A 57,671-nucleotide genomic window follows, 5' to 3' on the forward strand; every position below is an offset into this window, starting at 1 on the left:
GTGCAGGCTGCTTACCGGTATACAAATAAAGAAATACATCCTTTAATTCTTCATTCATTAGCGGATTGGAGGTGAGCAGGCCGATATCAGAATAGATCCCGGCTGTTCTTTCGTTAAAATTCCCGGTACCATAAAAGCCATAAGTTTTAGTTTTACCATCTTTTATGCGGGTGATCAAAGCGGTTTTGGCATGAACCTTTATATCAGGAAGGCTATAGGAAATTTCAATTCCCGCCTTTTCCATTTTCTCCGCCCATAGCAGGTTGTTAGCCTCGTCAAACCGGGCCTTTACTTCTACAAACGCCCTCACCTTTTTGCCGTTTTTAGAGGCACTGATCAACGCATTCACGATATGGGAATCGGATGCAACCCGGTAAAAAGTAGCCATGATCTCGGTTACGTAAGGATCAAGTACTGCCTGGTTAAAGAATATCAATACATGGTCGTATGACTGATAAGGAAAATGCAATAAAAAATCCTTTTCGTTCGATGCCTTAAAATAATGTTTGTAAGATGCGAGTGCGTGATGTTTTAACGGCTTCCATTTGGCCAGGCCCGGTAAAGAATTCGCCGGAATTGGAAAGGAGAAAAAATCGCTCATTTGCTGGTACCTCCCGGTAGGGGTTAACTCGTCGCTTTCTATTTCAAACAGATCTATGCATTGTGATACCAGCGCTTTTGGCATGGCTGCATCGTACTGAAACCGGGATGGTGCCCCGAAGGCACGCTGCGCTAACCTGATCTTCATTTGGTCGGCAATAGTTCCTGAGTATTCGTCAAGATTAAGCTCGGCATCCCTGTTCAGCTTAACAGAGAAGCAACCTTTCACCGTATAGTTTTCCAGGAACTTTTCTCCCCCGATGCGTATAATGTCATCCAGATAAATTACGTAGTGTTTATCTTCTATCTTCGGCAGCGATATAAACCGGGGAAGGTGCTGGGTTGGCAGGTTTAATAATATCAGGCTTTCGGGATTTTTTTTATTTGACACCTGCCATACAAAATACAGTTGCCTATCCTCAAGAAACGGAGTGGTTTCATTTGTGAGCCAAATTGGCTGCAAATAGGACGCCACCTGGGTGTTGAAGTACTCATATATAAATTCAAGATGTTCCTCGTATACTTCCTGATGATTCTGGTAAAGGATAATGTTATTTGCTGCTAACCCGGGAATCACAACAGTTGCCAAAATAGAACGCAAGTGACTGGTTTGATGGCTTGCTTCTTTACGGACGGCAGCCAGGATGTCGTGATAAGAACAGTTCTCTTCATCATTAAACTCGCCCAATTTGCTTAGTGTTTCTAAGTGAGAAACCCTTACTCTATAAAACTCATCCAAATTGGATGCGTGGATAGCGATGAATTTTATTTTTTCAGCAAGGGGCAATTGCGGGTCTATACTTTCTTCCAGCACGCGGTGGTTGAAGCTTAACCAGCTCAGGTCCCGATTAAAATATTTTGCTGTTTCAATAGCAGGCGCACTTGAATTTTCCATTGTAGTTAAATATTGTTTTTATCAGATGAAGGATAGACTAATTAGCTCATACACTTTCTATTCTTTATATCAATCAAATACTCATAAGTGTACTGTTCGAAAATAAACACATCTTATTATGGCAATATTAAATTTTGATGAATTCCAGCAGGAGTTAACTGTAAACCGGGTTTTACGTTTTCGAAAAATATTTTCAAATAAATTTGCGCAGTTGATTGACTGCGCTTACATTTGCAGTCAATCAACTGCATGTTTATATGAGACGAGACGTTTTCCAGGCCATAGCCGATCCAACCCGCAGGGCCATTTTAACTTTACTTGCACTGGGGGCCATGACGCCCAATGCCGTAGCAGAGCACTTCGAAAGCACCAGGCAGACGATATCAAAGCATATGCAAATCCTTACCGAATGCGAAGTTTTGATACAGAAGAAAACCGGTAGAGAAATATATTATCACTTTAATCCCGAAAAAATGAAGGAAATAGACATTTGGCTCGAACGCTTCCGCAAGATGTGGGAGGACCGCTTTGATCAGTTAGACAACCTGTTAAGCGACTTATAAACCAAACAAATAGATCCAATTTCTTTTACTTAAATAGTACAAACCGCTTATAAAAACAAAACAATTATGACAAACAATTTTGTGTTCGAAAAAGACCTTGCCGCTAAAAAGATTCACGTAGTACGCGAGTTTAACGCGCCGATTGAAAAAGTATGGAAAGCCTGGACAGACCCTGACCTGCTTGAAAAATGGTGGGGGCCGAAACCATGGGTAGCCAAAACCAAAACAATGGATTTTACTGTGGGTGGCGTTTGGCTGTATGCCATGGAGGGTCCCGAAGGCCAGAAGCACTGGAGCCATGCAAAGTTTACCGCTATTGAAAACGGCAGCCGTTTCGCGGCAGATACGGGATTCTCTGATGAGCATGGTACTGTACCGCCAGCCGCATCCGTAGGGCATTGGGACAACAAATTTGTAGCCATAGGCGATAAAACCAAGGTGGTGGTAGACGTTAGCTTTGATGATGAAGCAACCATAAAAATGATGGTAGAAATGGGCTTTGAAGGCGGCTTCACTATGGGCCTGAACCAGCTGGAGGAGTTGCTGGGATAGTTTGCAGCGTTTATTTTATTCAACAACGGGGAGCTGCTGAATAAATACCTGCCGGTTTAGGCTGCGATCAGATGCACATTCCGGCTTCTCCAAGCCTTTTAAAAGGGGGGTGAAGATTATCCCGCCATCCCAACTTGAAAGTCAAAAAGCCTTGAGGCAAATGTCTTGAGGTTTTTTCTTATCATCCTCCCCGTTTTGCTTGAAAAGTCGCCCTTGTGGTGCAGACTAAGTCTAAAAACGGATCATCGAAAAACAGATCTTTAATCAATTAATGAAAAATACTGATTGCCGCATAATGGTCCATCAGCCGTTCCCAGGGCGCAAAACCCACAATAAAATTTAACAGCACATGCTGAATGGCGAACAGCGCCAGGGCGATCACGTAGGGTTTCCTGATCTTGCCGCTGCGGTGGTCGTCCCAGATGAGGACTAAAAGTACCAGCTCAACAAGTGCATAACTTACGTTGAGGGTAATGTTAAAGGTATTTATGACCGGGATCAAAAACAACAAACGGCCTAACCCGGGAATAATAAATATAAATGCGGTAGCGGCCATATAACGTGCATGTTCCTGGATCTTACGCCGTGTTACGATAGCCATTACGTAAAAATAGAGGAACTGGATAACCGAAAAGGCATCGACAAAACTCAACTGGTAAACCGAGTTAGGCGGATAACTTGCCTTTGACGCGATCATGGTTTGCTCCATCATACATACACTTAATACCACAAAAGGTACCAGCACAAACGATACTTTACCCAAAATACGGTGCCATTTAAGTTTAGTTTTGGTAGTGAGGATAGGCTGCACAATCAGCATCAACATCCACAATAAAGCAGCAAGGCCGTGAAACTGGTGTTTATTATCGGTTGCACCGAATTTTAGGAGGAAGGAATTATAAAATCCTGCCAAAATAATCAGCAGGCCAAATCCAAAATACCAGGGCGCATTGCCATATAACGGTTTCTTTTTGCGCTTTGCCTTTACCGGCTCGTTGTGTTGTAATGTTGTATCCAAAATTCAGGCTTCGTTTTAAATAGAAATTATTTGAAAGATAATTATAAATTGATAAAAAACGACAAAACATGGCTAAAAATAAATAGTGCTATTTAGCTATATACTGTTGAATATGAAGATGTTTAAAATAAATGACTTGTAGCTGCTTTGCATATATCATCGCGATTACAAAATAATTTTCAAATCAAGTAAATCGTTTTAGCAAGATTTTATTTACCTTGCCTCCCGAAACCATTGTGAGCCTTTTATGAAACCGATTTTTTGCCTGTTGGTCACCTGTTTATTGCTATCTCAAAACAGATCTTACGCACAAACCATAGCGCTGACGTGGAAGCTTTATCCGCAGGAAGAAAACACCTATAGCTTAAAACAACTGTCGGCACCCGGATTAAATACCAACAATTGGGTTAGTGCCGTAGTGCCGGGGACTGTCTTTTACGCATACGTAAAAGCCGGGAAAGAAAAGAACCCGGATTACGCTGAAAATATTTATAAGGTTGATAAGGCAAAATATAACCGTCCGTTTTGGTATCGCACGGAGTTTTCTGCCAAAGGCTTTGCTCCCGGCAAAAGGATCTGGCTCAACTTCAATGGCATTCATAAGATTGGTGAGATTTACCTGAATGGCAACCACATCGGCACCATTAAAGGCATTGTTGAACGGGGATTATACGATGTTACGTTCTTACTGAATAAAAAAGCACCGAACGTTATTTTAGTGCTGGTTACCCCTCCGCGTAACGACCCGGAACATAATCACCCTTTGGCTAACTGGGAAGCCCCCACTTATATCAGCAGCGCCAGCTGGGATTGGATGCCCGCCGTTCCCGGTTTAAACAGCGGCATTACGGATACCGTTAGCGTCACCTCGACGGGACCGGTTGCGGTTGCAGATCCCTGGATCCACACCAGCATGCCTGATAAAAACACTGCCGATCTAACCGTTAACGTACACCTCAGCAACACATCGCCATCAGCAGTTAGCGGCACGGTTAAGTTTACCATCAATCCCGGCAATATTACCGTTAGCGGGCCGACGCTGAAGTTAGATGCAGGCAGCAGCCAAACCGTAAATTACGACTGGAAGCAGTTTGCACAGCTGCATATCAAAAACCCTAAGCTATGGTGGCCAAACGGTTATGGCGGCAAAGCCGACGGCACGCAAAATTTATATACCTGTACCGTTCGTTTTGATGTTAACGGGGTAACAACGTCTGACGTGGTTACCAAAACATTCGGCATCAGGAAAATCACTTCCGACACTACTTCCCTTAACGGCCCCCTGCGGGTTTATATTAATGATGTGCCGGTATTGCTGAAAGGCGGCAACTGGGGTATGAGCGATTATATGCTGAAGGCCCGCGGCAAGGACTATGAAACCCGCATCAGGTTCCATAAGGAAATGAACTTTAACGTGATCAGGAACTGGACCGGCGAGGTTACCGATGAAGCATTTTATACCTACTGCGATAAATACGGCATTATGGTTTGGGACGATTTCTGGCTGAACAATTTCGGGCAGATCGACAGCCTGGAGATCTTTAGGCGCAACGCGATAGAAAAAGTAAAAAAATTAAGGGACCACCCATCGATTATAATATGGTGCGGAGCTAACGAAGGCGTACCCGGAGGCAATCCAAACGGACCGTTGAACCTCGCTATTAAAAACGCGGTGAAGGATAACGATGGCGAGGACAGGTTATACCTCGCACGTTCAAACGCCGGGGAAACCAACCCGAATTTTTCTATCCATGGCGGCAGCCGGGTTTTGTCGGGCAGCGGGCTCTGGAGCAACGCCGATCCTAAAACATATTTTACCGATCCGCACAACGGTTACCTGTTCTCTAAAGATTCTTACGGGATGCGCAGCGAGCTGGGTACGGCAACCTTTGTGAACGTGGAAAGCTTCAAAAAATTTATGCCGGCAGATTATTGGGTAGCACCAACTCCGGAGGCCGTTAACAGCAAAACCAATATGTGGGCCCGCCACTATTTCAGTACCGACGGCGGCATGGGCGGCGGTTCCGATCCTGTAAAATACATCAACACCATTAATAACAGCTACGGGAAGGCAACTTCACTGGAAGACTTTTGTAAGAAGGCCCAAATGCAAAATGTAGAAACGATGAAAGCCATGTATGAATCATGGAACGATCATATGTGGAAAGATGCTTCCGGCATGCTGATCTGGATGAGCCAATCGGCTTATCCGTCTATGATCTGGCAAACGTATGATTACTATTATGACCTTACCGGTGCTTACTTTGGCGCTAAAACGGCCTGTGAACCTGTCCATATCCAATGGAACCCTGCCACCAATTCTGTCAAAATAATTAACAACAGGCCTTATGATATTTCAGGGCTAACTGCCGAAGCATCCGTTTACAATATGGACGGTAAAATTGTGCCGGCGTATTCGCTCAAAAATCAAGTGAGTGTTAGCGCCACATCGGCAACGGAGGTTTTTAAAGTATTTGAAAAAAACGACCTGCCGAAGTTGTCCCCTGTTCATTTCTTAAAGCTGAAGTTATTTGACACCAAGGGTAAGCTGCTGTCTGAAAACTTTTACTGGATAGGGAATACCTATTTGGATTATACCGGTTTAAATAAAATGCCTGCCGTCGGTGCAAGCCTGGCTGTAAGCGCGCCGGTAATATCTACCGCAAAAAATGGCGTTAATAAATTGCTTAAATACGTTATTGTAAATAAGTCGAAAACTACTGCTGCCTTTGGCATCAGGGCGCAGCTGCTAAATAATGCCGGGGAACAATTGTTGCCTGCAATATACAGCGATGGCTACTTTTCGTTGATGCAGGGGGAAACCAAAACACTTGAAGTTGAAATTGAGCCCAAGTTGTTGAGTAAAGGTTATAAATTACAGGTAAAGGCTTATAATGAATGATTGTAAGTGCTTACCTATAAATCTGTCCGATCCCGACGCCGGGATTTCTGCCAGATAAAAAAGCTATCTTAGAGTTATTATGTCAACACACTCACCTGAAACAATTGTTGCCGCACACAAACATAGTAGCCTTCATAAAGAAGAACTTCTAAGAAGTTCGGTGTGCGGTTGTTTCTATTGTCTTAAGACTTATCCTCCAACATCAATTGAGGAGTGGGTAGATGAAGACAACACAAAAGGCCCAACGGCGCTTTGCCCTATTTGCGGGATTGACTCGGTAATAGGGTCGGCATCCGGCTACCCTGTAACCGATATTCAATTCCTCCAAGCTATGCATAACTATTGGTTTTAAGGTTAAGACCCCGCAGAATCTCCTGAAAAGGACCTTGCACCGCGTGCCAGGTATACATACGGCTTAATTCATCACCAATACATCCTGCAAACCATCGCAGGACCCTCTTTGAGAGGTCCTGCGGGGACGGGAATCCTTGCTAGGTTTAGGAAAACCGTTCTGCTCTTTTAAGCCTTTAAGCCGGGCTTAACGCAACATTCACCCATAGTTTATTTGCTTTGGCATCCAGCTGAAAGGATTCCGGGTGTGCTGTTAAAGGAATGTCGCCTACCTGTTTATGACTTCCCGCGTCAATAATAGCAATACCGCCGCTGCCATAACCCACGTAGATTTTATCAGCTTCGGCATCATAGCGCACATCATCAGCATCATCGGCCAATTTGATGCTGCCTGTTTTCTTTAAACTGAGGGCATTATAAAAACCGCATTCGCCTGTGCCGCCATTGGCGATAAAGATTTCCTGGTGTTTTTCGATATAAGCTACACCCTGCGGCTCATCCAATCCTTTAATACTTCCGGTTACCCTTCCGCTTTTCAAATCGACTATTTCCAGCGTGTTATTACCCAAAGCAGCCACATACACAATTTGATCTTTGATATTTATATCAATATGATCGATACGTCCCTTTACGTGAGGTAAGGCAATTTCCTTTTGCAGCGTAAAGAATTGTTTGCCGCTTTCCTGCGCCTGGCAACCGGTAAAAGATATTAACCCAGTAAACAGCAGGGTTAATGTTTTATAAGTGGCTTTTAACATCATCGCATTTAGAAATTTAATAACCGAATTTAGGGTTAGTTTCTGTTATCATACTGTAGCGTTAATTTAAAATCTTTATCCTGATACCTGCATTCACCACTACACCATCTAACGGCGCGTATATATCCTTAAAATCCGGGTTGGTGATACTACCGGTATAAATGCGGCCCCATTTGGTTTGCCTTTGGTCAGTCAGGTTCTCCGCATTCACAAAAATATCGAGGCGCTTCCACATTTTTTGAACCAGCAAACCGAAAGTGATATAACCTTTGCCGGTCGTGCCGTCGCTTAACAGTTGCGGCCCGGTATAAAAGCTTTCAGCACCAAAGCGGAAGCTTCCTTCAATTTCATAAGTCGAATCAAAGCTGAATTGATGCTTCGGCGTCAGGGGCTGTGTCCCCGTTATCCCGCCAAAATATTGTTTGGTATCTGTGTAGGTATAACCCAGGTAAAACACCAGTTCATCCATCACCAACTTAATATTAGTTTCAGCCCCCTTTGAAAGTAAATGGCCGGGTGCATTCACGAAGGTATTATTTTGCAGGATCAGGGGTCGGTCAACTCTCGTCGAAAAGAACAATTGGTTGATATTGATCAACGCTTCATCGCCTAATGCGCTATGGTAGTTGAGATCGCCGTTTAAACCATAAGATTGCTCAGCCTGGGTATTACCGATATTTAAGGGCTGGATATGCTGGTAACCGTCCTGTTCACTTTCATCATTAAACAGCGTTGGCATCTTATAGCCTAATCCACCGCCAATGCGGCTGGTCAGGTGTTCAGTGAGTTTAAACAGGGCATTTAGCCGCGGTAAGATAAAAAGGCCGTTCGACGGTTTAGCCGGTGCAGGCGTATTATCATCTACCCGCAGGCCGCCTTCTAATGAAAACCAATTGGTAGCTTTATACGTATTTTGTACAAAAGCGCCAATGGTGGTCAAATTGTAGTTCAGGCTGTTTTGAGGCGGTTCAGCCGTAAAATTATCCGTGAGTAAATTAGCACCGGCAACCCACGATGCTTTTTCGCCGTTGTGCACATAATTTACTTCACTAAAAGAAGAAACCTGCCTGCCCTTGAAATCAAACCCGGGCTCGCTTAACTGCCGGTTGAAGAAACCGACGGTGTTTTTAAAGTTGATCCGACTTTTGTCATCTATTTTATGGGTAAAGGATAATTGCGTTGAAAAGCGGAAAGTTTTATTGCGCTCGAAATATTGATGAACATTATCAGCGTTACCGGCTATGACCTGCATATCGCCACCTAACCGGTTCTCATAAGTAGTATTTACCCCAAACCAGCCGGAATTATGGTCGTCCATATATAAAAACATCTTAGGGTTGACGGTAAAGCGATTGGTTTGCGGAATTGCCGATAACCCGGTATTTGACGGGTCATAAGCCCCGTTATAGTTATAGGAGCCGAATATGGTTGTCCCGATATGCTGCCATTTCTGGCTGTAGAAAACACTGGCATCCGTGCCTTTGGCGGTTGTGCCGTTTAACAGCATCGTTAACTCCGGCTCTTTTTCCGGCACCTTGCCGATCAGGTTTACCAATCCGGCGATTGCGCCGCCACCATAAAGCGTGGACGCAGAACCTTTGATAAATTCTACCTGTCTCAAATCCAGCGGACTGATCTGCAATAAACTTAAGTTACCAGAGTAGCCGGAATAAAGCGGCATCCCATCCTGTAATAATTGGGTATAGCGGCTGTCCAACCCCTGGATGCGAAAACTGGCGGTCCCGCTTACCGCCGAGGTTTGCTGTACATGGATGCCCGTGGTTTCGCCAAGCAACATTTTTATGTCGCCCGGCCGCATCGTGCTTTTTTCATCCAGTTCTTCTAAAGGCAGGGCTTCTATCCGGGTTGGGATATCGCGCAGGTTCTGATCAGTACGGGTGGTTTGAACGACGACCTCTGCCAGTTCACCCGTTGAAGGTTCTAAACTGATCTCCAGGATTTGCTCCGGGGCTTTCTGTGGAAAGGCGTAAACCATTTCGCGTTTGACGAAACCTACATAAGTGATCTCCATCTCAAATTTGCCATTAGGAATATTGGGTATTGTAATTAAACCGCTGGTATCGGCACTGGCTGATATTTTCAGGTCGGGTATATTTGCAGTCGCGCCTTTCAGCGCGGCTTTAGTTTGATAGTTAAATACTTTTGCTTTAAAGGTGTTTTGTGCCATTAGGCCACAATAAAGCAGCATAACAGGCAGCAGCATGAAAATCCTTTTCATGGATATAAGAATAATAGCCTGGGCTAAAGCCCCGGGCAGATGAATAATGGACTAAGAAGTTTTAATTGGGAAATTAAAATCAGGCGAGCGGTGGCCTGAATAGTTCATTACGATAATCGGAGGTATAAAAATTGGGTAGGAATGCAGGATGTTCCAGGTCAACCGCAGGCCTATCCAGCAGTCTGATCTGGCTATGCGAAAAAACAATATTCAACGGGCTGGCCTGGTGCTGGAACTGTACATCGCAACCTTTTGCCGGTGTCTTGTCATGCTCGTTATGGCCGAAAAGATCCTTGCCGTGCATGAGGTAATCGCCAATAAAATCAATAACGCCTACCTCTTCCGCAGAAGTGATGAGGGTATAATTATGATACATTTTCGGAATATCGCGCAATAAAGAAAAATCACCTAAAGGCAGGATCAGGCTGCCGGTTAAAAACAGGCTTGCCAAAAAACAACAGGTGATTCTTTTGAACATTGCTAACAAAGATAACCAAAGCGTGGTATGTACTGCATAGTAGCTACTTAAATTATTATAAATCCTAACTTTAGATACCTATGAAATGGATTACCCGTGAACATCCCAAAATTGACCGAATTGCCTGCCCATGGCTGATCAAACGATTTATTGATGCCGATGCTGAAATTATTTATGTGCCATTTGAAGATGTGATCAGCAAAGCGGAGGAATTAGGGGCGATCCCTTTTGACCTGCCGGATGTGGAATACACGCATTATGATGACCAGTGCAGTTTCGACTATTTCATCAAAAAACATCAATTGAAGGATGCGGCGCTCGACCGGGTAGCGGCCATTGTAAGGGGGGCCGATACTGACCGCCATGATTTTGCACCGCAAGCCGCCGGGCTGGAAGCAATTTTTTCCGGGCTTGCCTTTAATATCAAAAATGATCATGAACTGTTAGCGTTGGGAATGACCATCTATGATGGCCTATACAGCTGGGCCAAACACCTGCACCAATTGAAGCATACACAGGGCGGCCCGGTGGAACAAATGCTTTTAGAGGTATACCATAAATACATTAAGCAAAGCAAATTCAAAAAAGCTCCCGAATGGGCGAAGGACCTCAAAGAAATGATACAGGACCAGCTTGATACCAATATGGCCTTGAGTTTGCAACAGGTATCGAGCGAGCTGGAGATTAACCCCGCTTATTTATCAAGGGAGTTTTCCAAATATTTTGATAACCTGTCCTTCGGCGACTATATCCGAAAATTGCGTATCGATAAAGCCAAAAACCTGATGGATACGACTGATTATTCTTTAACGGAGATCGCTTACCTCACCGGGTTTTCCGATCAGAGCCATTTTACACGGATCTTTAAGAAACAGACCGGAGAAAATCCTTCAGTTTACAAAAGAAATGGCGGTAAAAGTAAAAAGGATACCAAATAGTTAAATCTGTACAATTTTATCGCTTTTTCAATGGGTAGTATTGCATAGTTTAAACAAACTATCCATATGAAAACAAACACCTTCACCCGCAGGCAAGCCCTGCAGGCTACCGCTGTGTTAGACACTGCTCTATTTTTACCTGTAGATAAATTACAGGCCAAACACTTAAACGATTTTGACAAAACACCGGCGATCACCGCAGAGGAAATGGCTGCTATTGACGCCGCCCTGGGCAAAAAGGGCAGCTATAAAGATGCAGAATCCGTTTATACGACACCGCTGCCCCGGAATGACCTGAAGATGAAAATTAAAGGTGAGCCCGTTCCGATCCCCTTCGGTTTCGGCGGTTGGGTATCCTTTAAGAAAACTGCAGACGGCAAATCAGCGATGGTGATGAGCGACACGGTATTGCAAATGGAAGAAGTTAATCCCCTGATTTCTGCCGCACATGCCAATGGACTAGAAATATCAGCAATTCATAACCACTTCTTTTACGAAGAACCGCGTATTTTTTATATGCACATTCACGGCACGGGGACGGTAGAAGAACTGGCAAAAAAATATGCAAACACGATCCGTGACAGCAAGCTATTCCCGGCAAACCAACCAGCGCCGGCCGCACCGCCAACTGTAACCGGAAAAGATAACTTTGACCTGCCTGCGCTGGATGCCATCGTGAAGGCGACCGGTACGGTAAACGGCCCGACCTATAAATACACGATTGGCCGCAGCGACCTGAAGGTTATAATGATGGGTGTGGAAATGACCACGAATATTGGATTAAATACCTGGGCTTCATTCGCGGGTAAACAGGATGACGCCCATATCGCGGGCGATGTCGCGATGTTGCAAAGCGAAGTCAACACGGTGATAAAAACGTTAAGGGCGCATAACCTGGAAATTGTGGCAGTTCACAACCACATGCTGGGCGACGATCCGCACATGATCTTCCTGCATTACTATGGACGGGGTAAAGCGACAGATCTGGCACAGGGTTTCCGTGCGGCTTTGGATGTTTTAGGAAAAGCACCAATGGGCGGTATGAAAATGTAATGGCTAAACCATCAGTAAAACCGGCTTATTCCTTAGTTGACCTGGCTAAGTATTTCCTGAAGTTAGGCACCTGGGGCTTTGGCGGCCCGGTGGCATTGGTGGGTTATATGCATCGTGATTTGGTGGAACACAAGAACTGGCTAACCGAAGAAGAATATAAAGAGGGCCTGGCGCTGGCACAATTGGCGCCGGGGCCTTTGGCTGCGCAATTGGGGATCTATATCGGCTTTGTTCACTACAGGTTTATCGGGGCAACGCTGGCGGGCCTGGCCTTTGTGCTGCCGTCTTTTATCATGGTTGTACTGTTGGGTATGGCGTACCAGCTTTACGGCGGCCTGGCCTGGATGCAGGCGGTATTTTATGGGGTGGGCGCAGCAGTAATAGGCATCATCGGTATGAGTGCTTACAAGCTGACCATTAAGACCATTAGCAAATTTGAATTTGCCGCCATGAAAAGCAAATGGTTGCTGTGGGTATTTTATACCATCGGCATTATTATCACAATTATTACCCAAAAAGAAGAAATCCTTTTGTTTTTGGCTTGCGGAATTCTGTATATGCTGATCAAAGCACCACCACATTGGATTAGAAGGCCCACCATTGCACCCGCCGGAATTTTGCTTTCGGTTGGTTTCTGGAAATACGATGGTAAACTCTTGTCTGAGATTGGTTGGTTCTTTTTAAAGGCAGGCGCATTTGTCTTTGGGAGCGGGCTTGCCATCGTTCCATTCCTGCATGGAGGCGTGGTTAAGGAGTTTGGCTGGTTAAACGAAAAACAGTTTGTGGATGCCGTGGCTGTCGCCATGATCACGCCTGGCCCGGTGGTTATTACGGTTGGTTTTATCGGTTACCTTGTTGCGGGTTTCCCTGGTGCCTGCATTGCAGCATTAGCCACCTTTTTGCCTTGTTATGTGTTTACAGTTGCCCTGGCACCATCCTTTAAAAAGATTGCCAAAAATGCAAGCATCAAAGCGTTCGTTGACGGTATTACCGCCTCGGTGATCGGCGCGCTGGTCGGCTCCGTGGTTATTATTGGTTTGCGGTCAATTACCGATATCCCCACGGTAATAATCGCGGTTGTCGCCGTGCTGGCACTCATCTACATTAAAAAGTTACAGGAACCTTACATCATTGGAATTGCCGCAGTTATTGGGTTGCTGATTAAAATGTAATACAAAACCAACAGAAAAACATTCCATTTTTCTATATCATAAATGATTTGATTATCCTCTTGCTCTTTTCTTAATACTGCAAAAGTGCTTCGAAAATTGTTCTGTCAGGATGACAATCCTGCCTTGGTTATTTTTATCGTTATGTCTTATTTCTACCCGAGGGATTCTTATTTATTTAGGCAACCCATAAAATCCGTCAACCTGTTAAATGGTAAATTCACCAATCGTTCCGATGGAACGAAACTGCGCTTATTGTAATTTCTACCTGTCTTGTACAGAAATAAGTTTCGGGTCAAGAATCGTTCTTTTTCGGACGATAAGTGTACCGTTTCCGCACACATTAATATTAAACTTGCCGTATAGATGACTGCATTTCAGCTATTTACTTTCTTTGCATTGAATTTGTCAAAACTTATAAAAAAATAACGCATGAAAATTCTATACAAACTTTTTGTTACATTAATTCTTTTTACAACTTGCTATTTATCATCCGTTACTGCACAATCTAGTACGAAACTTCCGCTTCCTAAAGTAGATCAAAGGGTGGAGCTGTTAAGTATCGTTTTCAGGCTGGCTGGTAGCGAGGAGTATAGCGCACCGAATAATAAAAACTATGTTCTTGATATTCATCGTCATTTTGATAAATTCGTCAATCACCCGCTCATTAAATATATTAAAGTATTAAGAGATAGCAACAGTGTAGGCTATAATGCGGTGATGTCAATGGCGATACACTTGAAAATGCCGCCTGAACTTGACCCGATTGTTCCTTTTTCAACCTGGCTGCCGGATGGAAAATGGACAATACCTGCTGCCGAAAAATTTAACGCTTTGTTAAAGCAGTTTTATAAAGATGCCGACTGTCGTTCGTTCTTCCAGTCACAGCAAAATAACTATGCAATTGCAGAAAAACAGTTTCTTCCGTTATTTAAACAAGTGGATGTGAATTGGTACTTTAAATTCTACGGTAAAGCGCCAAACGAAACTTTTAATATCATTATCGGGTTAGGTAACGGCGGCACCAATTTTGGTCCGCATATCAACTTGCCTGATCATCCAAAAAAAGTATACGCCATTGTAGGTTCTTCCTCCTTCGACAGCCTGGGAACTCCTGTTTATGAAAGTAAATATGGTCTGCCACTCCTGATCCATGAGTTCAATCACTCCTTTGTTAATCATCTTACAGATCTGAATGAAAAGGCCCTGGACAGTGCAGGGAAAATTATTTTTGAAAAAGAAGGGGATAGAATGCGCAGGCAAAAATATCCTGAATGGAAGGTTATGATGAGCGAAGCACTGGTAAGGGCGGCAGTAATACAATACTTAAAGGAGCACGATCCGGATACGCTTGTTGCTGATGGAGAATTGAAGAATCAACTTGCCAATGGTTTTGTGTGGATGAGAAGCCTGGTGGCTCTACTTGGTCAATATGAAAAACAAAGGAGCACTTATCCTACACTGGAAAGTTTTATGCCACGCATAGTCAGCTATTATAATCAGGTTGCTCCCAATATCAGAACTTACGACGATGACTATAATAATCTTTGCGCCCGCGTGATATCGACAGAACCGTTTAATAATGATACTACTGTTAGCTCAAAAATCACAGAGATAAGGTTTCATTTTGATAAGAAGCTGGATGGCATCAGGACCTTTTTTGGTCCCGGTAAAAAGGGAATTGACCATTATTCAAAGCCAAAAGGGTTTACCTTTACCGATGATAATAAAACTATAGTAATGAAGATTGGATTGTTAAGGCCCAATACTGATTATCAGGTCAATATTTCGGGGTATTTAATGAAAACATCCGATGGTTATGCCGTGCAAAACTACCTTTTAAATTTTAAGACAGGTGATTAGAATTGAATCCGCGGAAACAACTTGTTATTTGATAAACTATATATGTTATTGCAAACATTCATATGTATAACAACACCCGGATTTACTTGATTAAGGGCCGGCAGGTGGCAGCTGCAATAGGATTGCCCACTGTGTTATATCCGGAGCAAGGGTTTACCAACAAAAATCATTGCAGTATATTGCTATTTCCCCCCAAATTTTTGCAGCCTTAAGGTAAATGACGCCAGGCAATACCTGCCAAGCCGATTGGTGTTACTTTGAGTAATATAGCTTGGTGTAATGATGTTTGAATAACCCGTGTTTTGGTTAAACACATCAAATATCGCCAGCCTTACTGTTGCTTTATGTCCCGTCATAAACCGCCGTTCTACATACATATTCAATAGGTTCGGATTGGTGACACGGATGCCGTCAGTATATCCATAGTTAAAAGCCTTGCTGTAATCATAGCTTACTGTCCAGTCGTGAATGTAGTTTTTACCGCTGAGGCCAAGATTCCATACCCGGATATTTGAGGTTGAATTGGTTAGATTATCCCGGATCGAATTAAAGGTTTTATTGATGGAATAGTTTGTTAGAAACTGTGCGTCGATCACATCCGGCAGGTCGAGCCTGAAACGCATACCCGGCGTAAATGCCAGCGTACGGGCTGTGTTTTTTTCGGTGGTTTCATTATAGTCCACCGCGTCCACATTGGTAATATAGCCAATACTGTTTGTAAAGCGCAATGATCCGTTTAATGAAAGGGAGTATTTACGGTTGTCCCATGGATTGGTAAAGCTTGCGTATCCCGAAGCCGTATAAAAGCCATTCGCATTGAGGTATTTAGTGAAATAGGAATTATCCAGCAGCGGATTGGGTATATAATTTGCCGGGTAGATAACCGTATTGGTAACTACCTGGTTTTGGGTTTGCGAAAATGATGCGTTGGTGAAAAGCGTCCTGTTATTTCCAAAGTCAAAAAAGTTGTATTGAACGGATAAGTTGTTAGTAAATGAAGGTTTCAGGGCTGGGTTACCCTGCACCGGGTATAGGGCATTGGAATAGTCGGTTGCGGGCTGAAGCTGGGTGAACGAGGGTTGTGTGTTTTCGCCATAATAGTTCATACTGAATGTTTTGTTTTTAGAAATATCATAAACAAAATGCGCTGTAGGCACAATATTGAAGGTCGTGCGCCGCAGAAGCCCGCTTTCCGGTATGTTCCCCTCCAGCACCGCCGGCAACACAGCCAGCCCCAGGGTATAGTTATATTTATCCTTACGGACATAATTAAAATTCACACCTACACGATTAGTGATGAAGCTATAATTGTAATGGCTGCTCAATATACTATCCGGGTGAAAGCTATTGGTTAAGGTATCCATTATATCATCCCGCCGGTCGCTGGTGGTCTTTGCTAAGTTGAAGGCATAGTTGAACTGTAAAAACGAGTATTGCCCCATCGGCTCCAAATAGGAGATGTTTGCCGTATAAGTATCGGTACGGCTTTTAGTGGCTACCTGCTGATTGGGCAAGGACGCGGGCCCGGCCGTGAAGTCATAAACAGGCGTTTGGTAATAATTATTGTGTGCCAGGTTAGCCGACAGATCAATACTCAGGTCGCGCCCCTTCCTTTTAAAGCGATGGTTAAATAGTGCCGTAAAGCCGAATGAGGGTGAATTAAGATTGCTTTTATTAAGTGAATTGTACGCCGAATTAACGGTATCGGCGCGCATGGAAACATTCTGTGCGGTTTGTGTTCCGTTACTGCCTGCATAGCTGAACACCGGCGTCACCTTCAGGTAATTGGCATCGTCGGGTTTATATTCCATGTTCCATTGAATGCTGTGGTTGATATTTCTATCCGTTTCCCTGCTGAGCTGACTGGTGGAGCCTGGATTGTTCAGGGTGGTATTTTGCTGTAACGTATTGCTACTGGTAAAAACTGTATTATCCGAGAAGTTATAACTGCCGTAAACCGAAAGGTGTTTGCCCCATTGGTCACGGTAATTAAAGCCTGCGGCATGCGTGTCGGTTATGCCGTTCACGCCGCTCGCCTGGCTGGTAAAATTCCCGCTACCGCCCATCGCCTTTATGCTTATGCCCCCCAAGCCGCCAATCTGCAATTTATCCATCGCACTTTTTTTTAGTTTCAATATATCGCTACCGCCGGATGGTGGTGGTGTGGGCGTACCGAATGAAAAAGTGTTCACATTGGTATTATTTATGTTCCCCAGCAATGCTATTTGCTCATCGCCGTTAAAAATAAAATCGTTCAGCAGCCCGATGTAGCGGTTATCATTCTGCACACCTTGCTGGTTAGGCAAAACATCTCGTCCGTCGCCTAATGTAGCCTGCCCGGTGTAACCATGGCTTTTGCTTGATTTAATGTTAATGTTCATGATCTTGGTTGGGTCGCCGGTTTTAACGCCTGTAAGGTTCGCCTGGTCGCCGTAATCGTCTATCATCTGCACATTTTCCACTACATCTGCCGGTATATTCTGCATAGCTGCCTGCACATCGCCATTAAAAAAATCCTTACCGTTCATGCGTACCTTTGTAACCTGTTTGCCTTGCGCGGTTACATTACCATTGGCGTCTACGTCTACACCGGGCAGCTTAGCTACAAGGTCGGCCAGGGGCGCATTATCCCGCACCTTGTAGGCGCTGGCCTTATATTCAATTGTATCCTCCTTAAACACTACCGGGTTAACGCTAACTATGTTTACGCCGCTTAACATCTGCACATCGGTTTTAAGCATCACGTTTATACCCGAAACTTTACCCGTATCCAGGGTATAGTGCCTTATTAATCCCTGGTAACCGATAGCGTAAAAGGTGAGTGTAACCTTAACAGCGCCCACATTCCTGAATTGAAAAATGCCTTTATCATCTGTTGCCGTTACTAATGTATCCTTCGGGGCGGATACCAATTTGACCGTTACTCCCGGAATTGGCCTTTTCGTCGAATCTGTCACCATGCCCCTTACTAAACGGTTTTGTGCGAAGGCATTTAGGGTAAAGAATAAAATGCAAGCAAGGCTGAAAAGATATTTGTTCATTGTAAATTGTGCTTTTATTCAGGTCACAGCACACTTCATTATGTTTCAATATTTATTTTCAAAAAAACTGAAACGTTTAACACCTAATGGTGACCTGATTATAAAAGCGAAGAACGAACAAGACATTGGGGCAGGAAGAAGTTGATTTAATAACGAGGTGCCTGAAGGGTGATATCAAAAGCTATGAGCTGTTATATAACAGGTATAGCCAGGCGATGTATCACACTTGTTTGCGTATTGTGATGAATGCTGTTGATGCTGAGGATATTTTGCAGGAAGCCTTTATGGAGGCATTTGTTAACCTGGGTAAGCTTAAAGACACTGCAGCCTTTGGCGGATGGATAAAACGCATCATGATCAACAAATCGGTAAACTTTGTGCAGCGGCACCGAAAAAGCTGGATTGATGCCGACGATACTGAGTTGATGAATATCCCCGAGGACCCGGCATTTGATGAATCTGAATTCCAGGGTAAGGTTGATGCTGTCATAAACGCTATGGGTACGCTGCCCGAAAAATACAGGATGGTAATCAACCTCCACATTTTCGAGCAACTGAGCTTTGAAGAAATCGCCTCGGTATTGAATATGCCCTCCTCGACCGTTAGGGTACAATACCTGCGGGGGAAACAAAAAATATTAGATAGTTTAAGCAAGTAGCGGGATATGGAAAACGAGTTTGAAAAATATTTGCATAAAAACAGGGCGCGTTTTGAGGAGGGATCACCCTCGCCCCGCGTTTGGGAAAAACTACAGCGCAACCTCACTGAGCAGCATGCACGCCGTCAACGTATCATCAGGATACGGCGTATCAGTTTGGGCATTGCCGCAGGCGTCCTGCTTTGCATAGGTGCAATGCTGTTGCTATTTAAAAATAACAGCCGGTTAAGCCGCAATGCTATAACCCAAAATACCATGCGCCGCGACAGTACGATTGAGAGCCAAAAATTACTGGCAGAAAAGATAGAACTGGACAGTACTGAGCGGATAGCAGGCATAACGGACAATAAAACCCGGCAATCCCTTTACAGTTATGCAAAACGGATAGAGACCAGGCAAAAACAACTGGCCGTGTTACAGCAGCTAAATCCCGACTTATATGCCCGGTCGCAGAAGGTACTTATGGACCTGAATATGGGATATAACCAGTTACAAAAGCAACTGCCGGGAAGCCTTGATCAGCAAAAAGTACTGAAAGCGCTGATACAAAACCTAAAAATGCAGGAACTGATATTAAATAACCAATTGCAGTTGCTTGAAGAATTGCAAATACCTGATAATGCTTCTGATGGAAAAAAGGATAAGAAAATATAGCCTGATCATTTTGACTTGCCTGCTATTGCTGCCTGTGCTGCTGCGTGCGGACGATCTTTTGCAAAAGGCGCAGAAAACCGTCGTCAAAAAAATTGCCGTTGCCAAAAACATGCAGCTAAATATCAGCAATCAGTATGGCGGTATCGTGATCCAACGCTGGAAGCGTACATCGGCGATGATACAGGTGACTATCACCGGGCGATCGGTAAAATTGTCGAGGGCAAATACATTGATCCGGTTTGTGACGATCAAAACCAGCAAGATACCCGGTGCGGTTAGCCTCGAAACCGTTATCGATACATTGGCACAGCACATCAACCCTTCATCCGGCGAGCAATGCCTTATCAGTTATACGGTTTTTGTGCCTGCCGGCCTTAAGCTGGCTGTTACTAACCGCTTCGGCAATATCCAGGTGAAAAGCTTTGAGGGCGAACTGGCTATTGATGAAAAATTCGGCGATTTGAAGATTGAGCGCGCCTCAGGGCCAATCAGGATCGATGCGGAGCAAGGCAGTGCTGATATCGATCGCATCCACGGCGGATCGCTTAGGTTCAAAGGTTTTACACAGGTACGTATTGGGGAGCTTTCAGGTGCCGTGGACGCCAGGTTTTGGTCGGGCGGCAGCGTCGACCTCGGTTTGTCCAATGACCTGCAAAAGCTCAGCATCAACGCCGATAACGTAAAGCCGCTTAACATCACGAACCTTAAATTGGCCAATGCCGACCTTAAAATCCACAGCACAGTATCGAAGATCATCTATAACGGGCGAATCATGCTCACCCTGGAAAAAACTTTAAATGTCACCTTAAAAAAGCCGTTGAAAATCGATACCGTTTTCGTTATGGGAAAGTCAGATACCACAAAAAAAATAGCTGAAAAACTGCTGAACCTGAAAAAAATCAGCATAACCGCGATGAAAAGCGTGGATTATACATTAAAAACAGGGTCGGCAACTACTGGAATCAAGATCGATGTATCCTTTTGTGTAGTGAATGTGAAGGATTAAGATTTTTCGAATCTTACCGCTCCGACCTATAGGTTGCCCAACAACCAATAAAACACGGAAGTCGGACAATCATAACAGCGTCATAAAACATCAGAAAATGAATTTATCAGTAAACTTAGTTGACTAATATAGTCAACTAAGTTTACATTTGTCTTGTTAAACTTCAAAAGATGAAAACAACAAATCAACTCATCAAATTAGTGAATAAAATATTTTTTATGTCGCTGCTTCTTGTGTTAGGACTGAATGCTGCATTCGCACAAAATGATTGGAAACTGAGTACCGAAAAGGACGGCATAAAAATATACACCAGCATACTGCCCGATTCAAAAATAAAAGCCATTAAAGTGGAGGCTGACTTTGATGCAACACCATCGCAGTTGGTTGCCATAGTAATGGATGTTAACACTGCTCCGGATTGGGTATACCATGTTAAATCGGCTAAGCTGATTAAGCAGGTATCGGCAACAGAGCTTTACTATTATTCAGAGGTTACTTTGCCCTGGCCCGTAGCCAACCGTGATTTTGTGGCTCATTTAACAGTGAGCCAGGATCCGGCTACAAAAGTAGTGACGATTGATGGCCCGGCGGTACCCGGCGTTGTTCCGGTAAAAAAAGGCATTGTAAGGATAGAAAACTCTATCGGCAAATGGGTTATCACACCGCTGGGGGCAAACCAGGTACATGTTCAATATTCTATCCACGTAGATCCGGGAGGCGCTCTTCCATCATGGCTGGTTAATATTTTTGCGACAGACGCGCCTGTGAAAATTTTTAAGAGCCTTAAAACACAATTGACAAAGCCTGATTACAAAAACACCGTCTTTGCATTTGTAAAAAATTAACCCGGTACGTTCTTACTTTTAACGTTCCATAACTTGCTGATCCTGCAGACAAACTGCGGGATCGCTCATTTATAACAGATTTCCCCCTTGTATTTTCATCTTAATGTCAACAGCATCATAACAGCGTCACAATACGGTAAAAACTGATTTTTTGGTAAACCAAGTTGACTAAAATTGGTCAACTTAGTTTACCTTTGTATTGTTAAATCAGTAATCATGAAAACGCAATGCATCAACATCGACCAAAATCTTTTAGATATAACTAATCTAATGATCACCAATGCAAAGAGCTCAAAATTGAATAAGCTTTTTTTTGCATCCAACTTTTCAACCGCGAAGCTAGGGTATTACCTGCTTCCACTGGCTAAACAAATTTTCAAAGAAACCTTCATGGGTGCAGATATGGAGATGGGGATCCTCCTGATTTTCCTGCAAGACTATTTTTTTTCTGCCACTGATGCCATCAGGAATAACGCTGTAACCAACCTGTTTAAAAAAATTAAAGGCAGCAAAAGAAACGTCGCAGTACCAGCTTCTGAAATGATTTACAATCATCCGCAAGCTGCCTGAGGCCTCAATAATATTTTAATATCATGAAAACGGACCATTTTTCCAAAATCATTAAAAGCACGCTGATACTTTTATTCCTAACGTTATCAACCACGTTGATGGCACAGCAAACCATTGTTAAGGGAGTAGTTACAGATATGCGCACCCACGAAACCATGCCCGCTGTAAGTGTTTCCTTTGATGGAACCACCATAGGCGGCAGCACGGATGTTAAGGGCAATTACAGAATTAGCACCGACGGCAACTATAGCCGCATCAAGGTTACCTTTATAGGTTATAAAACCTTTTACCAGGATATTAACCCCGGCACAACGCAAACTATAAACATCTCGTTAAGTGAAGACAGGAGAGTATTGACCGAGGTAGTGGTAAAAAGCGGTAAAAAAACCAAATACACCAATAAGAACAATCCTGCTGTGGAACTGATTCGCAAGGTGATTGCCCACAAGGATCAAAACAGGCTGGAGAATTTCGACTATGCCGAATACCAGCAATACGAAAGAATGATATTTTCACTGAGTGATCTTTCTGAAAAATTTAAACAGAAGCGGATCTTTAAGAATTATCAGTTCTTGTTTATGGAGCAGGATTCTGACGCCATAGGCGGAAAAAACCTGCTGCCAATGTACATGGAAGAAAAGCTGTCTGACAACTACTTCCGCAAATCGCCATATACTAAAAAACAGGTGATCCAGGCCAACAAGCAGGTGAAGTACGACGAGAACTTTGTAGACAACGAGGGGCTTAAAGCATACTTTAACCGTATGTACATGGATATTGAGATCTATGATAATAATATCCCGTTATTGGGTAACCAATTGCTGAGCCCTATTGCCGATGGTGCACCATCATTCTACAAATTCTTTATTACCGATACCATTAAGGATGTGAGCCCCCAATTGATCGAGCTGAGTTTTACTCCGCGTAACACTACCGACATGCTTTTTACGGGTAAGATCTACATTACAATGGATGGCAACTATGCTGTACAAAAAGCGGTTTTGTCGGTAAATAAACACATCAACCTCAACTTTGTGCGCCAGATGCAAACCACCCTTAACTTTGAAAAAACAGAAGGCGGGCGCTACCGGTTGAGCCAGAGCGATTTGAAGATAGACTTTGGGCTGAACAAAAACAAAGGCGGCGGCGTGTATGGCGAGCGTGTGGTGATCATCAATAATTTTGCCGTTAACAAACCACGCCCTAAAGAGACTTATGACGGTCCTGCGCAAATGATCGCCTTTAATGCGGCAGAAAAAGGGGATGAATTTTGGAAGGCAAATCGCCCGGATACGCTGAAACCGGGACAGGCGGACATCTATAAGAATATTGACAGCCTGCAAACCCTCCCCTCCTTTAAACGGACAATGAAGCTGATTACACTTTTTGTTGCCGGGTACGATAATTTAGGGCCTTTTGAAATAGGGCCGGTAAATACCTTTTACAACTTTAACCCGGTAGAAGGCTTCAGGCTGAGGTTAGGCGGACGTACCACCACCGAACTGAGCAAACGGTATTACTTCGAGACCTATGGTGCATATGGTTTTAAGGATGAAAAGTTCAAATACTTTTTCAGCGGCACGTATTCCCTGAATAATAAATCGATCTATTCCTTTCCGCAGGACTATGTAAGAGCCAGCGTACAACGCGACACCAAGATCCCGGGCCAGGAACTGCAGTTTGTGCAGGAGGATAACTTCCTGCTGTCATTCAAGCGTGGCGACCATGGCATCTATACCTATAACGATATCTTCAGGCTGGATTACGTACACGAGTACCTGAACCATTTCTCCTACAAGTTTGAGCTAAAGGCCTGGAATCAGTCGCCTACCGGATCATTATATTATCAGAACCTGGTTGACGGCCTGCCAAATACCGTAAATAGCCTGCAAACCACTGAATTGTCAATGGAATTGCGGTACGCACCTCATGAAAAGTTTTACCAGGGTAAATTATACCGCACCCCGATACCTGACAAGTACCCTATTTATACCCTGCGTTACCAGGAAGGGATTAAAGGCCTTTTTAAGGGTGATTACAATTACCAGAATGTTACCGGCAACATAACCAAACGCTTTTACCTTTCTCAGTTAGGTTATGCAGACGTTGCGGTAGAAGGCGGTTATATCTTTAATAAGCTGCCTTATCCGTTACTGGATATCCAACATGCCAACCAGAGCTATGCATTGCAGCTGCAATCATATAACCTGATGAATTACCTGGAGTTTGTTAGTGACCACTATGCCAGCATCAATATCGATCAGCATTTTAACGGCTTCTTTTTTAACAAGATCCCATTGTTACAATCGTTGAAGTTGAGGGAAGTAGTATCATTCAAATCAGTATGGGGTGGTGTAAGGCAGGAAAACAACCCGGCCAATGATCCCAACTTATTGCAGTATCCTGTAAACGGCGATGGAAAACCCATCACTTATACACTCAACAACGGGCCATATATGGAAGCCAGCGCAGGTGTAGAAAACATTTTTAAAGTATTGCGTTTAGACATGGTTAGAAGGCTTTCTTACCTTGACCACCCCGATGCGCCAAAGTGGGGTTTAAGGGTATTTGTTAAATTTCAGTTCTAATAATGCTGACACATAAGTTAATTGCATAAAAAGCGTTAACTTGTAAACCAGATTGACTATATCAATATAAAAATAAAGGATCATGTTAAACGAGGATACAAGCAGGACAACCAGCAGGCTACTTTACCTTTTGAAGCGATTGTCTGACAGTTGGTTTTGCAATGAGCTTTGTCATGAAAACATAGAGGGGTTCAATAATTCATACATCCCGGTATTCATGAGTATAGGTACAGCGGGCATTTCCAATAGCAAGCTGGCATCAAACTTAACCATAACCAAACAGGCTGCCAGTAAGGTGATCAAGGAACTGGAAGAGCTGGGCCTGGTATGCAGCGAAAAATGCAGCACCGATGGCCGTTTGATGATGCTGTACCTGACCAGCAAGGGGGCTGCCTTTTATGGGCATCTTAAAGGCCAGATCGTGGCGCTTGAGCAGGAATACAAAAAAGTGGTTGGCGCAAAGAATTATGAAACGGCTATAGATGTAATGTCGAAGCTGGTGAAATACCACGAAGAGTTGAATAAAATGGAGGCGGTTTAAGCGTATTAGCGCCAATGCATTTGCGTGAACATCGCGCGCAGATTTACCCTCCCGGCCGACGCTTCGCTGGACCTGCCCTCCCTTTGCTGCGCACAAGGAGGGCTAAAAAACTTAAATAATAGCATTGGGGAACACCTGCGGCTACAGAAATTCAACTTAAGTACTGAGCGCTTTCCTGCATTTTTCGCATAAAAATATTTGCTCCTGGTCCACCGCTTTTATTGTGCCCCGGGCATCGTTCATAAAACATCTTTTGTCGCCGCTGGTGCAGTGGTTTAAACCAAGGTTATGGCCAATTTCATGCAAACAAACTTTGGTTAGCCGCGAATGTAAAAGCTGTGCCGAGGCATTTCGCTTTAGCCTGAATGTTGATATTACGCATGTTTTACCCGGCCGGTAACCCAAACCGAATATGCCCCATTCGGTGCTATGCCGTTCGGGATTTGCACAGGCAATATCCTTCCCGGTTAAAATAAGCAGGTTTTCGTTGGTGTTGTATTTGGATAAGATCCTGTTGGCCTCATAGCGGGTTTTACTATCAGCTAATATGTCCCTGGTAAAATTAACCTCGGTTTTAACAATGCATTTATAGTGATAAAAGTGTTCAATCGCCGATTTTACCATGTTGATGTCCGATTTTTCGACATGGCCCAAAGGCTGAATGTAAACCACTTTAGGTTCATCATAAAATATTGCCTGTGCCTGCTTTGCAATTATCAACAGTAAAAGGCATAGGGTACAGTATTTTATGTGGACGATCCTCATCTGGTAAATATGTGAAGCGTAAAACTAATTAACTTTTTTCGCACTGACTACCCAAAAAATGGGTTTACAGGGTTAACATAGTTTAAGATTTACATAGAAATAAATATCTGTTAATCAATCGTTTACATAAATTTTTCAGAAATAGGGGTTAACATTTGTGGGGGTTTGCTATTTAGGTGGGAGTACTTTATATGCTGGCTACTAAGCAGGTGGGCACTAGTAGCCCACTTCTTTTGGGTGCCCGGATACCAGCGCCAGGTTGGAGTGTTCATTTGACAAGCAGAATGCTTGTCGTATTTTAGGTCGAAGTTATAAACTTCGACCAGTGTGGGTACCTGCTTTTTAATTGTTCAAATAATTTTCAATTGCAACTACCTCTTGCGGATTAAGCAAAATTTTACGTTTTTCCGGTTGCAGCGAGTTAGAATTCTTTAGGTGTCCGGGCGTAATAATGCGAACCTCATAGTTATTCACGGTGGTTGACATAATTTTAACATCCATTATCCCCTCATCTGTTGCTATAATTGTTTCTGGATTTTCCACATTCATATCATCAATCCAAACTTTTGAAATATTTTCCTTTTTAATATGAAATTTATCTAGTATTTGATTAAATAAAATCATTTTAGTATTAGGGTTTAATTTAATAATACCTGCGCCAGAAGGGGTAAATATTCCAAACCTACTAATACAATCAAACCTGGAGATTATTTCAAAAGATTTGCACTGGCTTGGACTAATAATTACATTTTGGGATATTATTGTTTTATTGTTATCCAAGTGAATGATATATAAGAAACCGATATGGTTATATTTTTTTAAAGAAATGGTGTCTTTTTCTTGTTGCGCAAAGGAGTAAGTTATAAATAAAAATATTGCGATCAGTAGAACAAATAGCGTTTTCATATATTAAAAAATAATTTAATTATTTTATTCCGCCCATGCAAGCATTTTGCCTGAAAGCCAATAATTTAAGCGTCCCGCTTAAATCCAAATTAATAAATAACCTTCAATGGACTCTCCGGATTAGCGCTGCTATACTAAGCAGTTGCCCAAATTACTTTTCCCTTTCTGATAAAAAAATGGCTGCGACATCCATCGTTTTTCCAAACAGAAGGGGATAGGGTTACTCTGCTCTTTGAATCAAACTTGACTACCCAATTTGGTTCATAATTTTTCATTAAGGACAAGTTTAATACCTCACCACAACCGCAGGGGCATTTTAGCAATGCCCATTTTAACAAGCCCTTAGTTCCTACAAAAGTTATCCATTTTACTGTAATTTTTGCCGGATCTGGTCTTGCAGAAACGATTTCATAACCAATATCAATTTCATGAAGCAGAAACAAAACCTTGTTCCAGCATCTTATTCTGAATTTGCTCATTCGTTAATTTATTTGATCAAGAAATGGGGTCATATCTCCACGGCCCCAATATTCGTCTGAACCACAAATAGGGCAATCTTCGTCTGGACTGATGTGCGGCCGTCGGTCAATGCCTTTGTCAAAAAATCTTATAATATGTTTTTCAACGCCATTCGTTTTAAAACCCGTTAAACGGTTAATCAATTCGTTAACTGCCATGGTAGCCACTTCACTTGTAAACGTAATCACTGCCGGGCTGGGATTATTTTCGCCTATTACGTAAGCTTCCTCTTTTTGTCGCAAATAACCAACAGGATCATTGCGCTTCAAATCTTCTTCGCGAGCTAATTGCCGATTCACAATATTTCTACATAATAGGCAGGTATTTCCAGGCTGTACAATGGTCACCCTTCCCTGTAATGTTTCAAGTTGCTCTTTCCGATCTTTTGCAGGATCAATTACAATACCCATGTCAATAACCGGAACCAGAAAAAAGTGCGCAAACCTATTCATTAAGATACGGCCCGAATTGTCATCAGTGCAACTAAATATGATGTCACAAGTTTTCAGAGCATCGCGCACCTGTGCATTTACTACCCATTCTTCTATTTTTCTGATACGACAGCCAATGCCAATATTAGCTAAAAACTTCGCCAAAACTGCTGCTTTAGATTTCCCGAGGTCGGCATCGCTCGAGGTTGCTCCATGAAGCCGACTCAAATTGCTTCGCTCGACCAAGTCTTTATCAACTAATAAGATTTGGCCAACACCCAGCCTTGCAAGTAAATGTGCGGTAGCAGAACCAGTGGCACCATTACCAACGACCGCAATGCGTAATTTGGATAAGTCTGCGTTTAAACTAGGTCCAAATGCCAGTTGCTGGCGACTGAATTCTTCTTTGGCAATGACTGTGTATTTACCCTTATAATAAAAGTTATATCGACTGCCCATTACTCTAATAAAATCAATTTGGTGGTAAACCAAATTGCTGGTACAGGCTCTTGCTGTCAACACCCCGCTGCAAGTTATGATTAGGCTTAAGTTTGGTAATATGCCACCATTACGGCTATATATCATTTCGAATAACTCTTTTTCATGCTTATCATCAATTTCTGAAAATTGCTCATGTCCTTCTGGATGAGAATGCACCAAACAGATACGCAGATTGTTTTCTTTCGCCCTTTTCATGGCTTTTCTGAATATCGCAGTATCCCAGTTTACCATAGCCGAAGTATGTGAATTAATTTGATTATCGGGGATAGGAATGATCTCCTTTGACAGGAAACGCATTTCGCTTCCACCGTCCCAAATATCGTTCGAGGCTTCTGAAAATCCGCACATTAAAATTGCAGGCCGTTCATAGCCATCTGGTTTTAGAACTAACTGTTTTAGTTCCGTCAAGTGATGCTCCTGTAAGGTTAGTGTGTACCTCATGCTGCAACGTTTAATGCGAGATAAACTCGTTGTAAATAAGTATGTATTCCGTCTTTACCGGCCCGCCAATTTTCGGCAGGAGCATGTCTAGACCATTGTTGCCATTTTTCTGAAAAATGAGTCGGAAACTGGTCAGCCTGCGCGGGGTAGATATTGGTGGCCTTTAATTTTAATTCTGGAAGGAAATAAAACATATCAGGCGGTACATCCGGATAACCTGTCGGCAATATAATTAATAATGAAGATTTATCCTGAGTGAATTTACCCTCTGGCACAATTGTAAAATCATCGAGAACGAGGCCTTTGACGGCCCCGCTCTCGATTTCCCTGAACTTAATCTGTTTGGCTTTCAAATAAGCTCGGTCTTTTGATGGCAAAAATGAACTATCCATTAGTCGTATTCGGTTTACAGCCATAAAATGATTCGATACCTGGGCGAGCAAGGTCAACCCTAGTGTCATCTTTAATTAACTCATCCTCGAAAGGGCCGTGTATAGAAAGGAAAATCTCATAATCCATTGGAATATTTCCTAATTTCCTAATTTCTGCACCCAGGATATACTGACGGTCCGTTTCAAACTCCTTACCATCGATAATAAATTTGAGTTTCTTTTTGATGTAAAAACCTTCAATTCCCGGACGGGCTATGTCAACTTCTTCGTCATCCTTGATCGGTTCATCTTTCCACGGGCTGGAAATGGTCAGAAAAAGCTCTGATTCGAGCGGTAAGCCTCCAAGTTTTTTTACCTCTTTTCCAGTGATATACTGTTTTCCCCACTCGTACGGCTTATCTTCGATAGTCAACGATAAAACATTCTTGGCCGTTGAAAGGTCTGCCCCCTTATTTACATTTTCCATATTATGATATTTATTAAAACTCTGCTACAAATCTAATGCAATTGCTTGATAAAATAAGCGTTTGCTAAATAAATATTTTATATTTTTAGCAAGCGCTTGAATATCAATTGATAAATTTATCAGGCGCTTGCTAAATTTAAATATAATTTAGCATTTGCTTATTATATTTAGATTATTTAGTTTTGCATACGCAAAACTTTTAAGCCATGGAAAATACAATAGGAAAGATTTTAAAGGAAGCCAGGGAACTAAGAAGGCTGTCTTTAAGAGAAGTGGAAATACAATCTGGAGTGTCTAATGCTTACTTGAGTCAATTAGAGAATGACAAAATAAAGAAACCTTCAGCTAATACCTTATATAAGTTATCAGAGCTCTTTAATATCAATTTTGACGATTTGATGGTGGCTGCCGGAATAGTTGAAAAGAAAAAAGACTCTTCTAAAACAGAGGGGCACTTTGCTTTTTCATCTGAAAATCTAACCGGAGATGAAGAAAAGAGACTTATAGAGTATCTGAAATTTTTACGATACCAGCAAAAAGATGATAAATGACAAAAAGAAAAAAGATATCGAAAATATAGTTTTTGATGCACTTTCCAAAAGTAAAGCGTTAGGCGTTTTTCCAACACCTGTAGACAAGATTTTGCAATACGCGGAGTTGCGTGTAAACTCTGGTGTTGATTTAAGCCAAATACCGAACAATTTTTTTGCCAAATCAGGTTTGCTAATAAGAAGACTAGCTACTAAGGGTGTTGCTAAAGTTCGAGGCGTTTTGGATAGCAGGGAGAAATTAATTTATCTCGATTTAACCCAATCAGAACAAAGAAAGAAGTTTGTGAAGCTGCATGAAACCGGCCACGAATTGTGTACTTGGCAAGGTAGACTTCATGATTTTCTGGATGACGACGAAACCTTAGATCCCGATATTAAAGAACAGTTTGAAGCTGAAGCAAACTTTTTTGCTTCAGCTTCATTATTTCAATTAAATCTTTTTAATGATCAAATGGATATATTACCACTTGAATTGGCCTCTGCAATGCAATTAGCTAAAATATTCGGGTCGTCAATTCATGCAGCACTAAGGAGATATGTTGAACAAAGCAGTAAAAGGTGTGCCCTGTTAGTTTTAAATAAGGAAATCAATATCGGTTATGGGTTTCCTCAGTTTACAGTTCGAACCTATGTTCAGTCAAATAACTTTACAAACGATTTTGGCGTGCTTGGTTGGGGGCCAGACCTATCTCTGGAAATCCCCTTTATCCAGGACTATTATTCCAATCGAAAATTTCTAAAAAGTGAAATAACAATTCTTACTGACGACAACTCCATCGAATGTAATTATCACTTTTTTTGTAATGGCTATAATGCTTTCGTCTTTATTTTTCCTAGTGGAGAAAAAATCAAAACGAAAACTCGTATCATAATTAGTTCATAAGATTAATTTATCTTTGAATAACTCAATGCGATTTTTTAGGTTACTGACAAGTACGGTTAAGTATTCTTCTTTGAGACCCTTCAATTCCTCGGCAAGCTTGTCAATTTTTGACAGTTGATAAACGGGGAACTCTTCATATTCTAGTTGGATGCTTAGATGATGAAAATCTGCAAGGAATTTTAACTTTTTATCCTTTATTTTATCAGCCTGCTGGCTGGCTTCATTATATAATCTTTCACCATTCTCGGTATATCCCAATTTATACATTAATAAACCTTTTGTAGCGGAGTAGATAACCTTTTCGCGGTCATTTAGGTTTTGAATATTTATTCTGTTGATTATATTTTGCGCTTTTTGAGGTTCGTCTTGTTTTAGATATGAAAAAGCCATATTATTCATTAAAGTAAAATCTCCGGGCGTTGCCTTTAGACCATACCTACAGATTTTTATGGCATCGTCAAAGTTTTCAAGAATTGAACTTGCAATAAATGAACCAAAGCCAGCTGGATCTCGTGAAAATGGTTGGTCAATAAACCACTGAATAGTATTGGTGTACGCTTGATTCCATTGTTTATTGTTAAAATAAAAATAAGCTTTTGCCTCCGATATATGTGAGACCTTTTCAAATGTTGATTGGGTTAAATTAAGATCAGAAACTTGGGGCCTCGCCCAAACGGCTTGTGCCAATGAATTGTCATTCGGGCTGATAAGTGAATAATTATATAATTTGCGAGAATTTTTGACATTACCAGAGTATAGTTCCTGTGTTGCTAACGCAGAAAATAATTCATTCAATTCGTACGGTGAATAATTCTTTGAATTGGTTAATTCCAGCCCTCTTTTTATATGGAAAGAACTTTTATTATCCAAAGTGGAGATTCCAATATCAGCACTAATTAGCCATGGGTCTATGGAAAAGGAAGGATTAAGTTTTAAAACTTTTCTTGCCATTTTAAGATCACCGGAATGTGTAAAATACCGCGATACCACTCTGCTCACATATCTATTGTTGGGTGCCAATTGCAATCCTACCGCGATACATCTTTCAGCGGCTTGCTCTTTGCCAATGATTAAATAAAGTCTTGCTAATTCCAGCCAACTTATTGGATTGTTGGGATTATTGGATACTGACTGTCTAAATTTTTTAATTAATTGCCCTATAATTGAATCAAATTTTTCAAAACTTGTGTTGGGCTCTTCTTCAATCTTTAAAGGATTAACAATTAATACACTGTTGGAAAAATGTTTTATTGATGGCGCTATATTTAGCTTTCCGGATTTTAAAAAACTAGCCGTTTCGAACAAACTGTTTTCATCATCGACTATATAAGATGAATTTAGCAATTCTATCGCAGCGCTAATTGTCTGATTTATTTTCCAATCGAATATTTTTTGCTGGTGTTGGATTGAATTAATGAAGTCTGATTGGGTAGTTACTTTTGTGTTAGTAATTGGAGAGAGCTCTCCCAAACTCAAAGTTTCATTAAATTCTCTCCATCGAGGTATTACGTTTCGGATTGTATTATTCAGATTTGAGCTTGACATACTTAGTTTGATAGGAGCTTTCTTTCAAATTTTCTTATCAATCTGTCAAAAGCAGAAATGTAGCGTTCTAAGCTAATTGTACTGTTTTTAGTTTCGATTGTTTTAGGATGACCTCTCTTAACAGGATTTGGGTCGCAAAGCTGATAAACCAATTCGCCAAGTGCTACTCCCAATTCCTCGTTGTCTACATGATTTTTAAAAAATTCGACAGATTGTTCCAAGGACACATATAGATACGGAAGCACTTCCCTATATGTTTGTGACCAATTATTCCAATTATGTTCTGGGCTGATAAACTGTTTCATGACAGTTGTCATGCTCATTTGTGTATATAAAAACACAATCATGCTTCCTAGTTGATAAGCGTCACTCGCGACACGTCTAAAAACCCAGTCAGATTGAACCGATTTATATAATGCTTCTGGTGGCGCATAAGATAAGTCGCCCGCAAATGCTAACATTCCAAATGGTGTTACTTCACCTCTTATATCTGCCCTTCCTAAATCGCCGAGTTTATGTTTTTTTTCTTTTAGAACTAAGACATTTGAGGGTTTAACATCTTGGTGGGAGATTCCGACATTATGGAGTTGAAATAAAGCAACAGTAATACTATGTAAAATAGTTAGATTTAAAATATGATTAATTGATCCGGAAAAATCAAGTTGAGAATAGATATCTCCGTCAGCTAACTCCAAAATAATATAGGGGACAGGGACGGAGCTGTCTGGTTCAGGTGGGATATTACCAGCCTCAACAATAGTTATAATACGGCTTAATTTTTTATTCTGGCACATTTCAAGTATGCTCTGCTCAAAATTAAACATCTGAATAAGCTTAGCCATCGCCTTTACCGAATCTTCAGCATGTAAAGCGCGTGAAAAATCTAATGCTTTTAAAAAAGCTTTTTCGCCAGTTTCCGTATTCAAAACGTGGTACGAGTATGAAAAGTTTCCACCGGTACTGAAGGGGGTTTTTTGAACCGCCTTTTGAACAACCCAATTATTTTTAAGGATCTTGCCTTCTAAGTAAAAAGCTGGGGTTTGAATTTGTGATATCAAAGTTTAATATTTGGTAATCAAATTTAACAATAATATGCAAGTAACATTACTTGTCAACGAAGATTAATTAATACTAAGGCCTTTCCTTCGCCCGTTCAAGCATTTTGCCTGAATGCCAACAAGTTTAAGCGCCCCGCTTAAATTCAAATCAATAACTAATCTTCAACGGGCCTTCCACATTGGCACTGCTATACCAATATTCATGTGCTGCATCCACAAATCCCGCCCTTACCGGTCCAAAGGACTGCCCCGGAGATTTTCATGAATGTAACCGATCTTCTGATCAATTACCGCCGGCGAATAAAGTAATGTCGGGGTAATTTCCACCCCTGCGCCGCAAGCGCTTTCCCTTTTTTCGCTGCCGCATAGCCTCCCTTGTGGCCCGCAGACAAGTATCGAGGTAATAGGTATTAAACTATCTAACACACTATTTTAAAAAATATAAATTACTGTCTCCACCTTTTTCCGGGGTAAACTAATACCAGGGCTATTCATTAAAAGTACAAATCTCTTTTTGCAATCCATACAGCCTAAAGGAATGGTATAGAAAGTATCAGCGGCAGAAGAAGAAGCTTGCTGATATTAAACCTTATCAGTAGCTTTGTGTTAATGAATTGAGAGATAACAAAGACTTCTATAATTATGAGTGAAAAAGACCTGCAGATACTGATAGAGCTAGCTAAGAAGTTAGAGAAGGGCCTAACAAAGGAAGAGGCACTTAGGTCATTTGTTGCGGCGGGTATACTGGATGAGGCAGGTAACTACACACAGCCTTACAAAGAACTCGGAAAAATAGAGGGCTAGCATTATGTATGATAGCAGACCCAACCTTGTCATAGGTTTTCATGGCTGCGATCGTGAGACGCGCGATAAACTATTACAAAACCCTGATCAAATTAAGAAAAGCGAAAAGCCATACGACTGGCTTGGGCATGGTATGTACTTTTGGGAATACAATGAAACGCGTGCATTGGAATGGGCAGAAGATTATGTTAAGCAAAAAAAGGTCAAAGAAGCCGCTGTAATTGGCGCAGTGATCGATCTTGGAAATTGTTGTGATCTTTTAGATAGCAAACACATTGAGGTTGTTGCCGCCTATTACACCCTTATGAAACTCTCCAACAATACGCTCGGTAAGCCAATGCCCCAAAATACCGATGTTAAAGGCGACAAGCACGGAAATAAACTAAAACGGGAATTAGACTGCGCGGTGATCGAGTTTATGAACGAGAGAATATTCGCTTTACATCAAAAATTTGCAAAAGAAGGACACACTAATATTAAGCTTTTTGATTCGGTGAGAGGAGCGTTTCTTGAAGGCGGAGAAGCATTCCCCGGTTCAGGCATTGAACGAAAAAGCCATATTCAAATATGCGTACGCAACGCTAATTGCATTCTTGGATTTTTTCTTCCGAGAAAAGAGGTTGATTTCGTTAAGATACTCCGTGATGAATATTTGCGTAAGGCATTGTGATATTTTTTCGGGGCAAAGTGCGGAAAAATGGAAAAGGTTGAATTAAAATTAACAAATGATCTTCAACAGGCCTTCCTGATTAGCGCTAGCTATTCAAATGTAATTTTCCTGATCTCATGCAGCTCATCCTGAACATAAAGATTACCCTGGGGGTCAATGGTTATGCCAAAGGGTGCATAAAAGGTGGCAACACTGGCGGGGCCATCTTTTAGAGGATATACTAATGGTTGTTTTCCTGCCACGGTTACCACATTTCCATCGGTAGTAATTTCCCGTACCATCCAATTATCAGTGTCAGCCACAAACAGGTTGCCGGCTTTGTCAAACACCAGTCCGTTGGGATAATGAAACATGGCGTGCAGCGCAGGGCCGTCCGAATAACCCAGTGCCTGTTCATTGCCTGCGTAAACAGCCAGTTGCCCGGTTGCCGTATTTATTGTAAAAATGCCGGTACCTCCTGATCTGTAAATAACGCCTTTGCTGTCGACAGCCAGGCCCAGGATAGGGCCGTACACACCAACTAAAGCACTTACAACCCCCGCAGGGGTTATTTTATATAAGGTATTAAAATCCTCGAGATACATATTGTTTTGGGCGTCAATAGTAAACGCATCCATCAGGCGGAAAGTTCCATCGTTCTTTACCAGTGTAGTTACTGTACCATCAGGCGTGATCTTTCTTATCGATCTATAATAGCAATCCGTAATAAACACGTTGTCATCGCTATCTACCACAACGCCCTGGGGAGTACCAAATGTAGCCGCACGGCCTTTCCCGTCGGCGTAACCCAATTTGCCACTGCCGGCAAAAGTTGTCACAACGCCTTTGGGAGTAACCTTACGGATCACATTAGCTTGCGGGTCTGGGGCGTAGATGTTTCCTTTACTATCGGAAGCGATGCCCCACATACCATGAAATGAGGCATTAACGCCTGTTCCGTCAATAACGGTATCGCGGCCGCTGCCTGCCAGCGTGCTTACCATTACCGTATAAACGTAAGTAAAAGTGGGTCCGGCAACCGTATTGCTGCCAATAGTCACCTTAATATTACCCGTCCCCGCACCTTTGGGCACTATTACCGTAAGCGATGTAGCGGTGGCTGCAGTAACTTTGCCTGGTTTGCCGTTAAATGTCACCTTATCGGCAGCCGTGTCGATACTGAAACCGGTCCCGGTAATTATCACACTGGCGTTATAGCTGCCTGAACTTGTGCTGATAGCGGTTACCGATAAACTCTTCTGCGGATCGGGTTTATTCAGCGCAGTTTTGCTACATGAAATATAACATAGCGATAGCAACAGGCCACCAAGGAATAACAAAGTTTTTATACGGAGCATTGTGTAAGGTTATTAAACAATTCAAAAATCCTAATATAAACAAATTTGCGATTATGTGATTATCAGCATTTCGGTAGGGGTTTAAAAAATGGTTAAAAATGGAACCATTGATAATCAGCGTGTTTCACAGCGTTCCGGGTGTTCCATGTAAAAAAATGGAACGCTTTGGAACGCGGGTCCGAAAATTCTCCGGTAAAAACAACAAGGCCCTATGATCAATAATCATAAAGCCTTGTTTGTTATTTAAAATAGCCGTTAACCGGTTAATTGTGAAGTACCTTGTTTACCAGCAGGCTGCCGCTGGCCGAGTCGGTTAGGTAAATGGTGTAGATCTTGCCGGCCTGCAGATCGGTTACGTCGAAGTTTCCAATGTTATTCCTCGACGCAGTACCATAAAACTGGACGGTAAGGGTTCCCGGGTCCACATATTTATAACCGCTCGAAATATCCCGCACCAGCGTAGTCACCAGGTCGTCTCCGGCTGAATTTTTTATGGTGATAACCGATGGCGCAGCGTCGCTTAAATGGATGAACTTGACCTTTACCTTGCCATTGTTCGGCGTGGCCAGGTCGTCCTCAAATGATTTCACCCTGGCCGATGAACCCTTACCGACCAGGTACACCGTAAAGCTCACGCCATTTGCGGTATAAAGCGATCCGGTTGCATAATCCGAATTTGTTCCGTCCGTTTTGAACTCCATAACCATGTTTTTACCCGAGGGGGCTGTTATGTAGGCCGAGGCATCGCCAAAGCTTAGGCCGCCACTTACCAGTACCGAGTTTGCCAGGGTAAAACTCTGCGGGCCGGATGTGGCCGCGGCATTCACTACCTTGATGTTAAATTGTCCCGACGGATCGATGGTGTTTTTCTTACATGAGGTGAAGGATGCTGCTGCTATCACCAGCGCCAGGCCCGTGAATAGTTTTCTATAAATTGCTGTTGTTTTCATACTGTTGTTGTTTTTGCTTTTTTTATTTGAGATTTAAATGGTCGCCGCCCCTTTTATGGAGCTGGCGCGCCGTTACATGTATTTTACCCTGATGTCGATTTTCGGCTTTAGTTTAAGGTCGACTTTGAAGTCGTCGAACACCGGCCTTTTCATCTTTTCCAAAAAGAAGTTGGAAAAGCCGAAGCCCTCCTTTGGCATTCCTATTAAATTCTTATCGATTTTCCCGTTCCCGTTTTCATCGTCGACGATGGTAAACCCGTAAGTCCCCGGCTCGAGGTTGCACTTTACGATGAGGGTGCCGCTGTCGAGCGACTTCTTGTCGAATGTGAATGTTTTGCAGGGCTGCTGCTTGTTGTAGGTTTCGTTATCCTTAAAAACATTCAGGATGATGGTTCCCTTTGCTGATCGTATCCCGGTAATTTTAACCTGTGTTTCCTGCGCTCTTATATACGAGGAGAGGAAAACAAGCGCCGCCCCAACGATGAGCTTAATGGCAAATAATGCTGACTTTTTCATAGCTGTAAAATTTAATTCTGACATTGATTTTAGGCCAAAGCTACCGGCATCCGGAACAACCTACTCCTAAAAATTGACCGAAGCGGGCATAATCGTGTCTGTAGGTTAATATGGGTGGTTTGAATGGGAATGGATTAGGGGGGGTAAACGGTCAATGTCATTAAGTTAAACTTTTTAGCCCTCCTTGTGCGCAGCAAAGGGAGGGCAGGTCCAGCGAAGCGTCGACCGGGTGGGTAAATCTGCGCGCGATGTTCACAAGCCCTCCTTGTGCGCAGCAAAGGGAGGGCAGGTCCAGCGAAGCGTCGACCGGGTGGGTAAATCTGCGCGCGATGTTCACGCAATTGCATTGGCGCTAGTGTACGGCGGTTCGACTCACTCCGTCGCGTCTTCCGCCCTTTTGTATAAAACATTCGCACCTGCTTTTGCCCGCTTCGGGGTTTAATATTAACTAACATCCAAACCATTAAGTAACTTTGTTTATATGCAGGAACGTTTACCCGTAAAGCGCTTAAATCGCCTTAGCTGGTTACTGTCAATAATTATTGGCATTATCTTCTATTTCGTCATTTTACATAATGATTCCGAAAAGCATGTGTACCAGTTTACGCTGCTAACCATGTTGGGGATCTTATTGGTTGGATATGCTGATGTTGGCATCATGGTAATTTTAGCCAGGCGCCTTTCGCCGCGATCAAGGAAGTTTACGTTTTACCGGTGGGCATTAACCTACCCGGTCAGCATATTTATTTACCTGTGCCTGTGGCCGGTTTTTACCCGGCTGGGAGATAAGCCATGGTCAATTTTAGACATGGGTTTATTCCTGGCTTTTACCGGGTCGGGGATAGTTATTAATGCCATGATTACCTTAATGCATGATTCTGTATTGCTATATGAGCATAAGCTGCACAGCGAACTGGAGCTTTCGCGGCTAAAGGCGGCAAATGCGGAGGCCATGAACCTGGTTTTAAAGCAGCAGATCCAGCCACATTTCCTGTTTAACGCATTGAATACGCTAAAGGCTCTTTATCATAAGGACACACAAATCGCCGACACCTATATTGTGCACATGGCGGGTTTTTTAAGGGCGTCGATATTTCACCAGGCATCCAATGTCTCTACCCTGGAAAACGAGGTTAAATTGTTATCCGACTACCTGGAAATGCAGCGCATCAGGTTTGGTTCGGCCCTGGTGTGTACGATAAACCTGCCCGAAGAAACATTGAAGAAATTTTCGCTGCCCTCGTTTTCCTTACAACCTTTACTTGAAAACGCTATCAAGCACAATAGCTTCACGCAGGAGGAGCCGCTAATTGTAGAAATCAACCAAACGGACGACAGACTGATCATCAGCAATAACCTGCAAAGGAAAAAGGTAACCGTTGCTTCAACAAATTATGGCCTGGCGAACCTGGCAGAAAGGTACCGCCTTTGGTCGGGCGATGAAATAATTATCAGGGAAGACTCGAACACGTTTTCGGTAAGCATAAAATTGTTAAAAAATGAAGATAGTAATCATTGAGGATGAAGGCGTAGTTGCGGATGACCTGGAACTGAATATCAGGAAACTGGTAGATGAGCCCCTGGATATAGTGCAGATCAGGTCGGTAAAAGAAGGGATTGCATATTTCAGGGAAGCCGATGCCCCGGATCTGATCTTCAGCGATATCCAGCTTGGCGACGGACTTAGCTTCGAGATCTTTGTTAGCGGGCCGGTTACTGTGCCGGTAATTTTTTGCACCGCCTATGACGAATATGCGCTGGATGCATTCAAGGCGAACGGGATAGACTATATCTTAAAACCCTTTACCCGGCAAATGCTGGATAGTGCGCTGCAAAAATACCGCCAGCTAAAAAAGGTATTTTCCACAGATCAGACGCCGCAGTTCGAAGCGTTGATGCAGTTGCTGGCAGGAAAGGAAACACAAAAGGCCGCATCCGTGCTGGTTTATCACCAGGATAAAATTATCCCCGTGAATTTGGAAGACGTCGCCATGTTCTACCTTGCCAATGAAGTTACCCATATGCTCACCTTCTCCGGCAAAACCCTTTATCCCAACAAAACCCTTGACGAACTGGAAAAACTAAGCGGCAATACGTTTTTCAGGGCAAACCGCCAGTTCCTGGTTTGCCGCAAGGCAATCATCGATGTGTCGAGCTTTTTCTCGCGTAAACTCTCGCTTAACCTTAAGGTGCCCTTTAATGAAAAGGTGATCGTTAGTAAAGGTAAGGCCGCCCAGTTCCTCAGCTGGCTGGCAAAAAACTGATGCGCTAGTGTCGTGTCAATCATAAATCGACGCTTAGTCTTGAGTCCAAAGTCTGGAGTTCTAAGTCAGAAAAAAGCAAATTTGACTTAAGACTTGCGACTAAAGTCTGTTGACTTGACACCAAGCATCTTCTCCGGCCCGGTTATTCTTCCCCAAAAAGTCCTTTTTGCCGTTTTCTTTTAAGCCCCTTTTTTCCGCTTCGGTCACTAGTTTGCCCGTCTCGGCCATTTATACCTTTTACAGCGCCTGCTGAAGCCCCACTTTTGATTCAAATAAAAATAAATGCGGCCCCGGGTCGCCTACTTGATCAAAAATTAAAAGAAAAAAACTCATGAAAAAACTTATGTTAATTTGTTTAGTCCTGGTGTCGGCAAAGGGCTTTAGCCAAAGTATTATGCAACGCCTGGAATTTGGTATCAAAGCCGGTACAAATGTCTCAAACTTCACCAACGCCGATTTTGCTACCGATCCGTTAATTGGCTTCCATGCCGGTGCAACTGTCGCTTTTAAAATCACCAATAATTTTTTGGTGCAGGAAGAGTTCCTGTTTTCAACACAGGGCGCTAAAATAAAAGGCGGAACCCTCGGAACCCAGGATCTGAAACTGTATTATATGGCCGTTCCCTTTTTGCTTAAATACCGCACCAATTCCGGGTTTTATGTAGAAGCCGGTACGCAGGTGGGCATCAAGGTTAAAGAGGATATTGCGGGCATCAACACAGACAACTATGCTAAAAAGATCGACCTGGCTGCTGCAGGCGGCATAGGTTACCAATCGAAAATGGGCTTGGGGATTGGCGCAAGATACCTCTACGGCATCTCCAAGGTGGCCAACGTAAATGTATCAAACATTACAAACGACTATAAGAACAACAGCATCCAGGCAAGTGTATTTTACGTATTCTAGTAATCCCAAAAGCTATAATTAAACAAAGATCCCGGCTCGTTTTGACCGGGATTTTTTAGCAAATAAATGTTTTATCATGGTTGAGGTTTTTAAAACTAATGTTGAAGATTCAATGCAGGCAGAATTGCTGCTCGCGTTACTGCATGACCACCTGCCCTTCGCCGAAATCAACTTCGACCTGGAGGATTGCGACAACGTGCTAAGGGTTAAAGGCGATGAGATTTGTCCCATAACCGTTATTAAAATAATGGAAGCAAAGGGTTTTGAATGTTATGTGTTAGATTAATGGGGTTGGATTAGGGCGTCTTGAATAATAAAAATTAAATATTCTATTAAATCTATAGAATTAATATACATTATAAAATCTTTTGCTATATTTGTCCCGGCGCTATTGGAAACACTGGCGCTCAATAACTCAGGGAGCTGGCCGGCAGCAGCAGGTGGTTCGAGTCCATCCCCTGGAACTCTCCTCATCTTAATATAGGTTGTAATTTGGTTAGAATCGAGCTCCCGCCCACCGGGAGCTCTTCTTTTTTAATTAATGGAGTGGTATACGTCTACGCCCTCCAGTTCGGGCACATCGCGGCTGTATTTTCTGCGATAGTCCTGCGGGGTAAGGCCGGTGATCTTTTTAAATACCTCGCGAAAGGTTTTGATATCGTTATAGCCGGCATCGTACATCAGGATATTGATGTTCTGTGCACCCTTTTCCAGGGCCTTTTTTGCGGATTCGATCTTAACACGTTGTAAGTACTCAAATGGCGTATTTTGGGTAGCCTTTTTAAATCTGCGGATAAAATTACGCTTGCTCATGTTGGTATGGTCGGCAATCTCGTCAATGTTTAGCTGCTGCTGGTGATTTTGTTCGATATACTGTTGCGCCTTTAAGATCTCATTGTCCTTATGCTGGTGCTGCCCCATAAATACGGCAAAGTGCGACTGGCTGGTGCGGTCCATATCAAGGCTGAACATCTTGCTTGCCCAGATGCCCACATCGCGCCCGCAAAACTTATCGATCAGGTAAAGAACCAGGTTTAACGACGAGAATGCCCCGCCGCTGGTATAAATCCCGCGGTCGTCTGTCATCACCTTATCCGACAGGAAATTCACATCCGGGTACCTGCTGGTAATGTCGTCCTTATCAAACCAGTGCGAGGTGCAGGAGCGGCCCGCAAGCAAGCCTGCCTCGGCCAAAAAATAACTGCCGGAGCAAAGGCTGGCCACCTCGGCGCCCTTTTTATTCATATTGCTTACCCAATTGATCAGCGCTTTATGCTTTTGGAGCGTAACGGACCTGTCGCCATAAAAGGCCGGCACTATGACGAGGCCGGGAGTTGCCACATTCGTTATGGAGCTGTAACCAACGTATGGTTCGGGATTATGCAGATACGCGTTTTCATTTCCTTCGCCAACCAGCGTTATTTTAAAAGGCATTGGTTTGCCCGATTCGTGAAAAAGCCTGTTGGTATGGATCAGCATATCCATAGCGCCCGAAACGGTGGAGAACACAGCGTCCTCGTGTATTAATATTGCGACTTCCTTCATGGTTTATATGGGTTATAATCTCAAATATAACGATTGATCTGGCACAAAAGCAACTATATGGGCGAAGTTTAACATTGCCCATGTTGTTTACATACTTCATGTTATCAAACCGTTAGCTGCAGATTTCTTCCTTCTCCCGTTTTTATTTAGCTTTAATGCAAGTAACCCCCAGTCATGAAATTCAAAAACCCTTGCTGCCTGTTATTGCTGTTTTTGTATACGATGCAACTGCGCGCGCAGGAGGATCTTGCCGCGAAAATTGATCAGCACACTTATGATCCCTCCACTTTGATGTGGGGCAAAAAGGCTGCGGCTAACTGGAACGAGGCTTATCCGGTTGGCAACGGGCGCCTGGCGGCAATGGTTTATGGCCGACCCAATAGCGAAGATATCCAGCTAAACGAGGATACCTACTGGAGCGGCGGACCTTATTCGTCCGTTGTAAAGGGCGGTTACAAATACCTGCCGCAGGTTAGAGACCTGGTTAACAAAGGTCAATTCAAGGATGCCCAAACCCTTTTCGGCCGAAAACTGATGGGCTACCCGGTTGAACAGCAAAAATACCAGCCGCTGGCTAATTTGATGCTGTTTTTTAAGCCGATGACGGATGTGACGGACTACAAACGCTGGCTCGATCTGCAAACCGGGATTACCAGCGTTCAATTCAGCAGCAATGGTGTTACCTACCGGCGGGATGTTTTTTCGTCGGCTGCCGACCAAGTTATCGCCGTTCGGATAACCGCCAGCAAACCCGGCTGCATTTCATTAACCGCAAGTTTACGGGGCGTGCGCAACCAGCAGGAATCAAACTATGCTACCGACTACTTTAAGATGGACGGACTTGGCAATGACGCCCTGGTGCTTACCGGGAAATCTGCGGATTATTTGGGTGTCCCCGGAACACTAAGATACGATGCCCGGCTTAAGGCAGTTCCTGATGGTGGCACAATGCACGTAACCGGTGCCGACCTGGTAATAGAAAATGCCGATGCAGTGACCCTCTATTTTGCTGCCGCAACAAACTTTGTAAATTACAGAGATGTTAGCGCAGATGAAAATGCAAAGGCTGAAGCCTATATAAAGGCCATCACCAGCAAAACATATCAAACCATAAAACAGGATCATTTAACGGATTATCAAAAGCTCTTTGCCCGGGTGTCGCTCAACTTAGGCGTTACCGCAAACTCATGGCTGCCAACAAATGAGCGACTGGCGAATAGCGCAGCGGCACCCGATCCGCAGCTGGCGGCATTGGCTTACCAGTTTGGCCGGTATTTGCTCATCTCATCATCCCGCCCCGGAACGCAGGCTGCAAATCTGCAGGGTATCTGGAACAACGACTCCAACCCTGCCTGGGATTCAAAATACACCACCAACATTAACCTGCAAATGAATTACTGGGCGGTTGAATCGGCAAATCTTTCGGAATGTGCCGAGCCCCTAATCCGGTTGATGAAAGAGGTTACCGACCAGGGCGCGCAGGTTGCGAGAGAAAATTACAATTGCCGTGGCTGGGTACTGCACCAGAACACCGACCTGTGGCGTGTTGCCGCCCCCATGGACGGGCCAACCTGGGGCACATTCACTACTGCCGGCGCATGGCTTTGCGATGCCCTTTGGGACCATTACCAGTACACCGGCGATAAAAAATATTTGGCAGACATTTATCCGGTTATTAAAGGCTCGGTTGATTTTTTTATGGATTACCTGGTGAAGGATCCATCCGGAAAATGGCTGGTTACCAACCCGTCCTCATCGCCCGAAAACTTTACCGGAAACCCCGGTAACGGTCCTTACTTCGACGAGGTAACCGGCAGTATGTTGCCCGGAACCACCATCTGCGCCGGGTCGTCCATCGATATGCAGATCATTACTGACCTTTTCACCAATTATATTAAAGCCGCAAAGATCTTAGGTGTTGATGGCGCTTATGCCTTAAAGGTAGCATCCGCCAAAAACCAGCTTCGCCCGCAACTGATTGGCAGGGACGGCGCATTACAGGAATGGACCGAGGATTGGCCCCAGCTTGAAAAACAGCACCGGCATTCGTCGCCGCTTTATGGTTTATATCCTGGCAATGTGTTTTCTATAAAAAATACGCCCGCATTTGTTGATGCCTGCAAGGCGGTGCTTAACCAGCGTGGCGATGGCACCAGCGGCTGGTCGCGGGTATGGAAGGCGGCATTGTGGGCCAGGTTGAATGATGGTAACCGGGCCAATAGTATTTTAAAAGGGTATTTTAAGGAAGAAGTATACACACAGCTTTTTGCCAAATGCAGCGAGCGGATGCAGGTCGACGGCTCCATGGGAGTAACCGCCGCAATTTCTGAAATGCTTGTCCGCTCCAACAACGGCGTGATCGAACTTTTGCCTGCTCTGCCCGATGAATGGGCCGATGGTGAATTTAAGGGTGTTTGCACTACCGGTGCATTTGAGCTTGATCTGAAATGGCAAAAAGGCAAAATAATCCAGGTGAAGGTATTGTCGAAACAGGGGCAGGTTTGTCATATCTCTCCCGGCGTTCCGGTTACTGTTACGGCTAACGGGAAAAAAGTCCGGTTCGAAAAGTTAAAGGATGGCTCCATAAAATTCGCGACGGATCCAGGAGAAACCTATGTTCTGAGGGTTGCAGCGCATTAGCAATAAACTTGTTACGAGATTTGTTTCGACAATGCTTTATCTTTACCATATCCATTAACCTATCCTACCCGTATGAAATTTTTTTCACGGCTTTTCCTGTTCATTATAATTTCTGCCTTCCATTTAGGTGCTTTTGGGCAAAACCAGCTAAAATCAATAATAGCTAAGTTTGATACCATCCGAGCACGGCTTCCCATCGAAAAGTTGTACTTGCAGACAGATAAGGCAAATTATGTGGAGGGTGATACCATCTGGTTTAAGGCTTACCTGCTCGACGCGGATTACCTGACGCCATCCGTGCGTAGCGGCTTACTATATGCTGAATTGGACGACAACGAAAACATTTGTGTTAAACGCATGATGCTTCCCCTGGTGGCCGGCATCACCTGGGGCAACCTGGCCATAGATGAAAAGGACATTCCCGAGGGGAGTTATACGCTTCGCGCCTATACCAGCTGGATGCGGAACTTTGGCGAAGACTATGTTTTTAGCAAAAGCATCTACATAGCATCATCAGGCAATAGGTCGCAATTGGTGGTTGCCGGGTTCAAGCAGGACAAAAATAATATCCGGGCCAACATCCTCCTTACTGATTTGGACAGCCACCCGGTACGGTTGCAGGACCTGCAACTAAGGGTATTAAACGGCAGGCGCACACTTTTTAAAAAAAATATGGCAACAGGCATAGACGGGCGGCTTGATCTGAATTTTATACTGCCGGACAATACCCCAGCCAAACACCTGGCTATAACAGCGAAGGAAACCATTAAGGGTGCAGACCCTGTGACCCTTACCATCCCGGTAATACTAAACCGCACGGGGGATATTGATCTGCAGTTTATGCCCGAGGGCGGGAATATGGTAAGTGGCATAGCATCAAAAATCGGCTTCAAGGCGATTGGCGAAGATGGTAAGGGGGTTGACGTAGGCGGAGCAGTGTATAACAGCAAGCAGCAACAGGTGGCATCCTTCACTTCGGGCTATAAGGGCATTGGCGCATTTGAATTGGTTCCGCAATCCGGCGAGACATATACTGCCCGAATTACTTCAACCATTGGTGCGAACAAAAGCTATCCGCTGCCCGCAGTTAGCCTTAACGGCACAACCCTGCAATTAAGAAGGGTGCGGGGCGATTCAATTGAAGTACGGATAATTACTTCCACTGTTGCGCCCGCCAGCTATTTTCTCATCGGCCAATCAAGAGGTGTGCCTTGTTATGCCGCACACATTAAACCAAAAGAAGGAGCAGCGGTGGCTATTATTTCTCCCACCATTTTTCCCGCCGGCATTGTACGGTTTACCCTGCTAAGCGAAGCCAGCCAGCCGCTTAATGAGCGTATAATTTATGTTGACAAGCACGACAACCTGCAGGTTGACATCTCACCCGACCATCAACAATATGCGCCGCACGATAGCATTGCCATCCGCCTGCAGGTTCACGATAAAAGTGGGAAACCTGTAAGGGGCAGCTTCTCGATGGCGGTGACCGACGACAACCAGGTAAAAACCGACAGCCTCGGCGGCAACATCATTAATAACCTGCTGTTCACTGCGGACTTGAATGGAACGGTTGAAGACCCCGGCCATTATTTTATTGAGACTTCTGCAGTAAGGGCCACAGAACTTGACAACCTGATGCTTACACAAGGCTGGGCGGGCTATAGCTGGAAACAAGTGCTGAGCCCACCGGTAAATTTCACGTACAAGGCCGAGCCGGAGTTTACTGTTACCGGAAGGGTTACCAACATGTTCAATAAGCCGGTTGAAAAATCGCGGATAATATTGATGTCGAAAAGGCCGGTATTTGTGATGGATACTGTTACAGGTAAGGACGGGCGATTTACATTTAAAGGTTTTTCTCCGATTGACACAGCCGCCTATGTAGTGCAGGCGAGGCGGAAAAGCGGCAGCAGCTTTAATATGGGCCTCGACGTTGATGAGTTTATCCCGCCTGTTTTTAAACTGCCGGTATGGCAAACCAGCCCCTGGTATGTAAACAGCGATACCCTGTTACTGCAAAACAGGAGTAATAAACTTTCGCAGCAACTGGCGGAGGAAAAGGCATCGGGCCACGGAAAAATGCTGGGCGAGGTTGTTATTAAGGATAAACGGATAATTAAGGATTCCAAAAACCTGAACGGCCCCGGCGAAGCTGACTTTATTTTGGATGAGAAGGACATGGAAAAAGCTAAAAACAGCACTTTATATGAGTTGTTGCAGCAGAAGTTCCCCGGCTTTTCGAAATTTAGGGAAAATGATACCGTGGTGTATAGGCTAAAAAACCACATCGTTAATTTTATATTCGACGGCGTGCCCATTAAACAGGTGATGCTAACTCCCGACCTGTATATGGATTATTTGACGGCCACGGATATAAAGGGCATTGAAATAATGTACTCTGCGAAGTATGCGTCGGCTTACGATCCTAACTTTATGTTTAAGGAAACGATGCTCAAGGATCGGGAGATACCCGTTTACCTGGAAATAACAACTTATTCAGGCAATGGCGCATTTATGAAAAAGGTGCCGGGGATCTATGTCTATAAGCCCTTGCCTTTCACCCTGCCAAAGCAGTTTTATCGCCCCAAATACAGCCTCAAAAGCCCGGTAACCGGAACCGATCAGCGCTCCACCATTCATTGGGCGCCCAATATCATCACAGATAGTGCCGGCACTGCCGTGGTTTCGTTTTACGGCGCCGATAAACCGGCAAACTACACGATAATTGTACAGGGCACTGATCTAAACGGGCAATTAGGGTTTGCATGGCGGCGGATTTTGGCGCATTAGTGCGTAGTTGAATGCCCTGCGCGATATGTTTGTTTCCATTTAAATCAGCAATAATAAATACCCCGCAAGAGCCCCACCCAAAACAATAAAGGCACTGTTAAGCTGTTTGAATCGAAAAAGTATAATGGCGCTGCAAACGGCTATAGTAATCTCACGCCAGTTGGTTAGACTGTCCTTGCCCAATTGGAAGCAAACCACCAGGATAAGTGCAATTGACGCAACGTTAACTGCATTTAAAAAAGCGGCGAGTAATTTAGATCCGCGCATTTTGCGAACCAGCGGGTTAAGCAACGCGACAAACAGGAACGAAGGAAGGAATATGCCTATTGTTGAAACCACTGCGCCACTTATCCCATTCACCTGGTAGCCAATAAAAGTAACGGAAGAAAAAACAGGACCAGGCGTGAACTGCCCCACCGCAATGGCATCAATTAGCTGCCGGTGAGATATAACGCCCCTCGCCACTAATTCGGCATCAAGGAACGCAAACAGCACATAGCCGCTGCCATACAGAATTGCCCCGATCTTTAAAAAGGAGAGGAACAAACTGACGTTGGATGCGCTGAAAAAGCGGGCATCTGTGGTATGCAAAAAAGCGATAGGGAGGAATGACTGTAAATTCTGAGAACGTCTTAACCTAATAGCTGCCAGGCCCAACGCCACAAACCCGGCCCCGAATAATACCACAATTTCAGAAACACCCCATAAGCTCAATAGTAACGCTGCCAGCCCGATAATTCCCAGTTCCACCGTTTGCAGGGATTTTTTAGCCAGCGGGTAGATAGCCGCAATAATAACCGCGATAATGGCAGGTTTAATGCCATAGATAAAAGGCTGTACCTGCGGCAACTGCCCATAGATTTTGTAAAGAGCGGCAAAACAGCCGGTAATTAATACCGCCGGCATAATAAAGCAAGCGCCCGTTATAAGCAATCCCCTCCAGCCACCCCTTTCCTGGCCAATATGTATCGCCATCTCGGTGCTGTTTGGCCCGGGGATCAGGTTAGTGGCCCCGATCAGATCAAGAAAATGCTGTTCTGTAAGCCACTCCCTTTTTATTACAACTTCCTGCCGCATCATGGCAATATGGGCAGCGGGACCGCCAAAAGCAGTAAACCCCAGTTTTAAGAAAAGGCCGGCGAGTTCTCGCAGGTCATTTTTCTCTTTTACAGGGATAGCATCTGTCATTGGTAAACTTATTTAGCGGATATTCTTCCTGATCCGACTCAGCGAGGTGGGTGTAACGCCAATAAACGATGCCAGGTATTTCTGAGGGATCTTTTGGATGTAGGGCGGCTTGGTCAGCAGGTCGAGGTAACGCTGCTCGGCAGAATCGCGCTGCAGGGCGGTAAAGCGGTCGATAAGTGTAAGTATAGCATCCTCCCAAAACCTCCGGATCATTTCCTGCATTTTTGGGTGCGTTTGGTAGAGTTTGGTAAGCTCGGTTTTGGGCAGGTATAAAATCTCGCTGTCTTCAATCGCCTGTAAAAAATAGCCCGAGGGCTTCTCGCTTATAAAGCTGTAAATATCAATAGCCGATGAATCTTTAAAGGCAAACCAAACAGATACTTCTATGTCCTTATCTACATAGTACAGGCGCAGGCAGCCGTCATCTACAAAAAACAGGTCCTTGCAAACAGCGCCCTCGGTCAGCAAGAAGTCGTTCTTTTTAACCGTTCGTGTTTTAAAGCGGCCAACAATGTCGTCCATTTCGGCGGCATCAAGTTGAACATACTGGTTAATGAAGTTTTTTAGCCCGGCCGACATCTGGATCAATTTAAGTTTTTAAAGATAGGTGTCCGCCGTGTAAAATGGAAATGATACTGAAATGGCAGGGATGCAGTTAGCGCACGCCTGCCATTTTAATATTAAGCTGATTATTTACCGTGAATATTATAAAAATTATAGTCTGTCATCGGCGCATCGGTAAAACCTAAGTTACGACCTATGGTGATGATTTGCCCGCGGTGATACGTACTGTGGTTCATCACCTGCATAATGTATTCAAAGTTCTGAAAATTGCATTCAAACCACGGGCTTTGAACCAAAGTGGATTCTTCGATTGCCTCGTCGGTCATTTGCTTTACATAATCAGCAAAAATGTCTGATTGTTCAACAAGGCCCTGTAGTACCTCGTCAAGAGTGCCTGTGAATTCTCCAAATCCGTCAGGCTCACTTCTTTTTATAACTGACAGCCAATACCGTTGTGTATTCCAGATATGTAGCGCCGTTGCCTTAATCGAGTTAAAGCTTGATGGGACCTCTTGTGCCAAAACATCGGCGGGCTTGGTGCGCAGCCAGTTTACCAGCGTTGCATTTGCCCACAAATTATAGTCGGCATAGTTCTTCATTAAATAAACAATTGGCGATACGCTTACTTCGATGGTTGATTCCTGTTGTTTCATGATTGTTGTGTTTTTTATCTTGAAACAAAGGAACAACCGGCTGGTGACAACCCTATGTCAGCATGTTTTTTTGAAGAGAAAAAAATGTGAAAAATATTGTAAACGACGCTTTAATCACAAAAAAAAGAGGAACAGGCATACGCCCCATTCCCCTCTTAACAGCGAGTGCTCTTAAATATTATTTCATACTGTCATGAATCTTGTTGATGGCATCCAGGTGCATTTGCACTGTTGGAGCAACTTTGGCGGCAAATGCCTTTAAATCCGGATCCTTACAATCCTTGGCAGCCATGTTCATCAAATCCAGCGTTTTTTTATGCCCGTCAACCATGGCGTCTACATAAGCCTTGTCGAAATCCTTACCAGAAAGTTTTGAAAGATCATCCATTTTCTTCTGGTGATCGGCATCCGGCGCTGCAGGCAATGTAATATTTTTTGCTTTGGCGATGGCCATCAGCTCGTCGTTTGCCTTGCTATGGTCCTTAACCATCATGTCGGCAAAGTTTTTAACTTGTGGATTTACAGCTTTGGTTTGAGCCAGTTTGCCAAGGGCAACTTCAGCAAGTCCGCCATTTGCGGCAGCTGTTGCAAATTTGGAGTCGTCGGTACTAACAGCCATTGCGCCAGCTTTACTGGTATCTTTGGTTGTTGAATCCATTTTGGTGGTATCCTTGGTTTTATTTAAACTGTCGGCATTTTCTTTTGCGTCCTTTGGTGTATTATTACAGCCCTGGAACGCATAGGCGGCAATTGCGATCATAATCGCGTAACTTAACTTTTTCATAGGTGTATGATGGTTTGTTTTAATATTAAATTAAGACAAATAACATACCAATAGGTTTTTTAACTTATAAATAATATTTTAACACATAAGGTTTTAGGTCAGTTCTTTCATCAGCTTATCAAACGCCTCCCGCAATTCAGCAAGTTCTGTTTCAAGCTTGGTAACGCGTGCTTCAAGCCCGCTACGGCTAACGGGGGCGTCGTCATTAAAATCATCATCATTAAATTCAGGGACACCACAAAGCAGGTGAGCATAGCGGGTTTCCTTTTGCCCGGGCCGGCGTGGTAACTGCATTAAGAACGGCATTTCGGGGCTGCTCAGTCTTTCCAGCTTCTCCTGAACTTCCTCAATCGACTCAAATTCATACATCCTGCCCGAGTTGGTATTGATCTCGCCCGGTGTTTGTGGGCCGCGCAGCATCAGCAAGCTTATTATGGCAACCTCTGCCGGCAACACCGGGAACACAATGGCAAAATTATGCTTGTATTTGATACTGCGGATGGAGCCGCCCGTTGCTGTGGAAATCAATCCGCGCCGCTTTAAAGTGTTAAGTGCAGTTGCAACGGTATCCTCATCGTAATTAACAACCGGCCTGCGTGATGTTTTCTGGTTACAGGCCAGGGTAAGGCTGTTGATGGTCATGGGGTAATAATCGGGCGTGGTTTTGCTTTTTTCCATCAGCACGCCAAGCACACGCAGTTCTTCGGCAGTAAGTACGGGTAAAGTTATCGGTGAGTCCATGGGGCTAAGATATGTTTTTTATTAATTTGTGAATTAGCGATTTAGTGAGTAATTAATGTGTGAGTTGGTGATTTAGTGAATTAGTGATTGTGAAGAAACGGCAAAGCGTTCCTGTCGCGCGCAGAGTTGACCCACCCGGCGACGCTACGCTGGCCGACCTCCTTGCGCGCAAGGAGGTAAGAGAAAAAGGATTTCTCTAAAAATCCGAAATCGAAAATCCGACATCCGAAATAAATTTGCAAATTTGCGAGGATATGTCGCTGTTCATCGCATCGTTAAATTCGGGGAGTAACGGTAATTGCTATTACGTAGGTAATGAGCATGAGGCCGTGTTGATCGACGCGGGCATCTCCTGCCGTGAAACAGAAAGGCGGATGCTACGGCTTGGCCTTTCTATGCAGAAGGTAAAGGCAATTTTTGTATCGCACGAGCATTCCGACCATATCAACGGCATTCCGGTTATCGCCAAAAAATACCGTTTGCCTGTTTATATTACCCCGCCTACCTTGCAGCGCGGCGGTTTAATGCTCGACCAGGAATTGGTGATTTCCTTTGGCGCTTTTGATACCATTATTATTGGCGATCTTCACGTTACCGCATTCCCCAAACAGCATGATGCCAGCAACCCGCATAGCTTTTTAATTACCTGCCGGGATGTTAAGGTTGGCGTATTTACCGATATCGGCATTGTTTGCGAAAACCTGGTTAATCATTTCAGCCAGTGCCATGCTGCATTTTTAGAAGCCAACTATGATGATGAAATGCTCGACAAAGGCGGCTATCCTTATCATTTAAAACGCAGGATCCGCGGGGGCCAGGGCCACTTATCAAACAAGCAGGCGCTAGAACTTTTTACTACACATAAGCCTGCGTTCATGACGCACTTGCTGCTATCGCACCTATCAAAAAACAACAATGACCCGCAACTGGTGCGGGACCTATTTGACGATTGCGCCGACGGGGTAAATATTATCGTGGCTTCAAGATATGTTGAGACGGAAGTTTATTACATCAGCAATACGGTTAACGATGTACCTGTAAGTAAACCCCGCAGGGTTGAAGTTACAGTGCAACAGATCTCGTTGTTTTAATTCATCAGCCTGCCGCTTAAATCCACCGTGCGGGCAAAGGGGTTCAAAAAACGGTTAGTCAATACCGCAAACTCGCGGCGCGAAATGGGCCGGTTCAAATCAAAATCCGACTTAAACTTATATTGTGCTTTCCAGGCTTTTTGCATGCTGTTGCGCAGAACATTAATATCAGTTAGGGTATAATCGCTGATGAACGACAACGTATTTCCCACCGTAAATTTTTCGCCCGGCTTTTCCTTGTTGAACCACAGGAACGCGCGGGTATAAAGCTCGGTTAATACAGGCTTTATCTCATCGGTGTTAACTGCCGAATCTGGCTTAAATATAAACTTAGCCGTATTGCCAGCCACCCGCCATCCGCCTATTAACATTCCGGTAGCAGATACCTGTTGAACAGCCCGCCATGCCGGATCGCTTTGTTTGATATCAGTGAATGGCAAAAGGTAGCCCTTAAAATCCAGCAACTCACCCTGGATTGTCCGGGCATTCAAATGCTGGGTAGTGGTTTTGAAGAATGCACAAAAGGCGGCAATCGTTCCGGCGCCCTGGCCTATTTGCAATTGCAGGGGCAAGTCCTGGATATTTTTATTCTCCGGCAATACCTTTTCAGTAACCAATATATTTTCTACGCCGATAACCAGCAGGCTGCTTATGGGGATATAAAATGCTGGGAAGCCCTGATCTTTTTCATCTGCCACTTGGCCCGGCATTGCCGCACCCGTAGCAATTGAAGTGCGGTACAGTTTGGTGTTGCTGTTAGCTTTTTGATCAAAAGCCCCGCGAACCTTTCCGCCTGCTTTTTCAGCAACAATGGCAGCTTCTGTAGCATCAATAACCACTCTTGCTTTTACGGTAATTGTTTTTCCGTTTTGTGTGAGATTAACCTCCCACCGGTCGCCGTCCTTTTTTATAGTTGTAAAGGCTGAGTTCTGGTAAAGTGTTAGGTTTTTAACCGTGTCTGCAATTTTTTTTAGGGTGGATGAGCCCGTGCCAGGGTCGAACCTCAGCGCCGCGTTTTCAGCCGTATCATAGCCGGCTGTTTTGCTGTAATCTTCCCGGATGTGCCTGCGGAACTCGCCCCAAATGCCTGATGGAATATCGTTATTCTCTTCAACGGTTACCATTTGCCCGGTAATGCCGCTACCACTTATTTTGAAGCCATCATCAGCCAGTATGGTTTTCACCTTGCTGCGTGCACATTGTATAGCCGCTGCCACACCGCCCGCACCGCTGCCAACCACCAGCACATCGGTTTTTACAGTTTGCGCATAAAGAAAATGACTACTGAGGATTAGTAATAGCGTAATGAGCCGTTTTATCATGAGGGGAACTAAAAGGTACAGAACGCTAAAATAGCGCAAAACCTTGTTGAAGATTAAAATTATACTTAATTTAAATTTTTTTAACAATTATGACTAACGCGCAATATCCAATAGGGAATTTTAAAGCCCCTGTATCGTACACACCCGAAGACCTCCGTAAGTGGACCGCCACCATTAAAGAATTTCCCGGCCGCCTGCGCCAGGCAATTATGAACCTGAATGAAAAGCAGCTGGATACCCCCTACCGCACCGGTGGGTGGACCATAAGGCAAGTGGTACACCATTGTGCCGACAGCCACATCAATTCGTTAATGCGTTTTAAGTGGGCGCTTACTGAAGATAACCCAACCGTAAAGCCCTATGAGGAAGCCGATTGGGCGCTGTTGCCGGATTACCGGCTGCCGGTAGAATCATCATTAAAGATCCTGGAGGGCGTTCACCAGCATTGGGTTGCGCTGCTGGAAAGCTTTAATGAAGAGCAATGGGAACGCACCTTTATGCGTCCATCCGGCGAGAAGATCCCCCTTAAAAAGGCGTTGGCGTTATACCACTGGCACAGTAAACACCATTTGGCACATGTAACTGAAACGGTGAAGACCTTCTAGCTGTTTTGAACCATGATTAAAGGATTATTTGATTCGCAGGATTTGCCTGTCCGCGAAATCAGATAATCCTATAATCAAGCGGATCATGGCTCAAGCTACAGGTTAAACAAATTGTACTCCAGCCTCACCAGATACATATGGTCGGTATTGCGCTGCATTGAATTATACAGCGGGATGCGGTACGAAAAATCAACCCTGATGGTGCTGTTAAAAATAAGCTGTACCGCAGGGGCCGCATCAAGATAGCTTTGTCCATATCCGGGGTTTATCTTTCCTAAAAACTCGGCGTATATGTTTACGTTGGTCTGGCTGTAATCTTTATAAGCCTTCGGTAAAAGCAGGTAGCCTGATGACAGGGTGTAGCCAATTGCATTTGTGGCATAGGGGGTTGGAATGCGGTTTCCTCCACTGTTATTCCAATCATGTAAATAGCTTACGGAACCTGACAGAGCCAGTTTATGCAATAATTGTGTAAATACCACGCCGGTTTGCAGGCCTGAATTATCACCCTCGAGCGTAATTTCCTGGTTTACCACCGGGTTATTGATAGCGGAAAGCTTTGCAAAAAACGCACCGCGAAAGTGCTTCTGAACAGAATCGACAGAAAGGAACCGGTATTTGGCATAAACGCTGCCGCCCTCAAAATGCTGGTCGTTATGGTAATAATCAGACACATACAGGGAGCCATGCAGCATCAAATTTCTGCTTGCACCATACATCAGCTCCAGCGTGCTGCGGTTTTTATATACCGGGTTAAAATAGCCCTGGTTCTCAACCCTGATGCCTAATGAGTTTGTAGCCATGTTGCTCGCAGGCTCGGTATTTACATAAAGCTCTTGCGAAAAGGCTGGGCATGCCAAACCCAGCAGGCATGCCGCCAATAAAATATACTTCATAAACAGGTTATAAAGTTTAAATGGCTACGTGATAAACCCTGCCTTTTGCAGTACCGACATCGGCAACCTGGCCCATGTATTTTTTGGATACTGATTTTGGCGCAAATCCCTTGTCGACAATTGTCACGACAGTTGGCCCCGGGCTCACTTTATCTGCCCCTGCCATTACATGGAAAGTGTCGCCGCCATAGCTAAATGAGTTGTCGGCAACCTTCACGTTGGCAAAATCAAACGTAGCCTTAAGGCTGTTTACAAAGAAGCCTGCATCCTGCACTTTTTTGCTGATCTGGTCGAAGTTAACTTGTTCGCCGCTTTTAAAGGTAAGCAGGTAGGTATTGCGGATCAGGTCGGTTTTAATTTCGCCGATAAACGGCAATGTTCTAAGTGCCTTTTCAGTAGCCTTGGCGCATAAAGCGCAGGTTAACCCGCTAACTTGTAGTTCAGCTTTGGTAAATTGAGCTTTTGCTATGCCCGTAGTAAGTACCAGCAGGAGTATAAATATTTTAAGGATTTTCATGTCGATCAAAAATTATGTATAAATCTAATATTAATTATTTGCGGATGTAGCGTGAAAACTAACCGCGCTAAATATAGCTGGCTATTGGAGACAGCATTAAACACATTAAATATTGATCAGATGATAAGCTGCCTTAAAAATTTAGGCGTTTTATTGGGGGGAGGAGGATCGGGCCGGTTTTTGGTGATGTTGCAAATAAGCACACGAGGCCTGGCGCAAACATGCGGGGCGGCTGGAACAAGAGGTATAGCTAAAATAGGCGTTTTAGCTAAATTGCTTGTAGCCTGCGCCTGGTGCGCATCTTTAACCTTTACCTCGAAATGCTTGTCTTTACAGCATTTCATTGCGCCCATTGTACTATCACAGCTTTTGGCCGGGGCATTGATACTTACAGCGGCAAGGGTGTTGCAGCAATAGTGCAGGTTAATAGCAAAACCGGTTGCTGTAATAAAATACAGCAACAACATTATGGAAACTGCTAACCGCCTGATCATAAACAAAAATAATGTTTTTTATGCTACAAAAACAAATGGGAATAATTGCCTGCATTGACAGCAGGCAATTATTTCGAGGCTTTTAAGCGATTACTTAACAGCAAACTGCCCAACCTTGTAAGTGCCAACCAACGGGCGGAAGGCAATATTGATGCGGTTATAACTATTGATCACGGTAACGGCCAGCGTTAGGTCGATCAACTCTTCGTCGGTAAATTGTTGTTTTGCCTGCGCGTAGGTCTCGTCGGCAACCTGGCCATCGGTTATCTTCGTAACGGCTTCGGCCCAGGCAAGCGCTGCGCGTTCGCGATCAGTATAAAAAGGGGCCTCGCGCCAGGCATCCATTACAAACAGGCGCTGGTCGCTCTCTCCATTGGCAAGCAGGTCCTTCGAATGCATATCAAGGCAAAAGGCACAGCCATTTATTTGTGAAACCCTGAAATAAACTAAATTTAATAGGGATTGCTCAACCGGCGACTTTGCAAGATATGCACCTAAACCATACATCGCTTTCATTGCGTTCTGGCCTTTTTCAAAGGCATTAATTCTTTGTTCCATTTTATAGTATTTAATAATGAATTATACTGTAATGACGAACGGGCAGCTCAATACAGGACAACTCAGATTATTTTTATTTAGAAAAATTATTCCC

Annotated in this window: 54 protein-coding genes (1 of these 54 only partly in view); 26 read left to right on the forward strand and 28 right to left on the reverse strand. The window is 43.8% G+C overall.

Features of this window, described 5'->3' with window-relative positions; translation table 11 throughout:
* A protein-coding gene (gene ppk1, locus KXD93_RS24610) for a polyphosphate kinase 1 (RefSeq protein WP_258140092.1) crosses the window boundary here: on the reverse strand, positions 1 to 1,495 show its 5' portion. It extends 584 nt beyond the left edge of the window; 1,495 of the gene's 2,079 nt are visible here — the first part of the coding sequence; the start codon lies at positions 1,493 to 1,495; the stop codon falls past the left edge of the window.
* Positions 1,496 to 1,752: 257 nt separating this feature from the next.
* Between ppk1 and KXD93_RS24615 the strand changes: the two genes are divergently transcribed.
* A complete protein-coding gene (locus tag KXD93_RS24615) occupies positions 1,753 to 2,058 on the forward strand; it encodes an ArsR/SmtB family transcription factor (RefSeq protein WP_258140093.1) in 306 nt (101 codons plus the stop codon).
* A 66-nt stretch (positions 2,059 to 2,124) separates the two neighbouring features.
* Positions 2,125 to 2,610: an SRPBCC family protein gene (locus tag KXD93_RS24620; protein ID WP_258140095.1), complete on the forward strand. Its 486-nt coding sequence runs from the start codon at positions 2,125 to 2,127 to the stop codon at positions 2,608 to 2,610.
* Positions 2,611 to 2,878: 268 nt separating this feature from the next.
* Here KXD93_RS24620 and KXD93_RS24625 read toward each other — a convergent pair whose 3' ends face one another.
* Entirely contained in the window at positions 2,879 to 3,628 is a 750-nt protein-coding gene (locus tag KXD93_RS24625; RefSeq protein WP_258140096.1) for a hypothetical protein, read from the reverse strand.
* Between the two features lie 247 nt (positions 3,629 to 3,875).
* Between KXD93_RS24625 and KXD93_RS24630 the strand changes: the two genes are divergently transcribed.
* Positions 3,876 to 6,530: a glycoside hydrolase family 2 protein gene (locus tag KXD93_RS24630; protein ID WP_258140097.1), complete on the forward strand. Its 2,655-nt coding sequence runs from the start codon at positions 3,876 to 3,878 to the stop codon at positions 6,528 to 6,530.
* Between the two features lie 527 nt (positions 6,531 to 7,057).
* Here the strand turns inward: KXD93_RS24630 and KXD93_RS24635 are convergent.
* The 3 genes from KXD93_RS24635 to KXD93_RS24645 all read right to left on the reverse strand — a co-directional run bounded on the left by KXD93_RS24635 (position 7,058) and on the right by KXD93_RS24645 (position 10,356).
* Positions 7,058 to 7,642, reverse strand: a complete 585-nt coding sequence (locus KXD93_RS24635; RefSeq protein ID WP_258140098.1) for a YncE family protein — start codon at positions 7,640 to 7,642, stop codon at positions 7,058 to 7,060.
* 58 nt (positions 7,643 to 7,700) lie between these two features.
* Positions 7,701 to 9,878 carry a TonB-dependent receptor gene (locus tag KXD93_RS24640; protein ID WP_258140099.1) on the reverse strand — a complete coding sequence of 726 codons (2,178 nt, stop codon included), beginning with the start codon at positions 9,876 to 9,878 and terminating at the stop codon, positions 7,701 to 7,703.
* Positions 9,879 to 9,957: 79 nt separating this feature from the next.
* On the reverse strand, positions 9,958 to 10,356 hold the full coding sequence (locus KXD93_RS24645; RefSeq protein WP_258140100.1) for a hypothetical protein: 399 nt from the start codon (positions 10,354 to 10,356) through the stop codon (positions 9,958 to 9,960).
* A gap of 80 nt (positions 10,357 to 10,436) precedes the next feature.
* Here KXD93_RS24645 and KXD93_RS24650 point away from each other — a divergent pair, with 80 nt between their 5' ends.
* The 4 genes from KXD93_RS24650 (at position 10,437) to KXD93_RS24665 (ending at position 15,379) form a co-directional block, all read left to right on the forward strand.
* Positions 10,437 to 11,294 carry a chromate resistance protein ChrB domain-containing protein gene (locus KXD93_RS24650; RefSeq protein WP_258140101.1) on the forward strand — a complete coding sequence of 286 codons (858 nt, stop codon included), beginning with the start codon at positions 10,437 to 10,439 and terminating at the stop codon, positions 11,292 to 11,294.
* 66 nt (positions 11,295 to 11,360) lie between these two features.
* On the forward strand, positions 11,361 to 12,347 hold the full coding sequence (locus tag KXD93_RS24655; RefSeq protein WP_258140102.1) for a DUF1259 domain-containing protein: 987 nt from the start codon (positions 11,361 to 11,363) through the stop codon (positions 12,345 to 12,347).
* Positions 12,347 to 13,519: a chromate transporter gene (locus tag KXD93_RS24660; protein WP_258140103.1), complete on the forward strand. Its 1,173-nt coding sequence runs from the start codon at positions 12,347 to 12,349 to the stop codon at positions 13,517 to 13,519. The genes KXD93_RS24655 and KXD93_RS24660 overlap by 1 nt, the downstream gene beginning before the upstream one ends.
* A gap of 429 nt (positions 13,520 to 13,948) precedes the next feature.
* Positions 13,949 to 15,379: a DUF4932 domain-containing protein gene (locus tag KXD93_RS24665; RefSeq protein ID WP_258140105.1), complete on the forward strand. Its 1,431-nt coding sequence runs from the start codon at positions 13,949 to 13,951 to the stop codon at positions 15,377 to 15,379.
* 182 nt (positions 15,380 to 15,561) lie between these two features.
* On the opposite strand, the gene KXD93_RS24670 is transcribed toward KXD93_RS24665, so the two are convergent.
* Positions 15,562 to 18,420, reverse strand: a complete 2,859-nt coding sequence (locus KXD93_RS24670; RefSeq protein ID WP_258140106.1) for an outer membrane beta-barrel protein — start codon at positions 18,418 to 18,420, stop codon at positions 15,562 to 15,564.
* 125 nt (positions 18,421 to 18,545) lie between these two features.
* Here KXD93_RS24670 and KXD93_RS24675 point away from each other — a divergent pair, with 125 nt between their 5' ends.
* The 7 genes from KXD93_RS24675 (at position 18,546) to KXD93_RS24705 (ending at position 25,283) form a co-directional block, all read left to right on the forward strand.
* Positions 18,546 to 19,079 carry an RNA polymerase sigma factor gene (locus KXD93_RS24675; RefSeq protein WP_258140108.1) on the forward strand — a complete coding sequence of 178 codons (534 nt, stop codon included), beginning with the start codon at positions 18,546 to 18,548 and terminating at the stop codon, positions 19,077 to 19,079.
* A gap of 6 nt (positions 19,080 to 19,085) precedes the next feature.
* Positions 19,086 to 19,733 carry a hypothetical protein gene (locus tag KXD93_RS24680; RefSeq protein WP_258140109.1) on the forward strand — a complete coding sequence of 216 codons (648 nt, stop codon included), beginning with the start codon at positions 19,086 to 19,088 and terminating at the stop codon, positions 19,731 to 19,733.
* Positions 19,708 to 20,739 carry a hypothetical protein gene (locus KXD93_RS24685; RefSeq protein ID WP_258140110.1) on the forward strand — a complete coding sequence of 344 codons (1,032 nt, stop codon included), beginning with the start codon at positions 19,708 to 19,710 and terminating at the stop codon, positions 20,737 to 20,739. Before KXD93_RS24680 ends, KXD93_RS24685 begins: the two co-directional genes overlap by 26 nt.
* 170 nt (positions 20,740 to 20,909) lie before the next feature.
* Positions 20,910 to 21,584 (forward strand): START domain-containing protein, encoded by a 675-nt coding sequence (locus KXD93_RS24690; protein ID WP_258140111.1) that lies wholly within the window; start codon positions 20,910 to 20,912, stop codon positions 21,582 to 21,584.
* Positions 21,585 to 21,800: 216 nt separating this feature from the next.
* On the forward strand, positions 21,801 to 22,154 hold the full coding sequence (locus tag KXD93_RS24695; protein WP_258140113.1) for a hypothetical protein: 354 nt from the start codon (positions 21,801 to 21,803) through the stop codon (positions 22,152 to 22,154).
* A 23-nt stretch (positions 22,155 to 22,177) separates the two neighbouring features.
* Positions 22,178 to 24,742, forward strand: coding sequence for a DUF5686 and carboxypeptidase-like regulatory domain-containing protein (locus KXD93_RS24700; protein ID WP_258140115.1), 2,565 nt, complete (start codon positions 22,178 to 22,180; stop codon positions 24,740 to 24,742).
* Between the two features lie 82 nt (positions 24,743 to 24,824).
* Complete coding sequence (locus KXD93_RS24705) at positions 24,825 to 25,283, forward strand: MarR family winged helix-turn-helix transcriptional regulator (protein WP_258140116.1); 459 nt, start codon at positions 24,825 to 24,827, stop codon at positions 25,281 to 25,283.
* A gap of 156 nt (positions 25,284 to 25,439) precedes the next feature.
* On the opposite strand, the gene KXD93_RS24710 is transcribed toward KXD93_RS24705, so the two are convergent.
* From KXD93_RS24710 to KXD93_RS24735, 6 genes are all read right to left on the reverse strand, one after another.
* Positions 25,440 to 26,048, reverse strand: a complete 609-nt coding sequence (locus KXD93_RS24710) for a hypothetical protein (protein WP_258140118.1) — start codon at positions 26,046 to 26,048, stop codon at positions 25,440 to 25,442.
* A gap of 342 nt (positions 26,049 to 26,390) precedes the next feature.
* On the reverse strand, positions 26,391 to 26,954 hold the full coding sequence (locus tag KXD93_RS24715; protein WP_258140119.1) for a hypothetical protein: 564 nt from the start codon (positions 26,952 to 26,954) through the stop codon (positions 26,391 to 26,393).
* Between the two features lie 134 nt (positions 26,955 to 27,088).
* Complete coding sequence (locus KXD93_RS24720) at positions 27,089 to 27,433, reverse strand: ubiquitination-like system serine protease family protein (protein WP_258140120.1); 345 nt, start codon at positions 27,431 to 27,433, stop codon at positions 27,089 to 27,091.
* Positions 27,434 to 27,436: 3 nt separating this feature from the next.
* On the reverse strand, positions 27,437 to 28,846 hold the full coding sequence (locus KXD93_RS24725) for a ThiF family adenylyltransferase (protein WP_258140122.1): 1,410 nt from the start codon (positions 28,844 to 28,846) through the stop codon (positions 27,437 to 27,439).
* Positions 28,843 to 29,238, reverse strand: a complete 396-nt coding sequence (locus tag KXD93_RS24730; RefSeq protein WP_258140124.1) for an E2/UBC family protein — start codon at positions 29,236 to 29,238, stop codon at positions 28,843 to 28,845. Before KXD93_RS24730 ends, KXD93_RS24725 begins: the two co-directional genes overlap by 4 nt.
* Positions 29,231 to 29,704, reverse strand: a complete 474-nt coding sequence (locus KXD93_RS24735) for a multiubiquitin domain-containing protein (protein ID WP_258140125.1) — start codon at positions 29,702 to 29,704, stop codon at positions 29,231 to 29,233. Before KXD93_RS24735 ends, KXD93_RS24730 begins: the two co-directional genes overlap by 8 nt.
* 206 nt (positions 29,705 to 29,910) lie before the next feature.
* On the opposite strand from KXD93_RS24735, the gene KXD93_RS24740 reads away from it, so the two are divergent.
* Together KXD93_RS24740 and KXD93_RS24745 are read left to right on the forward strand one after the other, a co-directional pair.
* Complete coding sequence (locus tag KXD93_RS24740; RefSeq protein ID WP_258140126.1) at positions 29,911 to 30,255, forward strand: helix-turn-helix domain-containing protein; 345 nt, start codon at positions 29,911 to 29,913, stop codon at positions 30,253 to 30,255.
* Entirely contained in the window at positions 30,245 to 31,138 is an 894-nt protein-coding gene (locus KXD93_RS24745) for an ImmA/IrrE family metallo-endopeptidase (protein ID WP_258140128.1), read from the forward strand. Before KXD93_RS24740 ends, KXD93_RS24745 begins: the two co-directional genes overlap by 11 nt.
* Here KXD93_RS24745 and KXD93_RS24750 read toward each other — a convergent pair.
* Both KXD93_RS24750 and KXD93_RS24755 read right to left on the reverse strand, forming a co-directional pair.
* Positions 31,133 to 32,683: a tetratricopeptide repeat protein gene (locus KXD93_RS24750; RefSeq protein WP_258140129.1), complete on the reverse strand. Its 1,551-nt coding sequence runs from the start codon at positions 32,681 to 32,683 to the stop codon at positions 31,133 to 31,135. The genes KXD93_RS24745 and KXD93_RS24750 overlap by 6 nt on opposite strands.
* 2 nt (positions 32,684 to 32,685) lie before the next feature.
* Positions 32,686 to 33,741, reverse strand: a complete 1,056-nt coding sequence (locus KXD93_RS24755) for a protein kinase domain-containing protein (RefSeq protein WP_258140130.1) — start codon at positions 33,739 to 33,741, stop codon at positions 32,686 to 32,688.
* 642 nt (positions 33,742 to 34,383) lie between these two features.
* Here KXD93_RS24755 and KXD93_RS24760 point away from each other — a divergent pair.
* Together KXD93_RS24760 and KXD93_RS24765 are read left to right on the forward strand one after the other, a co-directional pair.
* Complete coding sequence (locus KXD93_RS24760) at positions 34,384 to 34,545, forward strand: hypothetical protein (protein WP_258140131.1); 162 nt, start codon at positions 34,384 to 34,386, stop codon at positions 34,543 to 34,545.
* 4 nt (positions 34,546 to 34,549) lie between these two features.
* The gene (locus KXD93_RS24765) at positions 34,550 to 35,215 is read left to right on the forward strand and encodes a hypothetical protein (RefSeq protein WP_258140132.1); all 666 of its coding nucleotides are present in this window, start codon (positions 34,550 to 34,552) and stop codon (positions 35,213 to 35,215) included.
* Positions 35,216 to 35,304: 89 nt separating this feature from the next.
* Here the strand turns inward: KXD93_RS24765 and KXD93_RS24770 are convergent, their stop codons facing one another.
* The 3 genes from KXD93_RS24770 to KXD93_RS24780 form a co-directional block, all read right to left on the reverse strand.
* Complete coding sequence (locus KXD93_RS24770; RefSeq protein ID WP_258140134.1) at positions 35,305 to 36,552, reverse strand: IPT/TIG domain-containing protein; 1,248 nt, start codon at positions 36,550 to 36,552, stop codon at positions 35,305 to 35,307.
* Positions 36,553 to 36,815: 263 nt separating this feature from the next.
* On the reverse strand, positions 36,816 to 37,502 hold the full coding sequence (locus KXD93_RS24775) for a DUF4397 domain-containing protein (protein ID WP_258140136.1): 687 nt from the start codon (positions 37,500 to 37,502) through the stop codon (positions 36,816 to 36,818).
* A 72-nt stretch (positions 37,503 to 37,574) separates the two neighbouring features.
* Positions 37,575 to 38,018 carry a DUF2141 domain-containing protein gene (locus tag KXD93_RS24780; RefSeq protein ID WP_258140138.1) on the reverse strand — a complete coding sequence of 148 codons (444 nt, stop codon included), beginning with the start codon at positions 38,016 to 38,018 and terminating at the stop codon, positions 37,575 to 37,577.
* 481 nt (positions 38,019 to 38,499) lie between these two features.
* Here KXD93_RS24780 and KXD93_RS24785 point away from each other — a divergent pair, with 481 nt between their 5' ends.
* From KXD93_RS24785 to KXD93_RS24800, 4 genes are all read left to right on the forward strand, one after another.
* Positions 38,500 to 39,537, forward strand: coding sequence for a sensor histidine kinase (locus tag KXD93_RS24785; protein ID WP_258140140.1), 1,038 nt, complete (start codon positions 38,500 to 38,502; stop codon positions 39,535 to 39,537).
* A complete protein-coding gene (locus tag KXD93_RS24790; protein ID WP_258140141.1) occupies positions 39,518 to 40,282 on the forward strand; it encodes a LytR/AlgR family response regulator transcription factor in 765 nt (254 codons plus the stop codon). The genes KXD93_RS24785 and KXD93_RS24790 overlap by 20 nt, the downstream gene beginning before the upstream one ends.
* Before the next feature lie 331 nt (positions 40,283 to 40,613).
* Entirely contained in the window at positions 40,614 to 41,189 is a 576-nt protein-coding gene (locus KXD93_RS24795) for a porin family protein (protein WP_258140143.1), read from the forward strand.
* Between the two features lie 76 nt (positions 41,190 to 41,265).
* Positions 41,266 to 41,475 carry a hypothetical protein gene (locus KXD93_RS24800; RefSeq protein WP_258140145.1) on the forward strand — a complete coding sequence of 70 codons (210 nt, stop codon included), beginning with the start codon at positions 41,266 to 41,268 and terminating at the stop codon, positions 41,473 to 41,475.
* Positions 41,476 to 41,723: 248 nt separating this feature from the next.
* On the opposite strand, the gene KXD93_RS24805 is transcribed toward KXD93_RS24800, so the two are convergent.
* Positions 41,724 to 42,734 (reverse strand): GlxA family transcriptional regulator, encoded by a 1,011-nt coding sequence (locus tag KXD93_RS24805; RefSeq protein WP_258140146.1) that lies wholly within the window; start codon positions 42,732 to 42,734, stop codon positions 41,724 to 41,726.
* A gap of 174 nt (positions 42,735 to 42,908) precedes the next feature.
* Here KXD93_RS24805 and KXD93_RS24810 point away from each other — a divergent pair, with 174 nt between their 5' ends.
* Positions 42,909 to 45,374 carry a glycoside hydrolase family 95 protein gene (locus tag KXD93_RS24810; protein WP_258140147.1) on the forward strand — a complete coding sequence of 822 codons (2,466 nt, stop codon included), beginning with the start codon at positions 42,909 to 42,911 and terminating at the stop codon, positions 45,372 to 45,374.
* A 72-nt stretch (positions 45,375 to 45,446) separates the two neighbouring features.
* Positions 45,447 to 48,164, forward strand: a complete 2,718-nt coding sequence (locus KXD93_RS24815) for a hypothetical protein (RefSeq protein ID WP_258140148.1) — start codon at positions 45,447 to 45,449, stop codon at positions 48,162 to 48,164.
* Positions 48,165 to 48,203: 39 nt separating this feature from the next.
* Here the strand turns inward: KXD93_RS24815 and chrA are convergent, their stop codons facing one another.
* The 5 genes from chrA to KXD93_RS24840 form a co-directional block, all read right to left on the reverse strand.
* Positions 48,204 to 49,352 (reverse strand): chromate efflux transporter, encoded by a 1,149-nt coding sequence (gene chrA, locus KXD93_RS24820; protein ID WP_258140149.1) that lies wholly within the window; start codon positions 49,350 to 49,352, stop codon positions 48,204 to 48,206.
* 12 nt (positions 49,353 to 49,364) lie between these two features.
* Positions 49,365 to 49,931 (reverse strand): Crp/Fnr family transcriptional regulator, encoded by a 567-nt coding sequence (locus KXD93_RS24825; RefSeq protein ID WP_258140296.1) that lies wholly within the window; start codon positions 49,929 to 49,931, stop codon positions 49,365 to 49,367.
* 110 nt (positions 49,932 to 50,041) lie between these two features.
* Positions 50,042 to 50,569 carry a DinB family protein gene (locus tag KXD93_RS24830; protein WP_258140151.1) on the reverse strand — a complete coding sequence of 176 codons (528 nt, stop codon included), beginning with the start codon at positions 50,567 to 50,569 and terminating at the stop codon, positions 50,042 to 50,044.
* Between the two features lie 178 nt (positions 50,570 to 50,747).
* The gene (locus tag KXD93_RS24835) at positions 50,748 to 51,353 is read right to left on the reverse strand and encodes a DUF4142 domain-containing protein (RefSeq protein WP_258140152.1); all 606 of its coding nucleotides are present in this window, start codon (positions 51,351 to 51,353) and stop codon (positions 50,748 to 50,750) included.
* Positions 51,354 to 51,446: 93 nt separating this feature from the next.
* A complete protein-coding gene (locus KXD93_RS24840; protein ID WP_258140153.1) occupies positions 51,447 to 52,094 on the reverse strand; it encodes a YceH family protein in 648 nt (215 codons plus the stop codon).
* Positions 52,095 to 52,348: 254 nt separating this feature from the next.
* Here KXD93_RS24840 and KXD93_RS24845 point away from each other — a divergent pair, with 254 nt between their 5' ends.
* Entirely contained in the window at positions 52,349 to 53,185 is an 837-nt protein-coding gene (locus tag KXD93_RS24845) for an MBL fold metallo-hydrolase (RefSeq protein ID WP_258140154.1), read from the forward strand.
* Here KXD93_RS24845 and KXD93_RS24850 read toward each other — a convergent pair.
* The gene (locus tag KXD93_RS24850; protein ID WP_258140156.1) at positions 53,182 to 54,507 is read right to left on the reverse strand and encodes an FAD-dependent oxidoreductase; all 1,326 of its coding nucleotides are present in this window, start codon (positions 54,505 to 54,507) and stop codon (positions 53,182 to 53,184) included. The two genes, KXD93_RS24845 and KXD93_RS24850, sit on opposite strands and share 4 nt — an antisense overlap.
* A gap of 89 nt (positions 54,508 to 54,596) precedes the next feature.
* Here KXD93_RS24850 and KXD93_RS24855 point away from each other — a divergent pair, with 89 nt between their 5' ends.
* On the forward strand, positions 54,597 to 55,112 hold the full coding sequence (locus tag KXD93_RS24855) for a YfiT family bacillithiol transferase (protein WP_258140157.1): 516 nt from the start codon (positions 54,597 to 54,599) through the stop codon (positions 55,110 to 55,112).
* A 95-nt stretch (positions 55,113 to 55,207) separates the two neighbouring features.
* Here KXD93_RS24855 and KXD93_RS24860 read toward each other — a convergent pair whose 3' ends face one another.
* The 4 genes from KXD93_RS24860 to KXD93_RS24875 form a co-directional block, all read right to left on the reverse strand.
* Positions 55,208 to 56,008, reverse strand: a complete 801-nt coding sequence (locus KXD93_RS24860; RefSeq protein WP_258140158.1) for a hypothetical protein — start codon at positions 56,006 to 56,008, stop codon at positions 55,208 to 55,210.
* A gap of 16 nt (positions 56,009 to 56,024) precedes the next feature.
* Positions 56,025 to 56,525 carry a heavy-metal-associated domain-containing protein gene (locus KXD93_RS24865; RefSeq protein WP_258140159.1) on the reverse strand — a complete coding sequence of 167 codons (501 nt, stop codon included), beginning with the start codon at positions 56,523 to 56,525 and terminating at the stop codon, positions 56,025 to 56,027.
* Positions 56,526 to 56,641: 116 nt separating this feature from the next.
* A complete protein-coding gene (locus KXD93_RS24870) occupies positions 56,642 to 57,019 on the reverse strand; it encodes an HYC_CC_PP family protein (protein WP_258140161.1) in 378 nt (125 codons plus the stop codon).
* 90 nt (positions 57,020 to 57,109) lie between these two features.
* Positions 57,110 to 57,577: a carboxymuconolactone decarboxylase family protein gene (locus KXD93_RS24875; protein ID WP_258140162.1), complete on the reverse strand. Its 468-nt coding sequence runs from the start codon at positions 57,575 to 57,577 to the stop codon at positions 57,110 to 57,112.
* Positions 57,578 to 57,671: the final 94 nt, after the last annotated feature.

Source organism: Mucilaginibacter phenanthrenivorans, assembly GCF_024721155.1.
Taxonomy (GTDB): Bacteria; Bacteroidota; Bacteroidia; order Sphingobacteriales; family Sphingobacteriaceae; genus Mucilaginibacter; species Mucilaginibacter phenanthrenivorans.

What these genes read in the sequence shown, in the direction of transcription:
- KXD93_RS24615 (WP_258140093.1), top strand. Translation starts at nt 1,753, where the DNA reads ATGAGACGAGACGTTTTCCAGGCCATAGCCGATCCAACCCGCAGGGCC.
- KXD93_RS24620 (WP_258140095.1), top strand. Translation starts at nt 2,125, where the DNA reads ATGACAAACAATTTTGTGTTCGAAAAAGACCTTGCCGCTAAAAAGATT.
- KXD93_RS24630 (WP_258140097.1), top strand. Translation starts at nt 3,876, where the DNA reads ATGAAACCGATTTTTTGCCTGTTGGTCACCTGTTTATTGCTATCTCAA.
- KXD93_RS24635 (WP_258140098.1), bottom strand. Translation starts at nt 7,642, where the DNA reads ATGATGTTAAAAGCCACTTATAAAACATTAACCCTGCTGTTTACTGGG.
- KXD93_RS24640 (WP_258140099.1), bottom strand. Translation starts at nt 9,878, where the DNA reads ATGAAAAGGATTTTCATGCTGCTGCCTGTTATGCTGCTTTATTGTGGC.
- KXD93_RS24645 (WP_258140100.1), bottom strand. Translation starts at nt 10,356, where the DNA reads ATGTTCAAAAGAATCACCTGTTGTTTTTTGGCAAGCCTGTTTTTAACC.
- KXD93_RS24650 (WP_258140101.1), top strand. Translation starts at nt 10,437, where the DNA reads ATGAAATGGATTACCCGTGAACATCCCAAAATTGACCGAATTGCCTGC.
- KXD93_RS24655 (WP_258140102.1), top strand. Translation starts at nt 11,361, where the DNA reads ATGAAAACAAACACCTTCACCCGCAGGCAAGCCCTGCAGGCTACCGCT.
- KXD93_RS24660 (WP_258140103.1), top strand. Translation starts at nt 12,347, where the DNA reads ATGGCTAAACCATCAGTAAAACCGGCTTATTCCTTAGTTGACCTGGCT.
- KXD93_RS24665 (WP_258140105.1), top strand. Translation starts at nt 13,949, where the DNA reads ATGAAAATTCTATACAAACTTTTTGTTACATTAATTCTTTTTACAACT.
- KXD93_RS24670 (WP_258140106.1), bottom strand. Translation starts at nt 18,420, where the DNA reads ATGAACAAATATCTTTTCAGCCTTGCTTGCATTTTATTCTTTACCCTA.
- KXD93_RS24680 (WP_258140109.1), top strand. Translation starts at nt 19,086, where the DNA reads ATGGAAAACGAGTTTGAAAAATATTTGCATAAAAACAGGGCGCGTTTT.
- KXD93_RS24685 (WP_258140110.1), top strand. Translation starts at nt 19,708, where the DNA reads ATGGAAAAAAGGATAAGAAAATATAGCCTGATCATTTTGACTTGCCTG.
- KXD93_RS24690 (WP_258140111.1), top strand. Translation starts at nt 20,910, where the DNA reads ATGAAAACAACAAATCAACTCATCAAATTAGTGAATAAAATATTTTTT.
- KXD93_RS24695 (WP_258140113.1), top strand. Translation starts at nt 21,801, where the DNA reads ATGAAAACGCAATGCATCAACATCGACCAAAATCTTTTAGATATAACT.
- KXD93_RS24700 (WP_258140115.1), top strand. Translation starts at nt 22,178, where the DNA reads ATGAAAACGGACCATTTTTCCAAAATCATTAAAAGCACGCTGATACTT.
- KXD93_RS24705 (WP_258140116.1), top strand. Translation starts at nt 24,825, where the DNA reads ATGTTAAACGAGGATACAAGCAGGACAACCAGCAGGCTACTTTACCTT.
- KXD93_RS24710 (WP_258140118.1), bottom strand. Translation starts at nt 26,048, where the DNA reads ATGAGGATCGTCCACATAAAATACTGTACCCTATGCCTTTTACTGTTG.
- KXD93_RS24715 (WP_258140119.1), bottom strand. Translation starts at nt 26,954, where the DNA reads ATGAAAACGCTATTTGTTCTACTGATCGCAATATTTTTATTTATAACT.
- KXD93_RS24720 (WP_258140120.1), bottom strand. Translation starts at nt 27,433, where the DNA reads ATGAGCAAATTCAGAATAAGATGCTGGAACAAGGTTTTGTTTCTGCTT.
- KXD93_RS24725 (WP_258140122.1), bottom strand. Translation starts at nt 28,846, where the DNA reads ATGAGGTACACACTAACCTTACAGGAGCATCACTTGACGGAACTAAAA.
- KXD93_RS24730 (WP_258140124.1), bottom strand. Translation starts at nt 29,238, where the DNA reads ATGGATAGTTCATTTTTGCCATCAAAAGACCGAGCTTATTTGAAAGCC.
- KXD93_RS24735 (WP_258140125.1), bottom strand. Translation starts at nt 29,704, where the DNA reads ATGGAAAATGTAAATAAGGGGGCAGACCTTTCAACGGCCAAGAATGTT.
- KXD93_RS24740 (WP_258140126.1), top strand. Translation starts at nt 29,911, where the DNA reads ATGGAAAATACAATAGGAAAGATTTTAAAGGAAGCCAGGGAACTAAGA.
- KXD93_RS24745 (WP_258140128.1), top strand. Translation starts at nt 30,245, where the DNA reads ATGATAAATGACAAAAAGAAAAAAGATATCGAAAATATAGTTTTTGAT.
- KXD93_RS24750 (WP_258140129.1), bottom strand. Translation starts at nt 32,683, where the DNA reads ATGTCAAGCTCAAATCTGAATAATACAATCCGAAACGTAATACCTCGA.
- KXD93_RS24760 (WP_258140131.1), top strand. Translation starts at nt 34,384, where the DNA reads ATGAGTGAAAAAGACCTGCAGATACTGATAGAGCTAGCTAAGAAGTTA.
- KXD93_RS24765 (WP_258140132.1), top strand. Translation starts at nt 34,550, where the DNA reads ATGTATGATAGCAGACCCAACCTTGTCATAGGTTTTCATGGCTGCGAT.
- KXD93_RS24770 (WP_258140134.1), bottom strand. Translation starts at nt 36,552, where the DNA reads ATGCTCCGTATAAAAACTTTGTTATTCCTTGGTGGCCTGTTGCTATCG.
- KXD93_RS24775 (WP_258140136.1), bottom strand. Translation starts at nt 37,502, where the DNA reads ATGAAAACAACAGCAATTTATAGAAAACTATTCACGGGCCTGGCGCTG.
- KXD93_RS24780 (WP_258140138.1), bottom strand. Translation starts at nt 38,018, where the DNA reads ATGAAAAAGTCAGCATTATTTGCCATTAAGCTCATCGTTGGGGCGGCG.
- KXD93_RS24785 (WP_258140140.1), top strand. Translation starts at nt 38,500, where the DNA reads ATGCAGGAACGTTTACCCGTAAAGCGCTTAAATCGCCTTAGCTGGTTA.
- KXD93_RS24790 (WP_258140141.1), top strand. Translation starts at nt 39,518, where the DNA reads ATGAAGATAGTAATCATTGAGGATGAAGGCGTAGTTGCGGATGACCTG.
- KXD93_RS24795 (WP_258140143.1), top strand. Translation starts at nt 40,614, where the DNA reads ATGAAAAAACTTATGTTAATTTGTTTAGTCCTGGTGTCGGCAAAGGGC.
- KXD93_RS24800 (WP_258140145.1), top strand. Translation starts at nt 41,266, where the DNA reads ATGGTTGAGGTTTTTAAAACTAATGTTGAAGATTCAATGCAGGCAGAA.
- KXD93_RS24805 (WP_258140146.1), bottom strand. Translation starts at nt 42,734, where the DNA reads ATGAAGGAAGTCGCAATATTAATACACGAGGACGCTGTGTTCTCCACC.
- KXD93_RS24810 (WP_258140147.1), top strand. Translation starts at nt 42,909, where the DNA reads ATGAAATTCAAAAACCCTTGCTGCCTGTTATTGCTGTTTTTGTATACG.
- KXD93_RS24815 (WP_258140148.1), top strand. Translation starts at nt 45,447, where the DNA reads ATGAAATTTTTTTCACGGCTTTTCCTGTTCATTATAATTTCTGCCTTC.
- chrA (WP_258140149.1), bottom strand. Translation starts at nt 49,352, where the DNA reads ATGACAGATGCTATCCCTGTAAAAGAGAAAAATGACCTGCGAGAACTC.
- KXD93_RS24825 (WP_258140296.1), bottom strand. Translation starts at nt 49,931, where the DNA reads ATGTCGGCCGGGCTAAAAAACTTCATTAACCAGTATGTTCAACTTGAT.
- KXD93_RS24830 (WP_258140151.1), bottom strand. Translation starts at nt 50,569, where the DNA reads ATGAAACAACAGGAATCAACCATCGAAGTAAGCGTATCGCCAATTGTT.
- KXD93_RS24835 (WP_258140152.1), bottom strand. Translation starts at nt 51,353, where the DNA reads ATGAAAAAGTTAAGTTACGCGATTATGATCGCAATTGCCGCCTATGCG.
- KXD93_RS24840 (WP_258140153.1), bottom strand. Translation starts at nt 52,094, where the DNA reads ATGGACTCACCGATAACTTTACCCGTACTTACTGCCGAAGAACTGCGT.
- KXD93_RS24845 (WP_258140154.1), top strand. Translation starts at nt 52,349, where the DNA reads ATGTCGCTGTTCATCGCATCGTTAAATTCGGGGAGTAACGGTAATTGC.
- KXD93_RS24850 (WP_258140156.1), bottom strand. Translation starts at nt 54,507, where the DNA reads ATGATAAAACGGCTCATTACGCTATTACTAATCCTCAGTAGTCATTTT.
- KXD93_RS24855 (WP_258140157.1), top strand. Translation starts at nt 54,597, where the DNA reads ATGACTAACGCGCAATATCCAATAGGGAATTTTAAAGCCCCTGTATCG.
- KXD93_RS24860 (WP_258140158.1), bottom strand. Translation starts at nt 56,008, where the DNA reads ATGAAGTATATTTTATTGGCGGCATGCCTGCTGGGTTTGGCATGCCCA.
- KXD93_RS24865 (WP_258140159.1), bottom strand. Translation starts at nt 56,525, where the DNA reads ATGAAAATCCTTAAAATATTTATACTCCTGCTGGTACTTACTACGGGC.
- KXD93_RS24870 (WP_258140161.1), bottom strand. Translation starts at nt 57,019, where the DNA reads ATGATCAGGCGGTTAGCAGTTTCCATAATGTTGTTGCTGTATTTTATT.
- KXD93_RS24875 (WP_258140162.1), bottom strand. Translation starts at nt 57,577, where the DNA reads ATGGAACAAAGAATTAATGCCTTTGAAAAAGGCCAGAACGCAATGAAA.